The organism is Komarekiella delphini-convector SJRDD-AB1 (genome assembly GCF_014831675.1).
GTDB lineage: Bacteria > Cyanobacteriota > Cyanobacteriia > Cyanobacteriales > Nostocaceae > Komarekiella.
In genome coordinates, this window is record NZ_VJXY01000001.1 from 1 (window position 1) to 55223 (window position 55223).

The window sequence follows — 55223 nt, forward strand, 5'->3', positions numbered from 1 at the left end:
GGAGAAAGAACGCAATCAAAAAAAAGCCAGCGTCTATTGGGGTTTTAAAACCAAGGATGCACGTAAAAAAATGCAGCGTTTATATCCGAGCATTTAACCTAGCAAAATTGCCTTGGCAGACTACTAGCAGCATCCCCGCAACAATGATTAAAGCTGCACTAGCTTGGGATTGACCTTGAGCTATTGCTGCTTCCTTTGCTGGCACAATTAAGGAAAAGGATGTTGCTGCTAACATCACTCCCCCACCAAACCCCAGCATGATTCCCTGCACTCGCTGTGTGAGATTTATTGGTAATAAAACTGGCAAAGCACCGATGACTGTGGCAAGTCCTGCGCCTAAACTAGCGTAGGCGTAGCCCGCCGCAGGCATCGCACCGATTACAAGGCTTTCCATAGCTGGGATTATTTATCCAATTTTCTAAATAAATCATAGTCGAAATGAGTATGATTTGCAACTAATCTGATAAAAAAATCGCAGACAGAAAAATGTCTGCGACTGGCAAAAATATATCTTTAGAATGATTAATTATTCGACCAAACCTGCATCTTAATAGTAATTACCAAATAAACGGAATCAAGCGAACACTGGATTGTTTGTACTCAGCATACTCTGGATATTTGGCGGACATTGACTGGTCTTTCTGGGACATACGCTGGAGATAAGTAAACAAAACTGTTAGTGGTACTAAATAAGCCCAAGGTGAACCAGCCACTACACTAAAACTTAGATACCGCAATAAATCGCCTAAGTAATTAATATTACGAGAAAATCGCCAGATTCCATCACGAACCAGCCCCGCACCGTGCTGCTTAGCGGCAAGCTTTTGGACATCAGCGGTAGCATTAATCAGCGTACCAAAAGTATATAGTGGCAGTGCTATAGCAGTCGCCGTCATTGATAGAGGGACGGGATTGGTAAATGCCAGATATCCTGGTAGGGCATACAAAAGCCCAATAAAAAATAATACAGAGACGAACCCACTAATCCCCATAGGTTCATTAAATATCTGTCGTCGCTGGGGATAAAACCACTGTTCCATTAGCCACCACAGACAATAGCTAATGTGCAGACACAGATAAATAACCTGTCGAAAGTCTTGGATCCCGAAGACGACAGCAAAAGCTACCAAGCAGAAAATTGTGAGAACTTTTGCTGTGTTAATGGCTGTGAGTGCTGTCACCCTAGTTTTTTCAACGTTGGTAGTATTTTGCATGGGTTTAGCAACCTAGTCTTCTTATAATATGGGTACTTTTATGTTCGTCGATTAACCAATGTGGCGCTAGCTTGGTCAACCGGCATAAGTACGACTTCGTTGATATTGACATGAGGCGATCGCGTAACACAGAAAAATATCACATCAGCTATATCCTCTGGAGTGAGGGGAGTCACTCCTTGGTAAACCTTTTTGGCACGTTCAGTATCACCATGAAAGCGCACATCGCTAAATTCTGTCTCTACCATACCTGGGTCAACAGAAGTTACACGTACAGGGGTTCCCAACAAATCTTGTTTTAAGCCTTCAGAAATTGCCCTGACAGCAGCTTTTGTAGCACAGTAGACATTACCACCAGGATAGGTTTGATGTCCGGCGATGGAACCTAGATTTACTACATGACCACGACCACGACTTACCATTCCAGGAACAATATAACGCGTGAGATAAAGCAAACCCTTAACGTTGGTATCAATCATTTCTTCCCAGTCTTGGAAGTTAGCTTCGTGCAACTTGTCTAAACCGCGACTCAGACCAGCATTGTTAATTAGGATATCAATATCAGACCAAGAAGGCGGTAGGGTAGAAATAGCAGATTCAACAGCAGCGCGATCGCACACATCTAGCTGTAACAAATGAATCTGTAGAGACGTTACATGTAACGTTTCTACTAGCTGTTGCAAACGTTCTAATCGCCGCGCCGCCAAAATCAGTTTCGCACCCGTACCCGCGAAGATTCTGGCACAAGCAGCACCAATGCCACTACTTGCACCAGTGATCAAAATAATTTTATTTTCCAGAGAAATCATTGTTGGTTAAAAGTCAATGGTCAATATTTGGACTTTAGACTCTTGATTAAATAACTGCTGGTCTGTTGCAAAAGTTTGGTGGTCAGATCCCCGACTTCTTTAAGAAGTCGGGGATCTAATGAGACAGACCACTACTTTTTCACGACTTGCAAACGCTGAGTTACCATTGTCAGACCTTCGCCTCTGAGAACCACAGCAGAAACCCATTGGCTACCAGGGGTAGATGGTGCTTGTCCGACTTTAAAAAGTCCGCCTGATGTAAGTAATTCCAAATTTACAGTTGTGGGGTTGAGATATTTATTTGGTTGGATAGGTTCTTCCAAAGCTGTTCCCAGGAGAAAATCCTCACCCAGTGGCTCTTGGACGATCGCATCAAAACTATATTTCTGACCGACTCTCACCTGTTGGGGTAATTTGAAATCAATTTGGGGTGGCTTTCTACCAGAAGTTAGTAGGGTGCGTTCTGCCAAAATGTCTTGGCGAACGATTTTTGCATTTGTAAGGCGCTGACGCGATGTAATTGAGGCATTAAGAGCTACATTATTACTGTTAGCAGAGGGTAAGCCAGTGATATTAGTTACTGTTTCGGCGACGATCGCATTACCTTCAGATTTCCAAGAGCGTAGCTGTGTGCTGTATCGAAGATTTGGATATCTTTGCCAGAGTGAAGTTAAAGCTTTTTCCAAAGTTTGACGATTTAATCCATCCCCATGAATGAAATTAGTACCGTAGAATTGCATCACCCCTTTGACATCGCCTTTACTAGCGGCTGCATCAATTTGTGTCAACAGATTTTTCAGTTCCGCGGGTGCATTTTGAACAGTAGTACGTTGAGCAAGTTCCCCAGATTTAAGTAATTGTTGTGGTGTATTAGCTTGAGCGCGTTGCCAACTACTGCTTAAACCAAGTGTCAGTAGGAACAACATCAACCAGATACTAACGGGAAATTTGGGAGTGCGTTTCACTAATAAGGCAATAATGTTATTCATTGGTAAGAGTTTACTGATTTGAGTAGAAAGGTAGGGAAATTGTTTTATCTTAGTTAAGCTAGGCGCTAAACGGTAGAGGTTTGATGGCAAACGCACCGATAAAATTACTAATAGCTGCCAGTGGGACTGGTGGACACTTATTTCCAGCGATCGCACTGGCACAAAAACTGCCAGATTATGAAATCGAATGGCTGGGCGTACCCAATCGCCTAGAAACTCAACTTGTCCCCAAACAGTATCTTTTGCATACTATTGCAGTTGAAGGGTTTCAGCAAGGGTTTGGACTCTCCTCTATCCGCATCTTGGGTAAACTCATCAGTTCGATTCTGGAAGTTAGGCGAATTCTCAAACAGGGAAATTTTCAAGGGGTGTTTACCACAGGAGGTTATATTGCAGGGCCAGCCGTCATCGCGGCGCGTTCCCTCGGTTTACCTGTGGTTTTTCACGAATCTAATGCTTTACCTGGTAAAGTGACTCGCTTTTTTGGCCCTTGGTGCAGTGCGGTAGCTCTGGGATTTACAGAAGCTACTAAGTATTTACCTCGTGCCAAAAATGTCTGCGTAGGTACTCCCGTGCGATCGCAATTCTTAGATGAAAGATTTAATACACCACTAGATTTTCCCATTCCTGATGGTGCTCCCTTGATTGTCGTCTTTGGTGGTAGTCAGGGTGCAGTTGCAGTGAATAAGTTGGTGCGCCAATCAGCTCAAGCTTGGTTTGATGCTGGTGCGTATGTCGTGCATTTAACTGGCGATCGCGATCCCGAAGCAGATAATCTAAAGCATTCGCAGTATATAGAGTTGCCCTTTTACGACAACATGGCGGCTTTATTGCGACGAGCTTCTTTAGCAATTAGTCGTTCTGGTGCGGGTAGTTTAACAGAATTAGCGGTGTGTGGAACGCCAGCGATTTTGATTCCTTACCCTTTTGCTGCGGAAGACCATCAATCCTACAATGCGGATATATTTACAAAAGCTGGTGCGGCGTTAACATTTCAGCAATCAGAGTTGACAGCTGAAATATTGCAAACTCAGGTGTTGAATTTGTTGCGATCGCCAGATGAGTTGGCAAAAATGGGAGAGAAAGCAAAAGCGATCGCTGTTCCCGATAGTGCTGAGAAATTGGCTTCTTTGGTACGTGAGGTGCTGGAGATGTAAGTCTCGCTATTAGATCCCCGACTTATTTAAGAAGTCGGGGATCTGACCACCGCCAACTAGAAAGCAATTGTTCAGCAGTTAGGGATCTAGAGATTTGAGTTCCGTTTGCTCGAAGACATTTTTGAGTAGAGCTAAGCCTTCTTCGATATTTGAAATTTGTTCTGCGGTAAGATCTTTCAATAGGTCAGAAATATGAGCACGAGTTTGATCTTGGGATTGCTTAAGATGATGCTTGCCATCTTCAGTCAGATTCAGGATAACCCGCCGCCGCTCTTGAGGATGATCACTGCGTTCTACTAGGTTGCGTTGTACTAGGCGTTCTGTTGTGGCGGATGCGGTGGCACAAGTAACACCTAGATGTTCTGCCAGTTCCGATATTGAGGCTCCTGGATTTCGGTTGATAAATGCTAGCGATCGCAACTGAGGTATAGATAAAAAAGCAGCGCTGTGAGCACGCATATCCGCTCGGATAAACCGCATCACCAATGGAACTGTATCCATCACTATAGCGGCACATTCTTGGGAAGTTGCACCTTTAGCGGGTTTATCCAAGGTCATGGGACGGTTATTCTCCTGATTACATTGCTACCCGTGGATAAAGTTTTCCACAGATAATCGTCAAGCCTATTAATGTTACCAAGAGAATTGTACAATCCAGACCAAAACCATGGAGGCTAGTACCATTCAGCAGCATCGTACCGCGTAAGGCGTCAACCTCATAAGTCAAGGGATTTAAGCGGGAAATAAACTTTAACCAATTTGGCATCAGTGAGATGGGATAAATAGCATTACTGGCAAAAAATAACGGCATGGTTAACAATTGCCCAATTCCTGTCATCCGCTCTCGTGACTTTACCAGACAGCCAATAATTAATGAAAAAATACAAAAGCAACCTGCTCCCAGCATGACTATCAATAGCACTTTCAGAATCGCCAGGGGATGGAGATTGAGTTTGACACCTAACAACAATGCCAATCCATAAATGAATACTACCTGTGATAAGCACCGTACTCCACATGCTATTGCTTTGCCTAACGCCATTGCTACACGAGGTGTAGGGCTAGCCAGGAATTTATGCACAATTCCTAAATCGCGCTCCCAAATCAGCGTCATCCCACCAGTGAAAATTGCCACAAACAGCACACTCTGTGCTAGTATACCAGCGGTCATAAAGTCCAAATAGGGTAAGTTCCCTGTGGGAATCGCTTTAGTACGGGAGAAAACTTGCCCAAAAATTAGTAGCCATAATACTGGTTGTACGGCTCGTATAATTAAATCTGTGGGATCATGTCGCAGTTTCCTCACTTCAAGTTCTGCAATTACAAGGGATTTTGTTACTAGCTCATGAATTGCAGAGATCACATTAGCCCGGCGAATGGGTAGTGGCTCAACCCAACCGCTGAGCAGCACGTCTGTTTCTTGCGGTTTCACGGTAGCTGACTCCTGATGCTAATTGGTCGCCTGTATAATAAATAAACACATCATCCAAAGTTGCGTTAGGCTGATTTAGAGAGGCTTTTAAGTCACTGGGTGTACCTGTAGTGATAACTTTACCTTGCTGCATAATCGCTACTCGGCTACACAGACTGTCGGCTTCTTCTAAAAAGTGGGTTGTTAAAAATATAGTTGTGCCATAATCTGCACAGAGTTGTTGCACAAGTTTCCATACCTGAGTCCGAGCTAGTGGATCTAGTCCTACAGTCGGCTCATCAAGAAATAAAATTCGCGGTTGATGCAGGATTGATTGGGCTATTTCCAGCTTGCGGATCATGCCACCAGAGTAAGTTCGCACTAGGCGATTTGCGGCATCCTGTAAATCCATGAACGCCAACATATCATGAATATGGCGATCGCGTCTCTTCCAGGGAATTTCGTACAGCTTGGCAAAAATTAAGAGATTTTCGTAACCAGTAAGGCTGCCATCAGCAGAGAGGGCTTGAGGCACATAGCCGATAACCCGTCTAACAGCAGTGGCTTGCCGAGTCACGTCATAACCAGCCAGGATTGCCTTCCCACTACTCAAAGGCAGCAAAGTCGTCAACATCTTAATAACTGTACTCTTACCTGCCCCATTGGGGCCAAGCAAGCCAAATACTTCACTCTGTTCCACAGATATGTTTAGGTGCTCAACGGCAGTTACCTTGCCAAAGCGGCGTGTGAGTCCCTGAGTTTCTAGAATGATCGGTCTTGCCCCGCACTCAGGCGGTTCTGACCGATTTGCTTGCCCTGTTATTATTGTCACAAGTTCGATGCACTTCCTTCGTTTAGATAAGCTAACTATTAGCTTCTCAATATATTTGTAGGAAGTCAATAGGTTTCTGGCATAAATCCTTGCTCTCAGAGGATGTCTGAGAAGTATTAAATATTTCGCTTGATCCCCCCTAGCCCCCCTTTTTAAGGCTACCGTGTACACACATCTCTGTACAAAACCAAAATCGTTATAGATCCCCCTAAATCCCCCTTAAAAAGGGGGACTTTAAGAAGTTTTTGCCCCCCTTTTGAAGGGGGGTTGGGGGGAGCAAAAGTCCGTGGGGCAACTCTAGAAGACTTGTGTGTACACCGTAGCTTTTTAAGGGGGGAACCGGAATCAAAGTCCCCCTTTTTAAAGGGAGCCACTGTGTTGGGGAGACAGCGCCGTGGGCGGGTTTCCCGACTTGAGGCGACTGTCGTCGGGTTTCCCGACTTGTAGCAAGTGGCGTGGATTTAGGGGGATCTACAAGTCTCGAATACAACACCAAAAAGTTTTCAGACATCCTCTCATACCGATTTAATTAATGATTGCAACAAATCCTTCGGTAGAGACGTTGCATTGCTTGTAGAGACGTTGCATTGCAACGTCTCTACAATGGTCTAGTTGTTCTGCTGTGGGCGAGTGGTGATATTGCGAACACTGGCACAATGATATCCCTGTCCATTTAGCTCTAGATAATTGAGGTTTATTTCTACTCTAATATCTCGACCATCTTGAGTTTGGTGAATAGATTCAAAGGTGAAAGCACCTTTGTGTTTGAGTTCTTCCCATTGTAAGCACCAAGTAACCGCTGAAAAATTTGGATCGATATTGTGAACAGTCATGGTCAGCAGTTGTTCGCGTGAATAACCAAGAGTTTGGCAAGCTGCTTCATTCACATAGACAATTTGAGCATCTGAATTAATAAAAAATATCGAGTCCTTAAACCTGTCTAAATAAAACTGGCTGAGTCGCAGTGCTAATTCTGCTTTTTGGCGATCGCAAATTTCCTTTTGCAACCGGATATTTTGCTCGGTGAGTTGCTTTTGCAACCTCCGAATAGTCAGGTTATTCTCTACACGAGCAAAAACTTCTTCTTCACTAAACGGTTTAGTGATGTAATCTACGCCCCCAACGGCAAAGGCTTTAACTTTGTCGAGTACCTCATCCAGAGCGCTAATAAAAATCACCGGAATATCACAGGTTTTCTCCGAAGCTTTGAGATGTTGACAGACTTCATACCCATTCATCTCCGGCATCATAATATCGAGCAAAATTAGATCAGGCGGGGCGGCTTGCGCTGTCTTCAAAGCTGTTTGCCCGTTGATCACTCTGCGAATTTCATACCCCATTTGAGTGAGCATTGCAGATAAAAGTCGCAAATTATCTGGTGTATCGTCAACAACTAGAATATTTGCTTTAAATGACTGAAGATGATTATTCATTCTCTTCTGATTGTGTTAAATCAATGACTTTATCAATACGAAAGTTATTGACCCAATCAGCCAGGGTGTTTGCCAAGTAGGCAGATTCTTGAGGAATTTGCTCAAGCAAGCTGAAAATTAGCTTTTCATCGGTACACAGTGCTGCTTGATGTAGCTTTTCCACCCACCCAGAGGGCATTCGAGTCAGCACCTCTTTTAATGAGCAACACTCAATCTCTGAATTTTCGCCAAATTGGTCTACTTTCAGGGCTTCTTGCTCATAGATATAGCGTACTCCTAAATATTGAGCCATCTTGTTCAAAATTACTTCTTCTCGGAATGGCTTACGTACGAAATCGTTACAGCCTGTAGATAAAATTACAGATCGTTCCTCATCAAAGGCACTAGCAGTCAGAGCAATGATGATAGTAGCTTGACCTTTTAAATGGGTTTTGATCTGTCTAGTGGCTTCATACCCATTCATCACAGGCATCCGCATATCCATCCAAATTAGGTGAGGTTCCCAAGTCTCCCAGAGATTTACCCCTTCTTGACCATTTTTAGCTTCACGTACCTCAAAGCCAAGTGATGTCAGCATCTTGACTAGGAGTAGCCGATTCTCCCATTTATCTTCAACTACTAAGATGCGATACCTTGGTTGACTAGGCTCAAGACCAATCACTCGTCGTTTTAGCTGTCGAGTTTTAACTTCAGTCACTTTTGCTAGGCTAATCTTGATATCAAAAGCAAAAATCGTTCCTTGATCTAAATTACTGCTAACAGAGATGTTTCCCCCCATCAGGCGCACAAATTGTTGGCTAATAGTTAAACCAAGACCAGTTCCTTGTTGAGATTTTCGACCAGTTTCCGTTTGAACAAAGGGTTTAAATAAATTCTCCAGTTCATCTGGTGCAATACCAGGCCCAGTGTCTTCGACTTCAAAATGTAACAAGCAGGATGGGGACTGAGAATTTTGTCTTGCTTCGGCTTCTTGCTTGATTCCGACTCGCAAAATAACACCACCTTCTTCAGTAAATTTAATGGCGTTACCAAGGAGATTTATCAAGACTTGACGTAATTTACTCTCGTCTGTAAGTACATATTGCGGGACTTCTGGAGTACGCTCAAAGATTAGCTGTAAGCCCTTAGATTCTGCTTTGAGTCGCAACATCTCTACGAAAGAGTCAAGTAGAGAATACAAGTCAAAACTATTTTCATTTAGTGTCGTTCGTCCGGCTTCAATTTTGGACATTGACAACACGTCATTGATCAAGGTCAGCAAATGTTCGCCACTGCGATTAATTATTTCTAGATGTTCTAACTGACAAGGACTCAAAGAGCGATCGCGAGTCATGAGCTGTGTAAAGCCGAGAATACTGTTGAGGGGGGTACGGAGTTCGTGGCTCATATTGGCCAGAAATTCGCTTTTGGCAAGATTTGCAGCTTCGGCTTCTTGGGCTTTTACCTCCAATTGACGGCTGTAATTTTCTAACTGTTCACGAGACATTTTTAACTCTCGCATCAACCAATACACTCCAATCAATAGTGTTCCCACTGACCCCAGTCCCACCAGCATGATTGTCCCTGCGATCTGACGAGCTGGAGCAAATGCTTCTTCTTGATCCATCTCAACTACTAAGGCCAGGTCTTGGCCGTTTAGCCAGCGATACACTCCAATGACTGGTACTCCAGCATAGTTGCGATAAAGTCCAAAGCCTCTAACTCCACTCATGGCCGCATCAATACCTTGACTGCTGACACTTTCAGAGACTTCTTGTGTGTTGACTTGCGCTTTTGAGATAAAGGTATTTTTAGTTATGAGACCAACTAAATAGGTTGTGCCGCTTTTACCCAAGCCTGTACGCTCGCGGATGATTTGATCAATTTGGTCTAAGTTTAGATGAGCTAAAAGCACACCTTGTCTTACTCCAACCGCGTCACGTAAAGGTGTCGCTAAGGTAACTGATGGCTTATTAGTTACATGGGAGACATAAAAGATAGGAGCAAAGGAGTCTCCCGGCTCAATGTGTTCAACATCAGTCATGTTTGCTAAAACTTCGTACTGACGTTCACGCCGCTTGTCAGTAGATAAAATGACCCGATTGCTGCGATCAAGAATAAAAATCTCGTTAAGATTCGGTTTAAGTTTAGTTACCTCCATGAAGTACTTAGAGACAATTGTGGAAGCGGCATGATGTTTTGCATTAGATATTTCATAACTTAGGAGTATCTTTAGGTTCGCTTGTACGTCTGGAAATTGAGTTGTTAACAAAAAATCTCGCTGTTGATCTGCAAACCATCGAGAAATTTCTTCTTCTTTGAGCGTTGCAGTTACACTTAATCGCTCAAAGGCGGCTTGCTTTAAAGCTTCTCTAGCTTGCATGAAGGCTACTCCTCCTACGACAGCAACACTCACTAAAGACAGGAGTAAGAAGGAACTGGCAACTTTAGTTGTTAGGTGCTTATTCCAAAACTTCATAAGTTATAGTCCCGAAAAATCAAAGTAACAGTAAAAGACAATACTACTCAGTGATGAAATTCAATAGGTTTGTAATCAGAGTCAATACTGAGATGCCAATATGGAATTTATCACCTCTTTTTTTAGTATTTATGCAATAAACAGCATGTTTTTTAAGTCTTTGAAAAATGGGTTTTTATGATTAAATCTGCGTTCTAATTTTTACCTTTTATTTGACTTACTTTCATTCATCAAAAATTTGTTTACTCTGCTCAATTGCTTTGAGAATATGCCAGTTTGCTACTAAATAGGTTAGATTGCAATATATTAGTGCAAGCAACAACGAATGAGCTGAGTATCAAGACCGTGAGTATATAGCGATCGCTAATTTGTCTTGACACTAGACTAGAAGTCTGCTGAGTTGTTTGCTGATTATTCAAGTCTTGCAGAATTTGACTGGTTTTTGTTTTGGATATCATGCTTGTAGAACTCGCATCTCACCTTGGGTAGATGTACTTAACTTAATACCTTTTGGAAGTTATCTCATTAAAAAAAGAATTTCTTCAAAAAGTCTCAAACTTCAGCATGACGAGCTATTTGTAAAATTTACTTACCAGTTAAGCATCATTTTTGACAATTAAAAGAGGTTAGTGAAGCTTTTCGCTTAACTGATGTCTCTAACAATGCATGCATGGGATTTGATTGACGCCATAATCCATGAATGGCATGAAAGTGCCATAGCAATTACTAGCCCTGATCTAACAGCAGCTTTTAATGATGAGGCTGATGAGGTATTCTTAACACAGCCTTCTAATAAAAATTCTGCGTGAATTTTCGTGTGTCAGATAATTTCAGTGAATACTCAATAATAGAGAATATAGAGCCGCCAGAAGTTAAACTGACGGCTTATGGCTCGCTCAAAACGTCGTCAATTGCGTGTAATAATTCGTAGAAAGTGTAGGGCTTCTTCACAAATACACTGACGCCAGCGCCAGCAGCTTCAACAAGCTGGTTGTTTGCCGCGATGCCGCTAATCCCAATAATTTTGACTTGTGGGTTCATTTGTTGCAGGATGCGAATGGTAGTTAACCCATCCATCGATGGCATCATCATATCCATCAACACAATGCTGATTTTATCTTTGTGCTGGGCATAGGATGAGATTGCCTCAATGCCATTACTAGCTGTTAGGGTTCTGTAGTTGTAGTCTTCTAACGAAGTTTTGGTAATCTCTAGGATAGCGGCTTCATCATCTACAACTAAAATTAGTTCTCCGTTGCCATTAGGTAATTCTAAGTTCTCTGTTTGCTGCTTTGTTCTTTCTTTGACAGCAGGCAAGTAGACCTGAAATTTAGTACCTTTGCTTACCTCGCTCTCGACGTTAATAAAACCACCGTGGTTTTTGACAATACCAATTACAGTTGGTAGACCTAGCCCTGTGCCTTTGCCCGATTCTTTAGTTGTGAAGAAGGGTTCAAAAATTCGATCCAAAATTAGTGGGGGGATGCCAAATCCCGTATCTGAGATAGTTATGACCACATAGGAACCCACATGAGCATCCAGATTCATCTTGGCAAAGTTTTCATCAACGAATAAATTTTCTGCTGAAATATACAAAGTGCCACCTTCGGGCATTGCATCACGAGCGTTGACGCATAAGTTCGTTAACACCTGATGCATTTGTGTGGGATCTGCCACTATAGTCCAGAGGTTTTGTGTAGGTAGACTCTTACTAAGTTTGATAGATTTGGGAAATGTGCTGTTAATAATTTGCTCAATTTCCAACAGTAGGTATTCTAATTGCAAAGTAACACCCCTGCCTTCAGAACCACGTGCAAACGTCAGAATTTGCTTAACCAAATCCGCTCCACGTTTAGAGTTCTGTTCGAGAACCTTTAGCAGTGGCTTATAGCGCGCGTCGAGATTGGGAAGTTTGAGCGCCAACATTTGCGCTGAGGACATAATGGGCGTCAGGATGTTGTTGAGGTCGTGGGCAATGCCCGAAGCTAGTGTACCAAGGCTTTCCAGGCGTTGAGCACGGAGAAATTGAGCTTCTAATTGTTTTTTCTCAGTGATGTCGGTATCAATAATGAGGATGGATTTGGGTTGCTCTGCTTCATCACGCATTAGTATCAAGCGACTGGCGACGATGACTTCCTTGCCAGATCTTGTCAGTTTACGCAATTCACCTTGCCACGAGCCATACTCAATCACAATCTTTTCCGCTTCTTCGAGTTGTGGCGAAATTTCTTGACGAAAAAGCTTATTAACATTTTTTTTGTTCGCTTCTGTTGCCGAAAAGCCGTACAGCCTCTCAGCGCCTTGATTCCAGAATAAAATTTGCTGCTCTAGAGTGCAGACAATAATCGCGTCTGTGGTGATATCGAGTAGAGCCGCTTGTTCACGGATTTTTTGTTCTGCCCATCTGCGCTCAATTGTCGTAGCCAGCACATTAGCGATCGCCTGTAAAAAGTGAATATCATCTTGAGTAAACTCTCGGTGTTTGGTTGTGTGTGCACCTAAAATACCAAAAGGTTGTTTCTGACCCTGGATGATGACGCTAATACCGCTGACTACTCCGTGGTCTTGTAGCAATGGTGGGCCACTAAACCGCGTGTCTTCCCGAAGGTCGTAAACAATTACTGGTTCACTAGAAAGTAGCGTATAGCCTGCTTGAGAGTCACTTCCTCCACCTACTATTCCATCTCCCATGAGTTCTGAGTGCCAACCGACTCCTGCTCTTAAAAGTAAATTGTTGTTTTCAGGAAGCAGTTCTAAAACCTTGCTATACTCTACCTCAAGGCTTTTAGTAATCAGAGCAACAGCTTCGTTCATTAATGCGTACAAGTCTGTATCGGCCAGAGCCAATTGACCTAGTTTGGCTACGGCTGCTTGCTGGCGTGCCCGTGCTCTTAGACCCGATTCTATCCGCTTGCGCTCAGCAAGTTCAGTTTGTACCTGCTCATACAGTTCCGACTGCTGGATGGCAATACCCACCTGCATTGCCAATTGTTGGAGAAAATCGATTTCCCACGATTGCCACTGCCTGGATGTCTCACACTGGTTAGCAACTAATAATCCCCACAAATTTTCTCCTTGTAAAATGGGGACTGCCAAATTTGCCTTGACTTGAAACTGAGCAAGTAAATCGCGATGGCATTCGGTAAGATTTGTTGTATAAATATCTGCTACAGCTTGGAAGCATCCCTGTCTGTACTCTTCACCACAAGTTTCTATGAAATAAGTGTCTTGGACTTGGGCGTTCAGAACAGAAATCCAACCCTCGGCGACTGACTCTACTACCACAGCCCCACTGTAATCTGGCTCAAAGCGATAAATAAATACTCGGTCTGCCTGTAACAACTGTCGTACTTCAGCTACAGTCGTGTTTAAAACCTTGTTCAGATTCAAACTTTGGCGGATGCGCTGTGCAACAGCCATCACCAATCGCTGTAGCTCAATTTGCTGTTTTAATGATGTCTCTACACGCTGGCGATCGCTAATTTCCTGTTGCAAAACTGTATTGGCTTGTGAAACAGCAGTACATTCCTCAATGTTTATCTCTAAATCTTCCTGAGCTTGGTGTAGCACCTCGTTGTTCATGTGTAACATGCCTGACCTAATCTGTTAGGTTATTAATATTTTGTGGCAACTACTTGTACCTACTGTTATTGCCCATAGCCTATATTTTGTCAGAGTACACACACTTTAAATCATCCTTTCCACAGATTATCTAACCAAAACTTAAATATTTCTCAAAATGTCTTAAATACTATCATGGCAAAGATTTCAGATTCTTGATCCTTTCTGGAGGGTGAGAATAAAAATATTTGGTTTAAACAAGCTGATTTTTTCGACTATTTATTGATAATACTGTCAATGATGTCGATGTTGATACCATAGTAGCTTTTTTTCTCTTTCTATAGAGAGAAATATATTGTACTTACCCTAGACTTTAGACATACACACAGATAGACGATACTGCCTGATAAGTCATGTGGGTAAAGGTTTTAAGATATTTTATTATTTATCAACAAATTCTTTCACCACTGCCATAGCATCAGGGGGAATCTGCGTAATGATCCGAAATGGAAATACCGCAGTTGAAGCAAACTGAGCATAATCTGGTGTGAGAAAAATCGTATAGTTTTTAGCCTCTGGAGTCATTTGTGCAGAAAATGCCAAAGCTATAGCTTTTAGAAATTGGCGAACGTCGGTTGCTTGTTCACCCACGATTTCGCCACCACTAAATGGTGTATTTGGTTGTCCTGCTTGATCCAAAGTAGTACTGGGGTCTTTCACACTCAGATGAGTACCCCCAAGTATACCTACCAGCCATTTAGGTGATGAGATTTTGTCAAATGCTACAATTTGCTCAGTTAAAGCTGGGGTACTTTTATCTGCGGAACTTGCCAAGACTAGGGTAGGGATTTGTACCTTAGTTAAACCTGTTTCGCCAAACATTAAAGAGGTTGTTGGACTTAGAGCAATCGCTTGTTTGATCCGAGTATCTCGAAGTTGATAGCTATCTTCTGGCAATTCTTGGGCAACGCACTGGATGGTTTCCCCAAAACTCAAAATAGACAAGTTATCTTTGCAACGTTGTTTGAGACGTTTTAGTTGTAACTCGGCTCCAGCAATTGCTAAGGCTGTACCACCACCAAAAGAATAGCCGATGACCATTGCGTTATTGGTTGCGAGTTTTCCTTGAAGGGGATTGTTAGCTGTTTGGTTAAGCTTTTCGAGTTCATCGAGAACAAAACTGATATCTTTTGGGCGATTTAAAAACTCTTGAGGCTGCAAAAACCTTGTCTTGCCTTGGATTGCTAAGTCGGTACTTGTTCCATTGCTACCAGGATGTTCTAAAGCTGCGAACACATAACCGTGAGATGCTAAATGTTCTGCTAGGTAACGCAAGTCTGTACGGTTTGATCCCATCCCGTGAGAGTAGACAATTACGGGTTTGTTGAGAGTTGCAGCAGTTGACCAGTAAATATCAACAGGAATTTTGCGTTGGCGCTTTTGGTCATTTAGGTTTAATTTGAGTATCTGTACTTGGGCACTTCCTGGTTGGCTGGGGTCAAAAGGGAAAGAAATCTGCGGTTGTCTGGGGTCAAGTTGGGGAGCAATTGTCAGCATAAACTGCTGAGTGCGCCAAAAAGCTGTATTCAAACTTCCTGAAACCATGAAAGCTTGTGGCAAATTAATTTCCAGGCGTTGGCTGGGATAAGCGGCGATAAAACTTAGTACGGAAAGACCTTGAGGTGCAGTAGAGCCTAATACTAATCCCGCTCTGAGTGCTTGTACGCCGGCTTTGTCCTTTCGGACTATGGCTGTGGATATGTCGTTGAGAATCGTTGTGCCAATCTGAGTATTGAGTAATCGATTAATGGTAACAACATTTATTGGTACTCCCATCCTCAGCGCTCCCAGGAAAAAGCGGCGTTGTTCTTGCGATAATCTCTGGGTAAAAAGTTCTAAACCTGAAGGAAATTCTCCAGTTTCCGCTGCTTTTCGCAATTCTGCAAGTGAGATGGATTCTGCAAATAGACCAAAACGCACGACAACCGTTTCAGCCGCTTGTGCAGAGGTATTTGCCCCAAAAAACTGTGTGATAGCTACGGTAAACAAGAAACCCGTAACTATTTTTAGAGTTCTCCAACTTCTTCCCATAAATAGCTACAATAATTGTTACTTACGGGAATATAGCGGATATTTGTGTATTTGGCTACTCTCAAGATGAAAATAGAGGAATTGCGTATGCGATCGCACTTTGTCGATTGCTGAGTTATTAGAGTTATTCAAGACTTGCTCGCGGTTAATATTGGAAACCAGGACTATTATTAAATGACTAGTAAAATTTGATGAGAGAGGCTAACAACAATAACTAGTTGGGAAAATTTCTAGTTTTTTATTTATAATCACAGATGCACACCGATAATTTATCTACGCTTATCGGCATTTTTGTCTGTGTTTTTCATAAAATAGGCTTTTTCAAAAGCTCTAAAATAGTAGGATGGCTAGATTGATTAAATAATTAACTAATACAGGTAATTACTTCGCGATCGCGAAGTTTTGCTATTTAATAAATAACCATAGCTCCCAGAACAGATTTAACTCTAAAAACTGTTAATAATAAAAAGACAATAGCAGTTATAACTTACGTTTTTGTTGATTTATATTGATTTTTTGCTTCTTGAATAAAGCTATCTAAACTAAAATCAATAAGCAACAAACAATTTGTAAATCCAACTAACAATTATGTTGATCGGCTTTGTCCTGATCTAGCTGTGTCTTTCTCCAGACTTGGGGCGTTGTCCCGTGATGTTGGCGAAACTGACGGAAGAAATGAACGGTATTCTGATATCCCACTTTAATAGCAATATCCTCTACTGTTTCGGAAGTAAAAAGGAGTAAGTAACGTGCTGCTGCCATGCGGCGTTCAATAATCCAGCCTTGCACTGTTTTTCCTGTTTGGCGTCGCACAAGATTAGTCAAGTAAGCCGGGGAATAACCAACTTCCTGAGCGATATCACCGAGGTTAATCGGTTGCTGGTAATTGCTTTCAATAAAATGAAACACTTTGTTTAATTGGGAGTTAAATGGAAATATCGAGTTACTGTCACTCAGGTTTATAGCATCAGCAGATAGTCGCTCTATGGCTGTTTGGAACGGTGCAGTGTAGCACTGCTGAAGGGTAGCTCGTTTTCTCATACAGGCTGCGATCGCCCCTAGCAACTCCTCTAACGTACAGGGTTTAGTAAGATAGTCATCTGCTCCTAATTCCATACCTTTACGTATATCAGAACGAGTCGTTCTCACAGTGACAAAAATCAAAGGAATAATCGCTGTAGAATAGTTTTGGCGTAATTCTTTAAGGATGGAGTAACCATCAAGTTCCGGCACCATAATTTCGCAAATAATCAAGTCCGGCAAATATTGCTGTGCTTTTAGAAGACCAATAAGACCGTTTTCAGCACCAATAGCACTGAAACCTTCATACTGAAGTGCTTCTATAAACAGGCTTCGAGTTTGTGCTGCATCTTCAATGACTAGAATTTTTTTCACAGTCTCTTATGCCATTTATAAATGGTTAGCTTATAAATTAATCAATCACAAACAGGATTTATACGCAAAATAGCAAATTTTTATATCCTAGGATAGATATTTTTGTCCCTTGGCTTGATTAGTCCAAAAAAACCGAAGACTCAATACTTTCTCTTACAAGTACTCAGAACCTCCCTTATAAAAGTGGTAAGTTCCAAATCAAAGAGGAGCACAAAACCTTCTAGAGCTTTTTTTGACGAAAATCGGTGCTTAAAACCACAAAAAAAGACTTGATTCTCATCTAACTTTAATTACTGTCATTAGCTTCTAAAATTAGGCGCGAGCACTTCCAACTGAAAACTAATAACCCAAAGTCGATTAATCGCAAGCGCTATCAAGCGGGTTTAAATCCCCCACCATACCCCTTAATAACTGTTTACCGTTTACTCTTTACTGTTTACTCTTTACTGTTTGGTTTTATGCGTCGCCAATTTGCTTTTATTTTAATTTTGCTGCTCTCACTCAGCATTATTACACTATGGTGGCCTATAAATGATTCTGATTGTAACTCTGAGGCTTTTCTATCATCAAAAAGTCAAAAATTCCAAGTCCAAGCTACTAAGGTTGTTGTTCAACCTTGGCATGGAAAACATCAAGTGTATGGTATTTTTATAGTTCCTAATGAATACAAACAAACTCCATTTTTTGTATTAACAGTTATAGGTGCTGGCAACCACTGTTCAAGACCATTTGGCTACAGCCAGAATTTTGATGACATATCTGCTGAACCGGGAACCCATCTGGTGAGAGACTTTGTTAGAACTCGCACTGCTTTGCGGCTCATTCTCCAAGGTTTATACTTTCAACTCAATGATAAACAAAACTGGACTTTAACCTTTCCTGAATCTAAAGATAGGAGGTAGGAGACAGGAGGTAGGAGACAAGACATAGAACACAGGAGATAGGAGATAAGAGGTAGGAGATAGAAGTCATTAGTCATTAATTATTCTCTTTGCTGCCTCCCCTGCCTCGCAGTCCCCCTATCTTTCTAGTCAGGTTGATGGTTGAGTTTCCAAAACTTTACTTTGTTCTAACAATGTGGTAGTAGCATTTACTACAATCTGGGCTGCTCCTCTAAAAAACGATCGCTCTATGGTAGCTGGGATATCACTAGGTTGATGATAGTGAGGAGTACGCAGATTTGCAGTATCAGTTACCAAGACTGCACCGACTCCTTGATACCAAAATGGTGCATGGTCACTGCGTAAAGTATCAGGTGCTAGTAAACCTTTAAGAGGAATCGGCAATGTCAGGACTGGTGGAATATTTGATCGCTGCTCTTTATTTAAAGCTATTGGAAGGTTCATCTGTGAGTTTTGAAAAGCATTCAGCAAAGGCAAATGTTCGGTATCACCAACTACCGCTAAAAAGTCGCCCTTGTCGCTGGGTGGAGTCACAGGTAATCCAACAGGGTACTGCTGGCATCCAGCAGTGTAACAAGCATATCCCACCATATCCATGACAATTACCCCGCGCAGGTTTTGTAAGCGTGTTGCCTTGCTCACAAAAGCTTTGCTACCCAAAAGTCCTGCTTCTTCTTTGTCGAAAAAAGCTAACTGCAAAGTCCGTGGCGTTGGACGTGAACCGAAAAGTCGGGCAACTTCCAACACCACAGCTATACCACTGGCGTTATCATCAGCACCGGGAGAAGAAGCAACGGTGTCATAATGCGCTGCTACAAGAATAGCTCCAGCTGTTTTGTCTGTTCCTAAACGTTCGGCAAAGATGTTAGCACCTTCAGAGAAGTTTTCTAACTTGGGTTTCCAGCCTAATTTTCTCAGTTCAGTTGTAATATAAGTGCGAGTACGCGATCGCTCTGCTGTCGTATAACGCTGAAAATTCAACTTTTCGATGTGAGCTACTAATTGGTCAGCAGATACTTGCGGCGCAATCTTCACTTTCTGCAACTTTGGCTGTGGTTGAGCTGTTTCTACTGGAATGCTCTCAACAAGTTCTGGTGGGGAATGCTGAAACAAGCCACTGAGTGCAATACCTCTACTACCCACTACAGCAATTGCCATTAGCACCAACAGCATCAGCCAAATCCATTTTTTCATGTAAATTTCTCTATGTCTCCCAGACTTAGGGTAACGCGAATCTCTAGTCAGAATAAATTAGATAAATTGAAATTTTCTTAGCGTACAAAACCCCTGATTGGTATGTGATGTTATGACTAGTTCGTTTCCGTTAGCATTAAAACTTTGGGTTTTATTAGAATTTTTTATAGAAATTTTATAGTGAAAAAAAAGATATTACCTCATACTTTTTCTAATTATATTCAACTGTTGCTAATAGTTCTGATATATTTTGATTGGCAAGCCAAATTAAAAAACCTCTATCTACCACATTCAATCGTCTATTTGTCTGATCATAATCAATAATTATTGGCTTAATACCTTTCTTAACTTGAAGTGAAGATGTCGATTGTAAAGCTTGAGTTAAATTCCCAGGATTAAGGTTTTTTCCTTGTGGATGACACGATTGAAGTATTTCACGTATTCGTGCATAAGTAAGTCCCTGCTGTAACTCCTTTAATCCTACTGTAAGAATGGGGTAAAGAATCCATTTATACATCTCAAGTCGTGTATCTTGAAATCCTTCAGAAAATTGATGTATAAAAGAAATATATCGCCCATTTTGCTGATTGACAACAGATTTGATTATATTATGCACAAGCAAGCTACCACCAATGATACGCAATTTGCTTTGGGTTTCTTTTACTTGTTCTTGATGACACGCTTGAGAACAAACTTCTTGGACTATATAAACACTCTCATATGATTCTTTTATAACAGTAGTTTTAAAATGTTCGGTAAAATTAATATTTAATAATTTAGCTCCCTCATCAATGACTTGCATCAATTCTTTATAAGTCCATTTATCGGCATCTACAGCAATTACACGTCCAGTCAAATCGCCATTATGTACAATTAGCCTATTTTCTTCTAACCAAACACCTATAATAATAAAACAAAACTCAGATGCTTCATGAAATGCTTTCAATACAACTGCAAAATCTCTTTGAATGTCTATATCAAGATAATGAAAATCTTCTAAAACAATATACTTTTGAAATTTAATCGCATTCAAGCAAGCAATAATATCATTTACATCGTCTGGATCAATATCAAAATTTTCTAATAAAGTCTCAGTAGTTTTTTGATGTTCTGTGTCTGCTGAAATTGTTCCTTTACTTCCAGCTAGTCCGAAGAAATTCACTACTCCTTCAAAAGAAGCTGCAACCTTTTGCTTCCCAGAAGCAGTTTGTTTAATAGATTGAGTAGTTTGGTAACCTGCTGCCTTAAGAATAGCAAGATGTATATCTGTTAACTTCCACTGATTAAGACACTGAATATTAATATATTCGTTAGGTTTAAGGCAACTCTTTTTTAAAGATGTTTTTCCCTGCTTTGAGCTACCATATATAACAATGTGTCTACTTTTGTCTAAATTTTCAATAAGCTTTTGATCAACGTCTTGCCTCTTTATATAGTTTAAAGGAAGGTCACGACGTATACCATAAACATCATTTGTTTTATATATTCTATTGTTAAAAAACATATCTTTTATACTCGTAGTTCGTTGACAATTATCTAGTTAAAAGAGGTTTGTGAATACTATTAAGATACTAATTGAAAGAATGGACAGACATTTTTAAGTAGAGCCTACTTTATATATTAAAATCATACTCTAATTAAAGTATAGCAATATACAGTGTGTAGTGTTATACCTCAAGTTATTAGTTTAGGATTTACGTACGTGTAGGGAGTTTTATGGGTGTTTGCACTTAGGCTTTCTTACTTTTTTCTTTCTTAAAGTAAACATCAAGTTTGACGCTTTGTCTTTTGACAGAGAGCACAACTTCACTTACAGTGCCGCACTAGGGGAGTACTGAGCAAATAATGAAGAGAAAACAATTTCTTCTTAATTCTTCAAAATCTCTATTCTTACACTCAGGACTCATGACTTAAAAATCAGAACTTTTTTTATGCTAGATTTGTCGCTGATCACAATCCTGGGGTTCCTGGGCAGTTTCGGACATTGCTTTGGGATGTGTGGCCCCTTAACAGTGGCGTTTTCTCTTTCTCAACAGCAGAAAACACCCAATTGGCGACAGCAATTAAAATTTCACACCCTGCTAAACCTGGGGCGGATGTTGAGCTATGCTCTAGTCGGTGCTGGCATTGGCGCACTGGGTTCGGTATTAGTGGAGGGTGGACAGCTAGCGGGTGTTGGCAGCGATTTACGCCGTTGGATGGCAATTATCACTGGTGTGATGCTGATTTGGTTTGGGTTAGGACAAGTCAAGCCTGAGTTATTACCACGTATTCCCGTGTTACATCCCTTGTTGCAGGGCAGTTTACACAATCGTCTGAGTGCGGGAATGGTAAAGCTTTCCTCAAAAACAAGATGGTGGACGCCAGCGCTTTTAGGGATGACTTGGGGTTTGATGCCCTGTGGTTTTCTGTATGCTGCCCAAATTAAAGCTGCTGAAACTGGTAATTTGTGGATGGGTACGGCAATTATGCTGGCTTTTAGCTTGGGAACCTTACCCACTATGCTCGGTGTAGGCGTCTCTACATCATTAGTAAATAAAGACAGACGTAGTCAATTATTTCGGTTAGGCGGCTGGGTTACTATCATCATTGGGGCAATTACTTTGCTGCGGACTGGTGACACAATGGTAGACTACACCGGGCACGCTGCATTGATTTGCTTGATTATGGCGCTAATTGCTCGTCCTATTAGTAAGTTGTGGGCATCGCCCCTGCGCTACCGCCGTGCTTTGGGAGTGGGAGCTTTTGTGCTTTCTGTGGTTCACACCGCCCACATGCTGGAACACTCATTGCAATGGAATTTTGCCGCCTTCTTTTTCTTGCCGCCAGAGTTTCAGTGGGGCATGGCTGCGGGTGCTGTAGCATTGATATTAATGACCCCCGCTGCTTTCACAAGTGTGGACTCCTTGCAGAAATCTTTGGGCAAGCGTTGGCGACAGATTCATCTATTGGGTGTGCCAGCTTTGCTCTTGAGTGCCATTCATGCTGTACTAATTGGTTCCCATTACTTGGGTTCCTTACAATTAAATTGGGGGAATAAATTAGCGGCAGTGCTGATGGGAATTGTCACCCTAGGTGTGTTGCTAGTGCGTAGGGCAAAGCCCTTGCCGTAGGCATTGCGCTTGTTTTGGTCAAAATTAACTCTAGAAAAGTTTTATGTCCCCCCAAAATTCCGATAAACCACACTTTTCCAACTCGACTAGGGAACATCTAACGAGCCAGAAGCAAAGGCATAACCAAGGAACCATCAAGTATTTATTATTGCTAAATTGTTTAGTTATACCAGTAATTAATGTTTACCCCGCCTCTGCCCATAGTGTGAAAATAGCAGGAGATGTCGGCGGCACTCTCCACATTGAACCAAACGATAATCCCCGCGCTGGAGAACCCACACAAGCCTGGTTCGCGCTTACTCGCAAAGGCGGAAGGGTGATTCCCCTAGCACAGTGTAATTGCCGACTAGCTGTTTATGCCCAACCCTATGCACCAGGAGAGCCGCCACTACTGGAACCATCCTTAAACCCTGTTGCGGCTGAGCGGTATCAAGGCATACCAGGTGCAGAAATTGTTTTCCCAAAGCCAGGGATTTATCAGCTGCAACTGAATGGTAAACCAACCTCTGGGGCAACTTTCAAACCGTTTAATTTGAAATTTGAAGTTACCGTAGCAGCTGGAACTTCTAATAATCCACAAGATTTGCAAGATGTCAATAGCGGTGTAGCACAGGGTGAGTCTAGATTACCGCTTTTGGCGATCGCTCTCCCAATTTTGGGATTCGTCGGCATCTTATTTGTCGTACTGCAAAATATGAGAGGGCGAAGAGAGTAAGTTACAACAATCTGGGAAATTCACTGTCTGAACATCGGTGTTAGACCAGCAAAATCGTGTCGTGGGTGTTGCGGAATGTGTGATTACCAGGGACTACCAAAGCGTTTGCACATGAGGATAGCTCAGAATCTTCGCATCGCAAGTTACTAAAGGAATTCTACATCGCCTTGCGATCACACCAAGGTTTCCCAAAGTTCCGGCATCGGTTCGTCAAAATCTTTTGCAATTACAATTGGCATTCTCCGCAATGGGTAGTAATGATTAGAAGTTCGTTTTGCTTGCCAAGGCACAATACGAGCAACTGGAATGCCATCACGAGTCACCACAACTTCAGTTTGAGTCGCTACCACCTCATCAAGTAGCGCTGTGAAGGTACTGTCTGTATCTTGAATGTTGAGATACTTCATACCGCAGATTTTATGCGATCGCTTTTACGCTCTAATTCTAAGGGATTCTTTGTGCAACTAACTTCTGACATTTTCATGTCTACCCTTTCAGCCTGACTTCCTTGGGATCTGCTTAATAATGTATGAGTGAAGGGGGCACAATTCCCCCGACACTTGTACTTATTTACTTTTGACTTCTTTTACTGATGTCGCTTTTGATGCCACTGCCATGCATGAGCAACAATATCTTTGATCGATGGATACTGAGGTTGCCAGCCTAAGATAGTTCTGGCTTTCTCGCTAGAACCGATGAGAATTGGTGGATCGCCAGGACGGCGATCGCGTTCTTCTACTGGTATCGAAACTCCTATAACTTGCTCAGCAGATGCAATTACTTCTCTAACAGAAAAACCGCTGCCATTGCCTAAATTAAAAATTTCACTATCGCCACCTTTTAATAGATATTCCAATCCCAAAACGTGAGCGTCTGCCAAGTCGCTCACATGAATATAATCACGAATACAAGTACCATCAGGCGTGGGGTAATCAGTGCCGAAAATCGAGATGGATTCTCGCTTACCTAAAGCTGTCATCAGTACCAAAGGAATTAAATGGGTTTCTGGGTTATGATCCTCGCCCAGCAAGCCATTAGGATCAGCACCAGCAGCATTAAAATAGCGGAAACGCACCGATTTGAAACCATAAGCAATATCAAAATCAGAAAGAATCCGCTCCACCATTAGCTTAGTAGCGCCATAGGGATTGATCGGATTTTGGGGATGATTTTCTGGAATTGGTACGAATTCCGGTACACCATAGGTGGCGCAAGTGGAAGAAAAGACAAATTTATTCACAGAAGCAGCTAGCATTGCTTCTAACAGGGTCAGAGTACCCAGGACATTGTTACGGTAGTATTTGGCAGGGTCAGTTACCGATTCTCCTACGTAGGCATAGGCAGAAAAGTGCATTACAGCGGTAATATCATGGGTTTTAAATAAGTGATCCAGCAGTGGGCGATCGCCTGTATCGCCGACTACTAATTCTACCTGTAAAACCTTTTCTACTAAGTCACGATGCCCGTACACCAAATTATCAAGTATGACAACGTCATAACCTGCTTGCTTGAGAGCAAGCACTGTATGGGAACCAATATATCCAGCTCCCCCTGTCACTAGAATAGTAGGCTTTCCAGACGACATAGTTTTTCCTTTGAAATTGATAATACCCACTTAGGTTAATTCACTGGTGCCACATTACTCATGTGGAAAATTCCAAATAATGGACGCAGTATCAAAAAATTGCACTAAAATCACTACGACGGTAGTCTTTGGGTGTGAGGTTAGAGGTATTTTAAGTCAGGTAATGGTGCGATTACAGTTTGACGATAAAATAAATCCACTTCCCGAACCCTCTAGGCTGACTGCACCAGAAAATTCGAGAGTGAATCTATGTTTTTACTGCTAAGCCGAGTACTGCTGTGGCTGCTTATTGGCACTATCGTATACTCTCTGTTCCAGAGATTCTATCCTTCAGGAACTTTTGTAGGACGATTAGTCTTAGTTATTCTGTTGATAATCGTAGCTCTGTCGTTTATTAACCCTAATGAACCAGCCGTGGCATCGTTGTGGAGGATGATATCTTTTCCGCTCAAGCCTTTAGGAGCCTCTGTTTTGCTGATGATTTTTGCTGCTCAGAGGATTAAAGGAGGAGGGATAGATAAACCAGGAGGATACTTACTGGGTTGGGCACTAACGATTTTACTGTTGGCAAGTACACCAGCCGTTGCCTACTTTTTGTATAGAGCACCTCTAGTAACAATAGGAGGTGATACTTACGCAATTGCTACACCTACATCTGGGACACTAGTGGCATTAGGACAACAAACCACCACAGCAAATGTTTCAGATGTTTTAGGAGATAGCATCGTTTCTAATAATTTGAGAGTCCCCCCTTATTTGTTACAAGGAAATCCTCAAGATATTCGGACACGTGGTTTACGGATTGAAGACTTTGTACCCAGTGCGGAAACTTTACTATTTACAACCAGAACTTGGGAAAGTTATCTCACCGAGGTTTACAGATTTTTGCGTGTTCAGCGGTAATCAACTTACAGAAGTAACTATGAGGGTCAAAAGTCAGAAGATTATTTCTCCTGTCTTTCGGCTTCTGACTCCCGAACTGAGAACGTATTGCCCGTAATCAAGAGCCGCTATCAAGCACAGACTTATCAGCAGTTAGTCTAGGATGATCAAGTTGCATAATTGCTTTAATGGCAAAAAAATCTCGACGAATCGCTAAACTCGGTGCTTACCTGCGTCCCCATTGGCGGGAGGCTACTTTAGGTATTCTTGCTCTATTGTCTGTCAATGGGCTGGGCGTTTATATACCCTTGTTGATTCGCTCAGCAGTTGACCAACTCTCGGAAACCTTCAGATGGAATCAAGTACTACATTATGTAGTACCAATTATTTTGCTTAGTTCAGCCATGTGGTTAATGCGTATGGCTTCGCGCATTTGGCTGTTTGGGGTGGGGCGTCAGGTAGAATTTGACTTGAAACAACGGATTTTTCAGCACTTACTCAAACTAGAGCCGTCTTATTTTGCCAGCAACACCGCCGGTGATTTAATCAGTAGGGCTACCAGTGATGTGGATAATATCCGGCGATTATTGGGTTTTGCTGTACTGAGTTTAGCAAATACGGTATTTGCTTATACGCTGACTCTGCCAGTGATGTTGTCGATTAGTGTAGATCTGACATTAGCATCACTGGCAGTTTATCCCTTAATGTTCTTATTGGTGCATCTGTTTAGCAATCGCTTACGTAAACAACAAGCAACAGTACAAGAGCAACTTTCTGATATCAGTGAACTCATTCAAGAGGATATCAGTGGCATGGCTCTGATTAAAATCTATGCCCAAGAAGAAAATGAGCGTCGAGCTTTTGCTAAGAAGAATCAGCAATTGTTGACAGCTAACTTGGAACTGGCAAAAAGCCGAAATATACTGTTTCCAATGATAAATGGGCTAGCTAATGTCAGCTCACTAATTATCATTTGGTTAGGCGCAACGCGGATGTCTTCTGGGGCACTTGCTGTTGGAGACTTTTTGGCACTGCTGATTTATGTAGAGCGTTTAGTTTTTCCCACTGCACTTTTAGGATTCACAATTACTACTTATCAAAGAGGTGAAGTTAGTATTGACCGTCTTGAGTCTATTCTCAGTGTCACACCAAAAATTCAAGATGCAAGTGATGCTGTCAATCTACCACTGGCTGAAATTAAAGGGAAACTGACAGCTAAAAATCTCAGCTACACTTACCCTGGTGCTACTACCCCGGCTTTAGAAAATGTCAACTTTACCATTGTTCCAGGGGAAACAGTGGCAATTGTCGGGGCAATTGGTTCTGGAAAATCAACTTTAGCGAATGCTTTGCCGCGCTTGTTGGATATTGAGGCGGGGCAGTTGTTTTTGGATGATTTCGATATTACAAAGATAGCATTGACAGATTTACGAAGTGCGATCGCCTATGTTCCTCAAGATAGCTTTCTATTTAGCACTACAATCAAAAATAATATCCGCTATGGCGACCCAGTGAGTGAAGCCGAAAATGTAGAAGCCGTTGCTAAACTTGCCCAAATTGATACAGAAATTATTAATTTTCCGCAGCAATACGAAACTATCGTTGGTGAACGTGGTATTACTCTTTCTGGCGGTCAGCGACAACGTACTGCTTTGGCTAGGGCAATGCTAGTCAACGCTCCAGTGTTAATTTTGGATGATGCTCTCTCCAGCGTAGATAATCAAACAGCAACACAAATCCTAAACAATCTTTCTAATGGTACAGAGCGGAAAACAGTACTTTTTATCACTCATCAATTATCTGCGGCGGCGGCTGCTGATCGAATTTTTGTGATGGAAAAAGGAAAAATTGTTCAGATAGGTAATCACTTAGAACTAGTGCAACAACAAGGTCTTTACAGAACTTTGTGGAGCCAGCATCAAGTCGAGGAATTGCTGCGTTAGTTTTTTGAAGATTTGGGTAGTATAAATTACCGAAAAAACTAATTTGGCATAAATAATGTTTAAAGTTGCATTATCCAAATCTCTTGATGCTAGAGATTTCACTGAATCTAAGTTAGAGCGTCGTCATATTGGAGCGATCGCAGCTCTTGTTTTAATTAGCTTACTGAGTTCGTTAAGTGGAACGCCTGATGATCATACCATCTCTAATTGCTGGGAAGGCTTTATTTGGGGAATGGCAGATCCAGTAATTAGCTTGGATTGTTTGGCTGGTATGGTTACTATTGGTTTACTTTCGGCTGGGGTTGTTCGTAGCGGTGTGATAGCTGCATATTTTGGATTAGCTACCCTTTTTGGCATCGGAATCCATTTACTACAGCTAAATTTACCAAGCGTAGAAATTATCATCGCAATTTTTGCGATCGCTTCTGGCACTATGCTGGTAATGCCGCAATATAACTTCCTGATTCTTGCCTTACTAAGCGTAATTACTGGTTTGTTTCAAGGTTACACTCATGCTGAATCAATTATTGGCGCAGAAGTTATGCCACTGCTTGCTTATTTACTAGGTATTGGTTTAACTCAGTTTGCGGTTGTTATAAGTGCTAGAAAAATTGGTATTACCCTAGGAATTTTTTCTCAGAAAATTCGCATTGCTGGCTTTGCTTTCTGTGCGATTGGTATCGCGTTTCTAAGCAATTCAATAATTTAAATCAAATATGTTTGGTCAATTGGTCGAGTTTTTTAGATTTTAGTTATAGCTAATGGGTAATTGCTTTTGGAAAAAGGTTTAAACAATTACCCATTCAAAATCCTTTGATTAGAAAGCTCCAATTCGTCGAAATAACACGTAGAAAGTTTTCGCAATCAACAACAAGTCATACATTGGATGCCAATTTTCTTGATATCGCAAGTCTAAATCAACTATTTGTTCAAAATCTTTGACTTGAGAACGACCACTAACTTGCCATTCACCTGTTAAACCAGGCTTGACATTTAAACGTTTCCAGTGACGCTGGGTGTATTTCATTACCTCATCACCAGTAGGTGGACGCGTCCCGACCAAACTCATTTCGCCTACCAGAACATTCCAAAACTGAGGTAGTTCGTCCAAACTTGTGCTTCGCAAAAAGCGCCCTACCTTTGTTATACGGAAATCATTCTTGTTTTTAAAGATAAGTCCGTTAGCTTCGTTACTCACTAAAGATTTTAATTGCTCCGCATCACTAACCATTGAGCGGAATTTCCGAATCCGAAAGGTGTTACCTTTGAGTCCGTAGCGTTCTTGAGTGAAGAAAATTGAACCAGGGCTATCGATTTTAATTGCGATCGCGATCGGCACAAACAAAATCGCTAAAATCAATAGTCCTACGAAACTCCCCATAATGTCCAAACAACGCTTAAATTTAGACTGTACCGAGGGGTGAGTGGCATATTGTAATTCCCATATTTGAGAATTCGCATTTGGAAAAATGCTTGTTAGTGGTGTTTGGTACATTGCCAATTCAAATATATATATGAGCAACAAAAGTATAATTACTTAGCCTTATTCTGACTATAGACTTAGCGTTATTGAAAATGATTCATCTTTACCGTATATTTACTTAATCTTCATCAAGGTTCTGGGGATCATGACTTTATATAAATTTACGATAAACCCAATGAAGTATATCTTAGGAGAGATGACTACTTGTTTTAAGTGTAAATAATCAAATCTTAGTGTTAAATTTAGCTGTTAAGTAAGTAAATAAAGTTAAAAGTTAAATTAGTTTCAAGTTGTATTCAGTTTTTTTAGTAAAAGGACAGTCAAAATATCTTTAATCTCGTCAGAAAGCCTACGGCTAAAGCAGTAAGCTTGAAAAAGTTCATCTGACCAAATTTAAGTCTTAACTTACTACGTTTAAAGCAAGATAAGACCTACTGAGAAATACATAGCTAGTTTCTCCCTCTAGAACCGAACTATTCAACATCTGTATAAGAGTTAAGGAGGTGTAGCTTAGATAATTACCGACCTTAATATTAGCGTTAGTAAGGCACAAGCATCAGCTAACATTATCCGAAAAGAGGGATATGTCCAAAATATTTGTAATTGACACCGAAAAAAGACAGCAAATTGTTCCTACCAGTTACCAGATTCTACAACAGAAACCGCCTAAGAGAGTTCTCGAATATCCTTTTTACTTAACAACAAGTAATATTTTTGAACATAACTTTGTATAAATATCTAATAAAAATCCAAGTACTAAGCAAGACAAATCTTCCGAAGATAGATTTTATTACTAAAAGTATGAGATAGCCTGTCTTGCAACATACAACTAATAGATGCAAGTTAGCTTAAGGCAACTAAATTTTAAGTTCGTGGCACAACAATGACTCTATAATTAAGCAAAAGACACCAAATAACAAAATGACGCGTAATATTGCAATAGTAATGACTATTTGGTGTTTGTAATAGTATTAAGTTATGCCAAATTCTATTAGTAATTTTACTATGATGATCTCTTAAAATTAGGGTGGTAAAGAAATGATTTCAGCGAGGATTGAAGTAAAAATTAGTCGATTGGAATCTATTGTTGAGCAAATTGGAGAAGCAGTACTTTCGACAACTGAGACAATTGAACATCTCGCAGAAAGGTTGGAGACTCTCAGTGTGCAAGTTGAAGCACAGGGAAAGCAGGTTCAGCAACAGGGCTATCAAATTTTCGCCTTATGTGATGCTGTACAAACCCTTGCTGAATCTCAGGATAGTTCACTGCAAAAACTCAATCAACTAACAAAAACTTTAAATCAACTTACGTTATTAATTCAAGGAGCAGATGACTAATAGTTATCAGTTATCAAGCTAAAAAATGGTTACTATTAACTGATGTTAAACTCTTAACTGAGTTACAGCGATGTTACCAGAAAAACATACATCTACATCGCTGCCAGGAGTGCGATCGCGTTTACCATATTCCCCAACATAATAAAAGTTTTCGCCATCAACACGATAGTTGACTGGCAAAGGTTTAGTGCAAGGTTTACAAAATACCACTTCAGGAGAAGGTTCTCCCGGTTGCAGATGTGGTAAATTCACATTCCAATAGCTTCCAGGTTCTAGGGGACGCTTGAGTAAGTCGGCTAAAACCTCAGCGGTTAACTTTGCAGCCATATCCCAATCAAAATTCAGCTTGGCTTTGCGATAGTGAGAAATGGCTATTCCCGGAATACCATGCATTGCGGCTTCCCGCACAGCAGCAACAGTTCCAGAAATATAAGCATCCACTCCTAAGTTCCCCCCAGCGTTAATACCTGACAAAACAAATTTGACATCTTTGCTAATTTGTGTTATCGCAATTCTGACACAATCAGCGGGAGTGCCGGCGATCGCATACTCAGTATCAGAACGTCGTTGAAGGTTGATGGGGCGAGTTGTGGTAACTTGATGCCCACAGCCGGATTGATGATCTTGAGGAGCCGCAATAATCGCATTGCCGTTAACAGCTCTGACTAGGGCTTGAATACCAGGAGCATCGATACCATCGTCGTTAGTTAAGATTAGGGTCATATATTTATACTGATTTAGATTTAGCCTAGACAATTTATTCAACAAGCAGAAAAATCTAGTTAATGCGCCTCAATCAGTATGGCAGGGAGATATATTCGCAGATATAAAAAAATGTAAGCAATTGCGCCAAAAATTTTCCTAATTATGATAGAGTTGCCGGATGGTTTGCAAATTCCGCCCTAAATATTTGGGTTAATTCCCAAAAGGGGCGGTATTTCTTGTCAGTACTTGTATAACTGGCGTTGGTAGTTAACGCTTACAGTTACAATCAAGACAGATTTGTGCAATCAAAATTATCGAAAAAGATCTATTCGCTAGCTGTATTAGAAATTTCTGAGTTGAGAAAAACGTGAATCAGGTGATTTTTACAGTGGTTGTGTAGTATTTTTGGTGCAAGTCTGTCTTAGAGTTCATACGATGAAACAGCTCCTCAAGCAAGTATTTAGCAGTAAAAAACACCATTATTGGCTAGTTCTACCCTTTGTGACAATGATTCTAGCGGCTTCGCTGTTTGCCACACCCGCTTTTGCCACAGGTGTGTATCAAATGCCCAACCTCGCAGCAGGCGATGCCTCCGGCAAGGGCAAAGCCCTACGCACCTGGATTGTAGATCAAGGTGAAATTGTCAGCCGTCTGAATGAAGGTAAAATTGGCAGTGCCTTCGAGAATTTAGCAAAGCAAACTGGCAATGAAGTTAGAGTCGTCACTATTCGCCGCCTAGACTATGGGGAAACACCAGAAAGCTTTGCCAAAGCATTATTTGAAAAATGGTTTCCCACAAAAGAAGCTCAAGCCAATCAAACCTTATTGGTGCTGGATACAGTGACCAATGGTACCGCCATTATTACTGGGGATAAAGTCAAGTCATTACTGACAGATTCTATTGCCGAGAGTGTAGCTACTGAAACAGTGAGTGCGCCATTACGGGACGGTAACAAATACAATCAGGCATTTTTAGATGCTAGCGATCGCTTAGTCGCCGTCCTTTCTGGCAATCCTGATCCAGGGCCACCCAAAATAGCTGACAAGGTTCAGGTAGAAGGCACTTTTAAAAAAGCAGGAGAAACCGACCGAGGTAACGCCACTGCTTGGGTGGTAGGACTGTTGATTGCTGCCACTGTTATCCCAATGGCAACTTACTATATCTACCAGATAAATCAGCCATCATCTGATGGGTAATCAGAAAGAATAAAGGATGAAATTTTATACTTCATCCTTCTTTCTAATCTTGAATATACTCTTGCCCTGTTACCAAAGCCACCTCAGCTCGGACAAATTCTCTACCCAAATAAGCTGCATGATCTAACTGAGTTACTGGACAGGGCTGAGTTTCTTCAAAAACCTTCACGCAAAGTTCTTTCGCCGTCCTCCCACTAAAAACTGTTGTGTGAGTTCGTTCAACCTTTCCCCGCGCAGGAATCACCTTCCCTGTGTTTGGATCGACAGCTAAACCACGCTCATCAATCACATTTGTGAAATGCTTGGCATAAATTAATTGTGCTTCTTTATCCAAGTAGATAATGAAATATCCACCAGGGTCAAGGTCAATATGACGCCCAGAAAGTTTATTATCAATTGCCGCTAAATCTTCAACCATCAAATCCATAAGCATTCTAAAAAGCAAATTTCTTTCTTGAGATTTTTACACTCTATATCAAGTGTAATTCCTATCTTCCATAGCCTTGTTTATATCTTTGAATATCTCTTTAAGCGTTATTACTTAAATTAAATTAAAATTTAGCTATAAAATATACTTTTATTTTAGATAAATACAACGATATTAGAGCGTAAAATTACTGAAGCAATAGTTATAAAAAAAACTATACACTCACCTATGAATGAAATTTAAAAGCCTTATTAAAGGCTTACTCACTTTAATTTCTAATCATGAATTACATACGAAAAATAGCGCTATTCATCGGGGTAGGAGCTACAGTTGTTATGACTCCGTTTGCTGTTCAAGCTCAAACCTGCGCTGATTCCAGCTAAACACCATTGACTAAAAGCAGACTCGATCAAATTGCCACTAACCAAGGCATTTCATTATTTGAAGTAGGAGTGAGATTTGAACGTTTTGCACTAGCTACAATTAGACCAGGTAATCCAATTGCTTCAAATGGAAGAAAGTTTGAATCACGATTAAGGTATAACAAGGTACGCATACTTAATGTACAACCAGATGGGGTAGTTCCACTTCCAGTTGTTACGACATTTGCTCCGTTTTTTAGAGAATTCGCAGACGCTATCTTTTACGAGGCAAAAGCAGTGAAGGGCACTTTATTGCCTCCAAGCTATCAAGATTCTCAAATTCTTGGTTTCCTAGATGTTCTTGGTAAAAATCCTGCACGCGCTGCTGGTGAAAATCCAGCAATTGTTTTCATGACTACATCTGATGTGCGTAAAATTAGTAGAAAAACAATCACTGAAGCTACTAGCAGAGATATAGGAGTTTGGCATTCCATAGCCTGCGAAGTGGCTCCACTATCTGGTAATCTTCAGCTTGGCCAAACAGCATTAATAAATCCAGGTGTTTATTTAAGGAATTTCAGATTCCCAAGAGGTTATGGTGGCCCAGGAACCCCTGGAAAAATTTAGAAGAATCTTAAACGATGTTGATATATTTTGTCAGAGACGAAGGTATCTCTTTAAAACAGCATAGAGGAGTAGAAACAATTGATGCAAATATTCTGTTTCTCCTTGTTCGATCATCTGTTGAACCAGTCGCCCAAGCCTTTAGCGCCTTAAAGCAGATGAATGTCTGGGTACACAATGCCTATGACCGCGAAATTGACATTCAGAATGAAAGCATCTTTGTTTTTCAGTTGCGGGGACATTCCTGGAGCTTAATTTATAAACCTCACATTTTTTCGAGACGACTTTATTTGACAGAAGAAGATGCTTGCAGTATTTCAGAATTACTAAATACTTCGGCTATTTTCTACGCGGGTAGCGATACTTGTGGCACACTTGAATACCATCTTTATAGTAATGGTGTTTCCCAAGAAAAACTGTCATTTGAAGAGGGAATAAAAAAGGAATTTCAGTCTCAACTTCGCCAAGTTGAAGCCAGGAATATTAAAAGTGCATACGCATTTACAATGAACTTTATCCGCGAGCAGGATGCTTATATCCCCTGTCTAATTGAGGCGGAAGGTTTAAGTCCAGGTCAACGCACAACTTTACGCATTGAGGATTTGATGCCTAATGAGGTGGAACGGATGGATTACCTAGCACAACAATAAACTATTAAGATTAGGAGTAATATTCAATGAAATTAGGAAAAAAGGGACTGTCTCTTATATTTAGCTTATGTTCTGTAATTATCATCTGCCCCGCAATTCTTGACTCTGTAGCGAAAGCTCAAGAACAGCCAGCTTGTCCATCAGGGCAAGTCAGCGATTCAAATGGTTTGTGTAGTCCAAGTAGTCAAGGAGAAGAGTCAGGAGCTATGGCGAGTGCTAAAGAATTTTTCCAAAAGGGGCGCGAGTTTGATATAGAGGGTCAGCATCAAGGGGCAATTATTGAGTATACGCAAGCAATAGAGCTTGATCCTAACTACGTTGAGGCTTATTTTTACCGGGGTAATGCTCTAGCTTTAGAAGGACAACCACAAAAAGGAATTGAGGATTTACAGAAAGCTGCGGCTATCTTAGAATATCGAGGACAACCAGAATGGGCAGCAGCAATGCGACAGCACGAAGAAATTATTCAAGATGGCATTAAAGAGGGTGAATTTTAACGAATGATGGCAGAAATAGCGATCTCGCTAGCTGTTCCAATTTCACAATTTTACAAAAAGCAAGATAGCATCTTTAATAAAAGCAAAGTTGTTTGCCGAGTAAATCTTAATTATTCGGCAAATTTTGCTACGAAAGTAGTTCCTTTTCCTCAACCATTTTTCTCACTAAACGGCATCTCCGCATTAATCGCCTCAATCTCCTGCTGTTCGAGTCGATTCACTTCACGAATGTAAGGGCGTAAAATTTGCTCTAGACGAGTATTGTAAAAGCGTTACTGTGATTTAGCGTAGGGAAACCGCGCCGTTTTTTGTGGCATCCATTTGCAGCTGGGTCAGAGAGTTGGATACTGTTTGCGATCGCCCACTCAATCAGTGCATAATAACAAGCATTAAAATGCAAGCAATCTATAATTCTTGAAAACTAGCCTAATAGCTATACTTACAGTTTTAAATTTAATTTAAATATTTTTATACAAGTACCTAAGTAATCTCAAGTTTGAAACCCTCATTATATCTAGCTTTTAGCAAGCTATCAAATATTAATTATATTTATATTTTAAAGATTTGATTAAACTTAGTAAAAATTATTGATCATATTTACTGAAGATGTAAGAATAATTACTGATTTGTCTATAAAAATTGCGCCAAACAGCGATAAAATCTCGAAGTCGAAAAGCAACAAAACAATTGATAGGACGACGTTAAAAGTTAGAGGTTTGCCCAGTAGATAAATTTAAGCATTAGATAAAAGGACTCCTTATTACTCACGCTACTTGTTGAGAAATCATTTTTATGCTTGCTCGGCATTAAATTTTTTGCTCTTTGATTGGTTTTTATCCTTGATCAAAACTTATTCATTTTTATCACTGCCTTTCTGAAGGGGACAGGCTGACTAACTACCTGTGTTAGTTGCTTTGATTGATGATTTTTACGGTAATGTACTAGTGTTAATTATTTAGCTAGTCTACCAGAAACCTTGGTCTTATTGTATGAGTTAGTTAAACTATATTTACATGAAAACCACCACTTTGACTCCAGTTAAAACACTAAGTAATAGCCAGTTTTGGCTAGTAGGAATAGGCGCAGGCTTAATCGCGATTATCCTGACTCTAACTCAAAGAACTGGAGATTTTTCTCATCTAGGAATGAGTGTACTGTTTTACTTTGCTGTAGCCTCTCTACTAGGGGAAAAACGCCACAATTTAAATTTAGAAAGTGGATTGTTTTCCAGCTTGTTAGGTATATTGTTGATTGCTGGTGTGCTTTGGCAAAGTGCCTCTTTGACTAGTAGCAGCAAGTTACTTCCGATTTTTACTCATATCGCACCGTTTGTTTCTGCTATTGGTCTTGCCTTACTTGCTTCTGGACTGAAGGGATTAAAGCAATATTGGCAAGAAATAACTATCTTATTTTTTCTCGGAGTTCCAAAGATAGTACTAACATCCTTGACTGATATTTCGCCTATAACTGCAAAGTTTTCTGCTTTCTTACTCTGGTATTCAGGCTTTGAAGTATCTCTTCAACAAGAAATTTTTATCAGAGTACCACCAGGAAGTATCAAGGTTTATTCTGGTTGTTCTGGGGTAGAATTGATGAGCCATTTGTTAGGACTAGCTGTAATTGCTTTGCTGATGTTTCCCCTAGAACGCAAAAAGAAAATCCTTGTGCCAATAGTGGCCATCACCATAGCATTTGTTGTCAACGGGATACGCGTTGCTCTCCTAGCTGTTGTCGTGACACAACAGCAAGCATTTGACTACTGGCATGAAGGTGATGGTTCACGATTATTTGGGATGATTGCAGTGCTCATACTAGGGTTATTCTACTATTTACTACTCCGGCAAGGGGAAGGCAAAAATCAGGGTAATCTGGAGTCTTAAAGGCGATGGCTCAATGGAAACAATTACGGATTTTACTTTTAGCTTTAACTCTTGGTAGTGTACTATTGGTTTTCATAAAGGTATTTCTAACGAAAGCTCCAAACAAACCAAAACCAGAAGAATCTAGAGTTAAGGCTAATATTATTTCGCTTTTTAAAGACTACCAAACTCCAGTTGATAGCATACCCATACACTTTTGGTCAACTCTCTTCTTTGAAAGCAAGTATTAGGCAATTGCCAATGAAAGGGAGGTCGTATGCGTAACACTTTTGTTGTGAATTTGTATAATTGCAACTTGTGATAAAACGTCTATTTTTATTGGACTGAATATAGGCAATCCTGATTTTGGAAGTCTTGAAGTCATGCCAATCACAATCTTTTTTCTATTTTGCTAAAAACATGACTAAATCAAATAGTGAAAAATTCATTCCTTTAGTACAAGAATTACAAGAGTTTGCATTTAGCCAAATAGCCTCAATCACTATTTTGCGAATACTAGGCTACGGGTTATTACTCTTAGCATTTTTTGACATCGTTGAGATGTTTGTTCCGCCAAACTTTATGAATCCTGCTTGGGAATTTCAAACTTTTGGGGCGTTAGTTGAACGAGTCCCTGTTCCTTTAATTGGTTTGGTGTTCGTGTTTTATGGAGAGCTACATTCACGAGCTAAATGGGAATTCTTGATTGTAAAGCTTTTATCTTGGTTAACATTGTTGTTGGCAGTATTTTTTTTCTTACTAATTCCTTTGGGAATTGGTAACACAGTCCGTCTTAGCAATCAAAGTGCTGCTCAAATCACCAACGTATCTAAGCAACAAATATCTCAAGCCGAACAAGTAGAAAAACGATTAAGTACAGCCACACCTCAACAGATAGATAGTTTTCTGAAGAGTCAAGGTCGCTCTTTAGATGGCAAAACTCCTGAAGAAGTAAAAAGCCAAATTTTGTCAGAAGTTGCGAAAGCTAAGACACAAATCCGAAATCAAGCCCAATCTACTCAGTCTTCTCAAAGGCTAAACTTGCTCAAGAGTTCTGTGAAATGGAACCTCGGAGCTTTGGTTTCTGGGGCTTTGTTTTTTAGTATTTGGAAGGCAACTAAATGGGCAAGAACAAGTAGGTAGCAGAGAAAGTCAATAAGACTCGGTTAAGCATTTTCGACTCGGAATTTAGTTTGGGGAAAAGGTTAATGGGTAAGGGTTAAATTTTTTTCTTACGTTTTTTCTTTAACTGACAAATATTCCATAGTAAAAAAGTAGGGTGGGCAAACAAATTGCCCACCCTACTTTTATTTATTCTGTTTGTTTAATCTAAATAAGGATTAAACTGTTGCTAGTTCTGGACTAGGACGCTTGCTGTTGCGAATAGCTGTAATTGCCTCGCCATAATCTTTAGCATTAAACACAGCTGAACCAGCAACAACTGCATTGGCTCCTGCTTCCAAAACTTGCCAGGTATTATTTGCCTTGAGTCCGCCATCTACTTCAATCCAGGGGTCAAGACCGCGTTCATCGCACATCTGACGCAACTGACGAATTTTGGGTAACACAGATGGGATAAAGCTTTGACCGCCAAAGCCTGGGTTGACGCTCATAATCAACACTAAATCGCACAGTTCCAAAACGTATTCAATGAGCTCTAGAGGAGTACCAGGGTTAAGTACAACGCCTGCTTTCTTACCAAGCTCTTTGATTTGCCCTAGGGTACGGTGCAGGTGAGGCGAAGCGTTATGCTCGCAATGTACGGAGATAATATCAGCGCCAGCCTTAGCAAAGCCTTCAACATACTTTTCTGGTTCCACAATCATCAAGTGGACATCCAGCGGCTTGGTCGTAACTGGACGAATTGCCTCCACAACCAGAGGGCCTATCGTAATATTAGGTACAAAACGACCGTCCATTACATCAACATGAATCCAATCTGCTCCGGCTGCGTCTATAGCGCGGACTTCGTCCCCCAGACGACTAAAATCGGCTGATAGGATAGATGGAGCAATCACAATGGGCTTTTTAGATAGGTTTTGGGTCATGGCTGGTGGGTTTTCAAGCGTCCTCGTCTGTAAGCATTGTAACAACATATTGAGCAAGTGCTCATAGCTTTGATCCCGCCTTTTTTGTGCAGAGGGGCAGAGGGGCAGGGGGGCAGGGGGAGCAAGGGGAGCAGGGGGAGATAAAGAATAACTCTTGAGCCTTGACTCTTAACAAATGACAAATGACAAATGACAAATGACTATGACTAAAAAACTAACCTGGATAATTTGGGGATTAAGTGCTTCCTGTGTGAGTGTGCCGGTACTGGCTTCAGCTTTGAAATCTCCTCTGGGAACCAATGGGATTGATGCTTTGAAGTTACACCAACTTCCTTATAATTTAATCGGTCGCAAGATTGCTATTGGTCAGGTAGAAATTGGGCGTCCGGGAATGTTTGGCTGGGATAAAGCAGTGTCTAAAAATCGCGCTATATCTTTAGCTGCGGTGTTCTCACGCAATGGGCCAGCTAAGTCAAATAGTGGTGTTGATCCCCATGCCTACAATGTCGCTGGTGTGATGGTAAGCCAAGATAAAGCCTTGCCAGGGGTTGCACCAGGCGCAAGATTGTATTCATCTGCCGTGGGTTCGACTAAAAACATGGGTCAACCAGAAGAGTGCTTGTCGGCGCAGCATATAGCACTACAAAATAGCGGCGATGTCCGGGCCATTAATTTTAGCTTTGGTGAACCCTTAAATCGTGACCCAAGACCGGAGGCTAGTTTAGATGGCAAAGCTTTACTAACGTTATGTGTTGATTGGTCTAGTCGCGTTCATGATGTCTTGTATGCGATCGCTGGCAACCAGGGTAAAGGTGGTATTCCTATCCCTACAGATAATTTTAACGGAATGAACGTGGCTTTTTCATCCCGCAGAGGAGGGATTTTTAATAAAGTAGACGTTGCAAATTTGGCGGGTACTAACCAAGGAGTAAGCGGTCGTTTAGCCGGGAAAGAGTTTAATCTTGATGGGCGTCGTGCTGTAAGTTTAGTTGCACCTGGCAATAACATTTCTTTGCTCAATCCAGATGGTAAATTGAACAAAGTAACGGGTACGAGTTTTGCAGCGCCTCAAGTTACGGCTACTGTTGCCTTATTACAAGAACTGAGTGATAGACAAATCCGTGCCAAACAACCCAACTGGAGCATAGATGCTCGGCGTCATCAAGTTATGAAAGCTGTATTGCTGAATTCAGCAGACAAGATTCAAGATATCGGCGATGGCTTACGGCTGGGAATGACTCGGACACTAATTGATAAACAAAATCAAGACTGGTTAGATTCTGATGCTTACAAAGATCCCAAAATTCCTTTGAATGCCCAAATGGGAGCGGGTCATTTGAATGTATTCCGCGCTTATCAGCAGCTTAGCGGTGGTCAATGGCAACCATCAACTGCGGTTCCCCCCATAGGTTGGAATTATCGCACAGTCGATGTTGGGGCGTCTGCTGACTATGTGTTAGCTAAACCTTTAAAGCAGGGGAGTTTTATTGCTATTAGCTTGAGTTGGGATCGTTTGGTCGAACTGAATGATCGTAACAAAAACCAGCAGTTTGATGTGGGAGAGAATTTTCGCGATCGGGGTTTGAATAATCTCGACCTCTATTTAGTAAAAGCTGATGCTAAAAATACTGATGCTGGTGTTGTTTGCTCATCAATTAGCCAAATCGATAGCGTGGAACATATTTTTTGTCCCGTTCCTGCAACTGGCAATTATAAAATCCGCGTCCATTTTCGCCAAAAGCTTAACGAAGCGACTCAACCTTATGCTTTAGCTTGGTGGAGCGTACCTGTTAATTAAGCAAAAGTTGATGGGAAACTCATGGAGCATTGGGCATGGGGTACAAGGAAGACAGGACTTACGCACGAGTAACGGAACGAACTACAGAGGACACAGCGAGAAGTCTGAGCGGAGGAAACCTCCGCTCAGAACTTCTCAAGACAGAGGGCACGGAGTAATAAAAGTTTCAGAGAGTTTTTGCGTAAGTCCTAGAAGAGTTACCAATGCTCAAAAAGTGTAGCAAATTGAGTTAAGCTCATCCCACCCCTAACAGTTCGGCTTCGCTCACCGTTGGCTCTGAGCGTAGTCGAAGGGCTAAAAGGGGATGAGATTTCACGTTAACTGTTAACTGTTGACTGTTGACTGTTAACTGTTGACTGTCAACGGTCTAAAAAGGTGTCTTTCATCACCTACCGAAAAGGAATGGGTTTTCCCAAAGAATTTTGTCATACTCATGGATGAGTTTTTGAACTTCAGTACTGATACCAAAAGTCTAATTACGGGTGACATTTCTTTGTCATAACTATCCAATAAACTACAAGAAAGGTAACGTTATTTTAAATTTAGTTACGTAATTGACCGTTGATGGTTGACAATTGACGGCTTACTTGTTCGCTGTCAACCATTAACGATTAATCCTTAACCTTCAGTAGCCACCGTCAACTACTATGGATACTTCTGAAGATCAAGCTTCAATCGTTGAAAGCCAGTCAGACAGTTCTGAACCTTCTGAGTTAGCATCAACTCGTTCTCGCAAACCCTGGTTCTGGAGATTACTGATCCTACTTCTGGCAACTGGTGGCATTATCCTTTGGCGAATGCTTGCTCCTGGTGGCACACCACGTCCCTCTGTCGCCCAACAACAGAAAGCACCAGCCCCAAAGGCGATTGAAACGATCGCCTTAGCAACTGGAAATGCTACAAGAAGAGTCCAGCTTTTGGGACAGGTGGAAGCCAGTCAGCAGTCAACACTCCGCGCTCAAACTAATGGAATTGTTGAGAAAATTTTGGTGCAATCAGGCGATCGCATCAAGACAGGGATGACAATCGCCGTTCTAGACGACACTGATCAGCAATTGGCGATCGCCCAAGCACGGGCACAACTGGCACAGCAGCGTAGCAATTTGGCTCGCCTAGAAGTCGGTACTCGTCCAGAAATTCTTGCTCAACGTCAAGCAACAGTCACATCTGCCAAGGCGCGAGAACTGGAAGCACAGGATAATCTGAAGCGCACCAGCGACCTTGTTAAAGAAGGCGCTCTGTCTCAAAGATTACTCGTGGAAGCTCAAACACAATTAGATAACATCCAGGGAGAAAGGTTAGAAGCTGAAGCTGAATTTGCTGAAGCTAAAGCTGGGCCGATTCGAGAAGAAATCGCCGCTCAAAGGGCAAACGTAGAAGCAGCCAAAGCCACTTTAGCCCAAGCAGAACTGGCACAACAACGCACTAAAATTGTTGCATCCCAAGCGGGGGTAGTGCAGACTCGGCATATCAGTAATGGCGATTTGGTACAAAGTTCTAGTCAAATTGTCACCTTAGTCGCAGGCGATCGCTTCGACATTTTCCTGGAGTTACCTGAAGAATTGAGCAGCCAAGTTACTCCCGCTATGACAATTGATCTCACAGCTCGCGCTCTCCCGCAATGGAAACAACGTGCCAATATCACCGCCGTAGTTCCCTCAGCCGATACTGCTTCCCGTCGCCAGCGTGTCCGCGTTCAAATTAATAATCCGCCCCCAGGATTGTTACCGGGAATGGCGATCATCGGCAATCTGAACATGCCTTCTAATAGATCTAGCTTTGTCGTATCGCGCGATGCATTAACCAGACGCCAAAACCAGTGGCTTGTTTTTGCGGTTGCTGATGGCAAAGCTAAACAAATTCCAGTAGAAATGGTTGCTGACATGGGTAAAGAGGTGGCAATTTACCATCCCACTTTACGCACTGGTCAACGCATTGTGCTGCGTGGAGGTGATGGGTTGCAAGATGGTGCGCCTGTGAAGATAGTTGATCGCACTTGAGTTTTGAGTAAAGTCTCGTTTCCAGGTTGTACATGGAAATGCCCATTTAACAGTAAACAGTAAACAGTAAACAGTTATCAAGGCGGATGGTAGGGGATTTAAACTCACCAGATAGCGCCTGCCACTAATTGGCTTTGGGTTATTAGTTTTTAGTTGGAAGTGAGCGCCCCCTTAGTGATTCCCCTTAAACCCAATCATCCTGACTAGTTTACTGTTTACTGTTTACTGTGTCGGAGACTGGTAACGAGATACAGACTTCTTGCAGAAGATGGGTTAAGAGGAAGGGTCAAAGGTAAATCCTTTTTCCATTTTTCTTTAACCCTTTCCTAATATTTTCTCAAAGAGACGTTGCATTGCAACGTCTCTACATGGTCTATCTGTCACATTCTTTTTTTAAATTGGTATAACCCACAATATTTATGAACTTTATCGAAACTGCTGTTCGTTGGCGACATGGCACTTTTGTTTTATTTTGCTTGCTAGCAATGTTTGGGGTGTTCTCACTTCTGAGGTTGCCTCTGGAATTGCAACCAGGAGGCGATCGCCCGGAAATTACTATTACGACTACCTATCCGGGAGCAGGCCCCACGGAGGTAGAAGACCTGATTACGCGCCCTATTGAAAAGCAAATGGAAGAGGTGCTAGGTGTCCAGGAAATCAGCAGTACCTCTCGTGCCGGACGTAGTTCCATTACTTTAGAATTTGCTCAAGATGCCAACGCCAAAGAGCGGATGGTAGATGTCTTGAACCGCTTGCAGCAAGTGCAAAGTTTACCGCCAGAAGCACAAGAGTCGAGTGTAGAACTGGTGGGTGGCAATAGTTCCCCAATGATGTGGATTCCGTTTGATACGAAGGAAGGATTTCAGCCGAATGCAGATCGCTATCGAGATTTAGCAGAAGAGGTAGTAATTCCGCGTTTGCGACGAGTTGAAGGAACTGGACAATTTCTGTTAGTGGGTGGACAAGAGCGGGAAGTGGAGGTAAAAGTCAACCCACAAGCATTATCTAATCGCAATCTCACAATTGGTGATGTCGTGCGGGTACTGCAAGAAAACAACCGCGATATCCGGGGTGGGCCATTAATTTTGGGACGGCGGGAATATCGAGTCCGCACGGTTAGCCGATCGCAGGATCTATCGCAAATTGAAGGTTTTGTACTACGGCGCGACGAATCTGGCACAGTTTACTTGCGGGATGTGGCACAAGTACAGATGGGACGCAAACCGCAAGATAGTGCGTTGATGTTCAACGGCAAATCTGCGGTAGCAGTGGGTGTGATTCGTCAAATCGGGGCGAATGTGCCAGAAGTTGCCAAAGGCATTCGGGCGGAAATTACCGCGCTGCAAGCTGAGTTTGATAGAGAAAACCAAGGTATTGTTTTTGTCTACAACTACGACGAGAGCCAATACATCAATCAATCTGTGGCGTTTGTCCAAGGCAACTTGTTCAGTGGAGCGCTACTAGCGACAATCGTCTTGATTTTGTTCCTCGGCTCCATGCGTACAGTAGCGGTGGTGGCAATTACAATTCCCACAACGCTGATTATGGTATTCATTGTCATGTCTGCATTTGGACGCACATTGAACATTATCAGCTTGGCAGGACTGGCGTTTGCGGTGGGTATGGTCGTGGATAACGCGATCGTGGTGATTGAGAATGTCTTTACCCACATGCAACAGGGTAAAAGCGCCTTACGGGCAGCCATTGACGGTACACAGGAAGTCTGGGGGGCGATGCTCGGTTCTACTTTGACTAATGTAGTGGTGTTTGTACCGCTGATTATGGTGACGGGTGAAGCCGGACAACTTTATGCTGATATGGCGATCGCTCTTTCTGCTTCTTCGCTATTCTCGCTATTTGCTGCACTTACCTTAGTACCGATGCTATCTGGATTGTTTCTCAAGCAATCAGAAGCGATGCAAATGATGGAGGGCGGTGAATACCGGGGTGGTAATTGGTTTGAGCGTTTAGTGGCAAAAAGTTCTGCGGTCTTTCGTCATTTCCAGGGTAAACTCGAAAACTTTCTAGCGTCTACCGTTAGTTGGTCACTGGGACGTAAGCGTGTTGGGCGTAGATTAGTAGTGCTAGCGATTCCCTTGGCTTTACTCGTGGTTAGTATTTTGCTGTTACCACCTGCGGATTATTTACCTGAAGGAAATCGCAACTTAGTTGTATTACGAGCGGAACCGTTGCCGGGAACTAGTATACCAGAAGCGATTCGGCAATCTGAACAGGTTCAGGAATTTTTGCGATCGCAACCAGAAGTTGAGCGGATCATGTACGTTGATCGTCCAGGAGCACTGCGCGGGATTGCGACTATCTTAAAGTCAGAATTTGCCACCACTACCGGACTTGCCCAGATGGTAGATCGGTTGCGTGCCCAAAGCAGTAACTTTGCTGGATACCGCTTTATTATACCTACGCGAATTTCCATCTTCCGCGATCCAGGTAAAGAATTTGAAGTGGATATTGTCGGCGCTGATTTAAATCAAATCAGCGACTTAGAGAAGCAAATCACAGCTAAATTGCGGGATCTTCCTGGAGTGCAGAATGTCCGCTCGAACTTTGTCATGGGAGCAGGCGAATTACAAGTAATTCCCAACCGGGAACGCATTGCTGAAGTCGGACTATCAGAAGCCGAAATTGGTTCAATGGTAGAAGCAGCATTAGGTGGTCGAGTTGCCTCCGATTATATTGATGGTAAAGAAGAATTAGATGTCTCAGTGGAACTGCAAAACACCGCAGTGGAAACTCCAGAACAACTGCGCCAATTGTCCCTGTATGCACAAGGACGACAGGTACAACTAGGTGATATTGCCGAAATTCGTGAAACCACAGGAGCAGATGCCATCAATCACGTCAATTTGGAGCGTTCGATTAGCCTCACCGTCTCTCTAGCACCCACCTCCCCACTGAGTACGCTGGTGGAACGTACTGAAGAGGAAATTTTGGCTCCTCTGCGTGCCAATTTACCAACAGGCTATCGTCTGGAACTAGCTGGTTCAGCAGATCAGTTAGCAACAACTGTTGCTCAATTAGCTGCTGCATTTGCATTTTCAATTTTAATAACTTACCTGTTATTGGTGGCGTTATATCGCTCATTTCTCTACCCAGTGGTGATTATGGCAACAGTGCCAATGGGTATGAGTGGCGCACTATTGAGTTTGGTAATTGCTAACCGAATTCCGGGAATGAATGTAGCGCTGGATATGATTACGGCGTTGGGATTTGTGATCCTTACAGGTGTAGTCGTCAACAACGCCATTCTGTTGGTTGATCGCGCTTTGCAACTTCAGCAAGCAGGTGAAGATTATGATGCATCGTTATATAATGCGACAAGCGATCGCCTACGTGCCATCTTCATGTCTGCCGGAACCAGTGTACTGGGGATGTTACCGCTAGCAGTTTTACCAGGTCAAGGTTCAGAGTTATATCAAGGATTAGGCATTGTCCTAACTGGTGGTTTGGCATTTTCGACAATTTTGACTCCCACTGTTGTCCCTGCACTGATGGGTTTATTACATGATATATCTGGACGGAAAACGCCGCGATCGCCAGCCCAAAATAATATAAATAATCAGATTCCGGCTAAGGCGATCGACAATAAGTAATTTGTTTGTAGTCAGCAATTTATCGCTCTTTTTAAGGGTTTTTAAAGAGCGATAAATCTCTCATTATAAGCGTAGTCTATTCTAATAAAACCCACTTTGTTTCTAGTACTTCAAAGTTAACGCTGCCCAAGAAAACCCAGCAGCACTACTAGCTAAAACTACAACATCTCCAGGCTTAATTATTTTTAATTCCATAGTTTTTGCCAAACCAAATAAAGTGTCTACAGCACCCAAATGACCATATTCACTCAAAGAAATAAAAGTCTGTTCAAATTTTAAATTCAGAGATTTTAAAATTCGTTTTGATAAACTTTTTTTAACTTGATTCGTTAATAAAAAATTTATATTATTTATACAATAGCCACTTTTTTCTAATGACTTATGAATAACCTTAGCATAATTTTCTAAATATATTTCTGATAAGATATTTTCCAACTCTTTAGGATCTTTTACTTTTAAATAACTCAGTTCAGGATTAATTTCTGTAATATTAATCGGAAACCTAGTTCCTGCTAGTGGTACTTTGATACAATCAGCCAATTTCCCATCTGTCATCGCATGATAAGAAAGGATTTCGTTACTCAATTCTCCTTTCTTTAAAATGGCTGCGGCTGCACCGTCAGCCATGATAAATGTTGATAAGTTATCTATATTAGAATAGTCAAGCAGCATAGACAATTTATCACTACAAACAACTAAAGCGTATGATAAATCGGTATCTGCCAGTAACATATTTCGACATACATGTATTCCTAAATTGCCGCTATTGCAAAAATTTCTAACTTCAAAAGCGAAAGCATTTTTTGCACCAATTGCATCTTGGATTTTGGCAGCAGGCGACCAAAACCTGTAATCATAATCTCCAGCAGCACAATAAACAATAATATCAATTTCGCTGGCTGTTATTTCTGCCTTATTTATAGCTTCTATTGCTGCTTTAATTCCCATATCACTGGGATGCTCGTCTTTACCTGCAATCGGCTTCTGTTTCATCCCAATTTTTTCAGTGAAAACAAACTCTGGTAAATTGGCTAGTTTTGCCATCTCCTCACTGGTTAGAATCTCTGAAGGAATGTAATAACCAATGGACGTGATACCAACAGTTTGTTTGATCATGCAAAATACTCCAATAATCGCAAGCCATATCAATGACTATACGGCTCAATTTTCAAAATTTATGCTGATTCGGTAGTAGAGATGTTGCATTGCAACGTCTCTACAGAGGTTATCGGTCGTGCAAATTATCTTATTCTAAGCGTATTAGGATATGGGCAAACTGGAAAAGTATGGCGACTAGATGATTATCCCCCAGAACTGACTGTTGATAGTTTTGCTAGAGCGATCGCTTATGTCATTTGAACAGTGCAAAATTAAAAAATTAAGCATAGATATTCTGTCAAAAACGTTACTTTCTCAATTAACTTAAAACTTGGTAGCATTTAGGATTTATGCTGTGAATCTGCCATATAATCAAAATCTTGATAAGCTGATTTTTAATAACTAGAGCGCAAGGATTCAGAGCCGATGGGTAATAAAGCAGAGTCCACGGCATAACTTTGATCAGATTGCTTTGCCTAAACACTGTATCTTAGAAGATTCAACCAAAAGACAGTTCTTGAAAAATCCCATCTACAACAAGGATAGTGATGCCGATGGTAATACGCTACGATTGGCAAGAATCAGAGATTCGGGCGATATATAATACGCCATTGCTAGAGCTTATTTATCAGGCTGCTAGCGTACATCGCCAATATCATGACCCAACAAAAATACAAGTCTGTAAACTAATCTCGATTAAAACAGGAGGTTGTCCAGAAGATTGTAGCTACTGCGCCCAATCTTCACGCTACAAAACAGAGGTAAAGGCGCAAGCACTCCTAGAAAAAGAAACGGTAGTTAACATCGCTCACAAAGCTAAAGAAACGGGTGTTAGTCGCATCTGCATGGGTGCTGCTTGGCGAGAAGTGCGGGACAACTCACAATTTGAGGAAGTCCTGGAAATGGTCAAGGATGTTACCGCAATGGGTTTAGAAGTATGCTGTACCTTGGGTATGCTAACGGCAAATCAGGCTAAGCGATTGGAAGAAGCGGGACTGTACGCCTATAACCATAATTTGGATACCTCCCAGGAATATTACAGCACGATTATTACCACAAGGACTTATAGCGATCGCCTAAACACAATTGAAAATGTCCGTCAGACAAATGTTACTGTATGTTCTGGCGGTATCCTTGGCTTAGGCGAAAGCGTTGATGACCGTGTAGGTATGTTACATACTTTGGCAAACCTGCATCCGCATCCAGAGTCAGTGCCAATTAACATTCTCTCTCAAGTACCAGGTACACCCTTAGAAAATCAGCCTGATGTCCCCATTTGGGATATTGTACGGATGATTGCCACAGCACGTATTTTAATGCCTGCTTCTGATATACGTCTGAGCGCTGGTAGGGCTAGACTTTCGCAAGTTGAACAAGCTTTCTGTTTTATGGCAGGAGCTAATTCTATCTTTTCCAGCGACGACAACAAAATGTTAACAGTAACAACTCCCTGCCCAGATTATGATACTGACCGAGAAATGTTGAATTTACTTGGTTTGGGAATGCGTGCTCCTTCCCAGAGATTAGAGAACGTGGCAAGTCCAGTTGTTGTTGGATGAATATCTTAATTGTGATATTAGCAAGATGTTATTAGTATCAAGTTAAAACATCAGGCTAAGTGTCAACATAGTTAGCAGCAGTGCATCAGCGAAACTGACGCACTGCTTTCAGTTTTTCAAGTTACGGCGTTAATACAGGTGTAGGTGTTACCTTTGGCTGTGGTTCTGGTGTAGGAGACTCAATAACCTCTGGCAATGTCGGCGGCATAGGAGATGGTACAACTACTGGTGCTTGTTGAGTTGGCATCTTAGCCCGACGGTTAAGAAATCCGCCAAATCTACTAGATTTTGCTGGCTCAGGTATCACTTTTTCAGGTAACGGAGTTGATTCAGGTGTAGGCGTTACCTCTGGCTGCGGTTCTGGTGATGGCGTAATTTCTGGTGTAGGAGACTCGATAACCTCTGGCAATGTCGATGGCATAGGAGATGGTACAACTACTGGTGCTTGTTGAGTTGGCATCTTAGCCCGACGGTTAAAAAATCCGCCAAATCTACTAGATTTTGCTGGCTCAGGTGTTACTTTTTCAGGTAACGGAGTTGATTCAGGTGTAGGCGTTACCTCTGGCTGTGGTTCTGGTGATGGCGTAATTTCTGGTGTAGGAGACTCGATAACCTCTGGCAATGTCGGCGGCATAGGAGACGGTGTGGCCGTTGGAAGTTGCAATTCTGGTTGTTCTAGCTGTTTTGGCTTGATTGGCTCTGTTTTAGGTTTTTCTGGAACTTCAGTTTCAGGAATTGGCTGTTTTTCTACTTTGGGTTGGATTTGGGGTATTTTTTCAATGGCAGGTGTAGGTTTAGTAGCTGGTATCTTGACAGTATAATTTGGGTCTACAATCCTACGCACCTCATCTGCTGTGAGTTCGCCTCTCACAATTCTTGATAAAGTATCTTTACCCTTTGGCTGGTAGGTAGTCAGTCTGACTGTAGTATTGAAGGCATTTTTAACAGCATTTCCCTGGTTATCGATAAATTCCAGTTTTACCCAGTTTTGACCAGGCTTAAAGCCTTTGAGATAAACTGCTTGCCAGCGGTCAAAAATGAAGCTTTCGCCATTTATTGTGCAGCGAATACGCCAATCACTAAATTCGTCGTTGGCGTTTTCTTTAGCAACGAGGTGCAGGGGGGCGTTAGTTAGGTAAAAGTCAAGTAAAATTGGTTCTGCTCCGTAGTTGCCTTGAGGACGGCTATAAGTTAGCAAAGGCAGGTCAGGAGAGGGATTGTTGTCGTCAGTTTTAGTAAAAATATGAAATGTTGCCTGAGCATAAGCGCCTTCGTTTTTAAAGCTTTCATGCCAAGGACGAGAAGCAAAGACGCGCAGGGTATGCGTACCTGGGGATAAGTCTGGCAAAACCAATGGCTGATTTAGGTTGTAAACAGGTATATAAGGTTGGTTATCAAGAATTACGTGTAGATGTGGCCCCAGTTCCCATTGTGGGTCTTTAAATATTGGTAAATCTTTAACTTGAAAACTAGCTGTAACTTTGTTGTCTTGGAAGACTTCATCAGGTTTTGGAGTGATTATTGTTACCTGTGGCTCATAAACTTCCAAAGTTGAGCGCAGTTCTTGAATCACAGATGGTGGTGAAACTTCCGAAAATTGCTTGGAAATCTGAGAAATCTGGGGAGAGTTTTCTCCAGAGCCAATAGCTACTACCTGGCTACCGGCTTTATCGCCACAACTGGTTAAGCCCACAACCAGCATCAAAGTTGTTACCCACCTGAGAACCGGGAACCTCCTAGGAAGGAGCTTCTCTAACACCGTCTTCTGCCACGAGTTCATACCTTGCACCCAGTGTATAGTCTTCAACAACTGACAGATTATTTTTGCTCAAACTGTCCCTAGGGAACCATAGCCCAAAAGGAATGCAGGGGACAAGAGGTAGGAGATAGGAGGTAGGAGACAGGAGATAGGGGACAGGAGATAGGGGACAGGAGATAGGAGTTATAAAAATTCCCCTACTCCCTCATTCCCTTAAACCATAAGTTTTACGAATTGTTATTCTTTGTAAATTAAATGAAGAACCTATTGACTTTTTGCCCATTAGTTTGAAGTTGAAAGGTAGATAAGACAGTTATTCTAGGGATTTTGAATTATTGTTAAATTATCTCTAACAATGTACAAGTTAAGACTTTATAATTCAACGAGAAACAACTCTCCACATAGGGTCTTCATTGCGGCTTCAGCAAATTTCTGGAGTATGCGGTAATGGTTAACTTTGTGGTATTCATGATTCCTCATTCCTTATCAAGAGAGGAGGTCGAATGACAATTAGTCCTCCGGAGCGAGAGGAAAAGAAGGCAAGAGTCATCGTCGATAACGATCCGGTTCCCACTTCATTTGAGAAGTGGTCACAACCAGGACACTTTGACAGATCCTTAGCCAGAGGTCCCAAAACCACCACATGGATTTGGAACCTGCACGCACTCGCCCATGATTTTGATACACATACAAGCGATTTAGAAGACATATCCCGCAAGATATTTTCAGCACACTTCGGTCACTTAGCCGTAGTGACGATTTGGCTGAGCGGGATGATTTTCCACGGCGCGAAGTTTTCTAACTACGAAGCTTGGCTAAGCGATCCTCTGAACGTTAAACCCAGTGCCCAAGTAGTTTGGCCCATTGTGGGACAAGACATTTTAAATGGTGATGTTGGCGGTGGTTTCCACGGTATTCAAATCACCTCCGGTTTGTTCCAGGTATGGCGTGGCTGGGGTATTACAAACTCCTTCCAGCTTTACTGCACTGCAATTGGCGGCTTGGTATTAGCAGGCTTGTTCCTGTTTGCCGGCTGGTTCCACTACCACAAGCGCGCTCCTAAACTGGAATGGTTCCAGAATGTGGAGTCGATGCTGAATCACCACTTACAAGTGTTGCTGGGTTGTGGTTCTTTGGGATGGGCTGGTCACATAATCCACGTGTCCGCACCGACCAACAAGCTTTTGGATGCAGGCGTTGCTCTCAAAGACATACCCCTGCCCCACGAGTTCATCTTGAACAAAGACTTGTTGACCGAGCTGTATCCTAGCTTTGCTGCTGGTTTAGCACCTTTCTTCACCTTGAACTGGGGTCAGTATGCTGACTTCCTCACCTTCAAGGGCGGTCTAAACCCGGTAACAGGCGGCTTGTGGATGACAGACATTGCTCATCACCACTTAGCGATCGCAGTACTGTTCATCATCGCTGGTCATCAATACCGTACCAACTGGGGTATTGGTCACAGCATTAAAGAGATCCTGGAAAACCATAAAGGCCCCTTCACTGGTGAAGGTCACAAGGGTCTCTACGAAAACATGACCTCATCCTGGCACGCTCAGTTGGCAACCAACCTAGCGTTCTTGGGTTCACTGACTATCATCATCGCGCATCACATGTACGCGATGCCTCCATATCCATATTTGGCAACTGATTACGCTACGCAGTTGTGCATATTCACTCACCACATGTGGATCGGTGGCTTCTTGATTGTCGGTGGAGCAGCTCACGCTGCCATCTTCATGGTGCGAGATTACGATCCAGTTGTTAATCAAAACAACGTGCTGGATCGCGTGATTCGTCACCGAGATGCGATTATTTCTCACCTGAACTGGGTGTGTATTTTCCTCGGCTTCCATAGCTTTGGACTGTACATCCACAACGATACAATGCGTGCCTTGGGTCGTCCTCAAGACATGTTCTCTGACACAGCAATTCAGTTGCAACCAGTTTTTGCCCAGTGGGTACAAAATATACACACATTGGCTCCTGGTGGCACTGCTCCCAACGCACTAGAACCAGTTAGCTATGCCTTTGGCGGCGGTATCTTGGCTGTTGGCGGTAAAGTAGCGATGATGCCCATTGCTTTGGGTACGGCGGATTTCTTAATTCACCACATTCACGCCTTCACCATTCACGTCACTGTCCTCATTCTGCTCAAAGGTGTGCTGTTTGCCCGTAGTTCTCGTCTGATTCCAGACAAGGCAAACCTGGGCTTCCGCTTCCCTTGTGACGGCCCTGGTCGTGGCGGTACATGTCAAGTGTCTGGTTGGGATCATGTGTTCCTCGGACTTTTCTGGATGTACAACTCCCTATCGATTGTGATTTTCCACTTTAGTTGGAAGATGCAATCAGATGTCTGGGGAACGGTAGATGCAGCCGGTAATGTGACTCACATCACTGGTGGTAACTTTGCCCAAAGTGCCATCACCATCAACGGCTGGTTGCGTGACTTCTTGTGGGCACAAGCTTCACAAGTCATCAATTCCTATGGCAGTGCGCTATCTGCCTATGGACTAATGTTCTTAGGTGCTCACTTTGTATGGGCATTCAGCTTGATGTTCTTATTCAGTGGTCGCGGCTACTGGCAAGAACTGATTGAGTCCATTGTTTGGGCACATAACAAACTGAAAGTAGCACCAGCAATTCAGCCCCGTGCTTTGAGCATCATTCAAGGTCGGGCTGTAGGAGTGGCTCACTACTTATTAGGAGGAATTGCCACCACTTGGGCATTCTTCCACGCGCACATCCTTTCAGTAGGGTAGAAATCAGCTGCATTGAGTGCTGAGTACTGAGGAGCCAGCCGCTTGAGCGGGTCTCCGACTTGAGCGGACTGGCGTTGCTGAGTGCTGAGAGATTAGTCAAAACTCGGAACTCAGGACTCAAAACTCAGGACTCTAGACGTTGATACGTGATGGCTAAAGGTCAGAGGATTTATTAAACCTATGGCAACAAAATTTCCGAAATTTAGCCAGGATCTCGCGCAGGATCCGACGACGCGTCGGATATGGTATGCGATCGCCACAGGCAATGACTTTGAAACCCATGATGGCATGACAGAGGAAAATCTTTACCAAAAGATTTTCGCAACTCACTTCGGTCATTTGGCAATCATCTTTCTGTGGGCATCCAGCCTCCTGTTCCACGTAGCCTGGCAAGGTAACTTTGAACAGTGGATTAAAGATCCCCTTCACATCCGCCCAATAGCTCACGCAATTTGGGATCCCCACTTTGGTAAACCAGCAGTTGAAGCTTTTACCCAAGCTGGTGCTAGCAATCCCGTAAACATTACCTATTCTGGTATCTACCACTGGTGGTACACCATTGGAATGCGGACAAATACTGAACTGTACACAGGCTCAGTGTTCCTGCTATTGTTTGCGGCTGTATTCTTGTTTGCTGGTTGGCTGCACTTACAACCCAAGTACCGTCCTAGTCTGGCATGGTTTAAGAGCGCTGAACATCGCCTAAACCACCACTTGGCAGGTCTGTTTGGTGTTAGCTCCTTGGCTTGGGCTGGTCACTTGATTCACGTTGCCATCCCCGAAGCTCGCGGACAGCACGTAGGTTGGGATAACTTCTTAAATACCCCACCCCACCCAGCAGGTTTGACACCTTTCTTTACAGGTAACTGGGGTGTTTACGCTCAAAATCCTGATACTGCTAACCATGTGTTCAGCACATCAGAAGGTGCGGGGACTGCGATTTTGACTTTCTTGGGTGGCTTCCATCCCCAGACAGAATCATTGTGGTTGACCGATATGGCTCACCACCATTTAGCGATCGCAGTCATCTTCATTGTCGCCGGTCACATGTACCGGACTAACTTCGGAATTGGTCACAGCATCAAAGAAATGCTGAACTCCAAATCTGGTTTAGTTCCCGGTAGCAAGAGTGAAGGTCAGTTCAACCTACCTCACCAAGGGCTGTACGACACCTATAACAACTCGCTGCACTTCCAGTTGGGTATTCACCTAGCTGCTCTAGGAACCATTACCTCTTTGGTGGCGCAGCACATGTACGCCATGCCTCCTTACGCATTTATTGGTAAGGACTACACAACCCAAGCAGCGCTGTACACACACCACCAATACATTGCTGGTTTCCTAATTCTTGGAGCCTTTGCTCACGGAGCAATATTCTGGGTACGTGATTACGACCCAGAACAAAACAAAGGCAACGTCCTTGAGCGTGTATTGAAGCATAAAGAAGCGATTATTTCCCACCTAAGTTGGGTATCTCTTTTCTTAGGCTTCCACACCCTCAGCTTGTACGTCCACAATGATGTAGTAGTTGCTTTCGGTACACCTGAAAAGCAAATCTTGATTGAACCTGTATTTGCTCAGTTCGTTCAAGCTGCCCACGGGAAAGTACTCTACGGCTTAGACACCTTACTGTCTAACCCAGATAGCATTGCCCATACAGCATGGCCCAACTACGGCAACGTCTGGCTACCAGGCTGGTTAGATGCCATTAACTCTGGTACTAACTCTCTGTTCTTGACAATTGGCCCTGGCGACTTCTTGG

44 protein-coding genes and 1 pseudogene are annotated in these 55223 nt (G+C 42.2%); 22 read left to right on the forward strand and 23 right to left on the reverse strand.

Going from position 1 to position 55223, the window contains the following annotated elements:
* Positions 1-79 precede the first annotated feature (79 nt).
* The 4 genes from FNW02_RS00005 to FNW02_RS00020 form a co-directional block, all read right to left on the reverse strand.
* A complete protein-coding gene (locus tag FNW02_RS00005) occupies positions 80-394 on the reverse strand; it encodes a ZIP family metal transporter (protein ID WP_225225311.1) in 315 nt (104 codons plus the stop codon).
* A gap of 163 nt (positions 395-557) precedes the next feature.
* The gene (locus FNW02_RS00010) at positions 558-1214 is read right to left on the reverse strand and encodes a DUF1295 domain-containing protein (protein ID WP_191755562.1); all 657 of its coding nucleotides are present in this window, start codon (positions 1212-1214) and stop codon (positions 558-560) included.
* Between the two features lie 38 nt (positions 1215-1252).
* A complete protein-coding gene (locus FNW02_RS00015; protein WP_191755563.1) occupies positions 1253-2023 on the reverse strand; it encodes an SDR family oxidoreductase in 771 nt (256 codons plus the stop codon).
* 131 nt (positions 2024-2154) lie between these two features.
* Entirely contained in the window at positions 2155-3012 is an 858-nt protein-coding gene (locus FNW02_RS00020; RefSeq protein ID WP_191755564.1) for a nuclear transport factor 2 family protein, read from the reverse strand.
* A gap of 83 nt (positions 3013-3095) precedes the next feature.
* Between FNW02_RS00020 and murG the strand changes: the two genes are divergently transcribed.
* A complete protein-coding gene (murG, locus tag FNW02_RS00025) occupies positions 3096-4169 on the forward strand; it encodes an undecaprenyldiphospho-muramoylpentapeptide beta-N-acetylglucosaminyltransferase (RefSeq protein WP_191755565.1) in 1074 nt (357 codons plus the stop codon).
* A 78-nt stretch (positions 4170-4247) separates the two neighbouring features.
* Here murG and FNW02_RS00030 read toward each other — a convergent pair whose 3' ends face one another.
* The 5 genes from FNW02_RS00030 to FNW02_RS00050 form a co-directional block, all read right to left on the reverse strand.
* Positions 4248-4727, reverse strand: coding sequence for a MarR family winged helix-turn-helix transcriptional regulator (locus tag FNW02_RS00030; RefSeq protein ID WP_191755566.1), 480 nt, complete (start codon positions 4725-4727; stop codon positions 4248-4250).
* Positions 4728-4746: 19 nt separating this feature from the next.
* On the reverse strand, positions 4747-5601 hold the full coding sequence (locus FNW02_RS00035; protein WP_191755567.1) for an ABC transporter permease: 855 nt from the start codon (positions 5599-5601) through the stop codon (positions 4747-4749).
* Complete coding sequence (locus FNW02_RS00040; protein WP_191755568.1) at positions 5558-6412, reverse strand: ATP-binding cassette domain-containing protein; 855 nt, start codon at positions 6410-6412, stop codon at positions 5558-5560. Before FNW02_RS00040 ends, FNW02_RS00035 begins: the two co-directional genes overlap by 44 nt.
* Before the next feature lie 608 nt (positions 6413-7020).
* Positions 7021-7845, reverse strand: coding sequence for a response regulator (locus tag FNW02_RS39840; protein ID WP_191755569.1), 825 nt, complete (start codon positions 7843-7845; stop codon positions 7021-7023).
* The gene (locus FNW02_RS00050) at positions 7838-10303 is read right to left on the reverse strand and encodes a hybrid sensor histidine kinase/response regulator (RefSeq protein WP_191755570.1); all 2466 of its coding nucleotides are present in this window, start codon (positions 10301-10303) and stop codon (positions 7838-7840) included. Before FNW02_RS00050 ends, FNW02_RS39840 begins: the two co-directional genes overlap by 8 nt.
* Positions 10304-10953: 650 nt before the next feature.
* On the opposite strand from FNW02_RS00050, the gene FNW02_RS00055 reads away from it, so the two are divergent.
* Positions 10954-11112 carry a hypothetical protein gene (locus tag FNW02_RS00055; RefSeq protein WP_225225312.1) on the forward strand — a complete coding sequence of 53 codons (159 nt, stop codon included), beginning with the start codon at positions 10954-10956 and terminating at the stop codon, positions 11110-11112.
* 76 nt (positions 11113-11188) lie between these two features.
* Here FNW02_RS00055 and FNW02_RS00060 read toward each other — a convergent pair whose 3' ends face one another.
* The 3 genes from FNW02_RS00060 to FNW02_RS39845 form a co-directional block, all read right to left on the reverse strand.
* Positions 11189-13885, reverse strand: coding sequence for a GAF domain-containing protein (locus FNW02_RS00060; protein ID WP_225225313.1), 2697 nt, complete (start codon positions 13883-13885; stop codon positions 11189-11191).
* Positions 13886-14305: 420 nt separating this feature from the next.
* Entirely contained in the window at positions 14306-15955 is a 1650-nt protein-coding gene (locus FNW02_RS00065) for an alpha/beta hydrolase (RefSeq protein ID WP_191755571.1), read from the reverse strand.
* 579 nt (positions 15956-16534) lie between these two features.
* A complete protein-coding gene (locus FNW02_RS39845; RefSeq protein WP_191755572.1) occupies positions 16535-17350 on the reverse strand; it encodes a helix-turn-helix domain-containing protein in 816 nt (271 codons plus the stop codon).
* Positions 17351-17808: 458 nt separating this feature from the next.
* Between FNW02_RS39845 and FNW02_RS00075 the strand changes: the two genes are divergently transcribed.
* Complete coding sequence (locus tag FNW02_RS00075; protein WP_191755573.1) at positions 17809-18252, forward strand: hypothetical protein; 444 nt, start codon at positions 17809-17811, stop codon at positions 18250-18252.
* Positions 18253-18381: 129 nt separating this feature from the next.
* On the opposite strand, the gene FNW02_RS00080 is transcribed toward FNW02_RS00075, so the two are convergent.
* Positions 18382-19446: a M28 family peptidase gene (locus FNW02_RS00080; RefSeq protein ID WP_191755574.1), complete on the reverse strand. Its 1065-nt coding sequence runs from the start codon at positions 19444-19446 to the stop codon at positions 18382-18384.
* A 211-nt stretch (positions 19447-19657) separates the two neighbouring features.
* Positions 19658-20950, reverse strand: a complete 1293-nt coding sequence (locus FNW02_RS00085) for a hypothetical protein (RefSeq protein ID WP_191755575.1) — start codon at positions 20948-20950, stop codon at positions 19658-19660.
* Between the two features lie 427 nt (positions 20951-21377).
* Between FNW02_RS00085 and FNW02_RS00090 the strand changes: the two genes are divergently transcribed.
* Positions 21378-22559, forward strand: a complete 1182-nt coding sequence (locus FNW02_RS00090) for an urease accessory protein UreH domain-containing protein (RefSeq protein ID WP_191755576.1) — start codon at positions 21378-21380, stop codon at positions 22557-22559.
* Between the two features lie 43 nt (positions 22560-22602).
* On the forward strand, positions 22603-23274 hold the full coding sequence (locus FNW02_RS00095; protein WP_225225314.1) for a hypothetical protein: 672 nt from the start codon (positions 22603-22605) through the stop codon (positions 23272-23274).
* Positions 23275-23447: 173 nt separating this feature from the next.
* Here FNW02_RS00095 and FNW02_RS00100 read toward each other — a convergent pair whose 3' ends face one another.
* Both FNW02_RS00100 and galE read right to left on the reverse strand, forming a co-directional pair.
* Positions 23448-23681, reverse strand: coding sequence for a type II toxin-antitoxin system Phd/YefM family antitoxin (locus FNW02_RS00100; protein WP_191755577.1), 234 nt, complete (start codon positions 23679-23681; stop codon positions 23448-23450).
* A gap of 179 nt (positions 23682-23860) precedes the next feature.
* Entirely contained in the window at positions 23861-24859 is a 999-nt protein-coding gene (gene galE, locus FNW02_RS00105; RefSeq protein ID WP_191755578.1) for a UDP-glucose 4-epimerase GalE, read from the reverse strand.
* A gap of 249 nt (positions 24860-25108) precedes the next feature.
* Here galE and fraI point away from each other — a divergent pair, with 249 nt between their 5' ends.
* From fraI to FNW02_RS00120, 3 genes are all read left to right on the forward strand, one after another.
* Positions 25109-25762 carry a septal nanopore formation protein FraI gene (gene fraI, locus FNW02_RS00110; protein ID WP_191755579.1) on the forward strand — a complete coding sequence of 218 codons (654 nt, stop codon included), beginning with the start codon at positions 25109-25111 and terminating at the stop codon, positions 25760-25762.
* Between the two features lie 167 nt (positions 25763-25929).
* Positions 25930-27684, forward strand: a complete 1755-nt coding sequence (locus FNW02_RS00115) for an ABC transporter ATP-binding protein (protein WP_191755580.1) — start codon at positions 25930-25932, stop codon at positions 27682-27684.
* Between the two features lie 55 nt (positions 27685-27739).
* Positions 27740-28393: a HupE/UreJ family protein gene (locus FNW02_RS00120; RefSeq protein ID WP_191755581.1), complete on the forward strand. Its 654-nt coding sequence runs from the start codon at positions 27740-27742 to the stop codon at positions 28391-28393.
* A 108-nt stretch (positions 28394-28501) separates the two neighbouring features.
* Here FNW02_RS00120 and FNW02_RS00125 read toward each other — a convergent pair whose 3' ends face one another.
* Positions 28502-29179: a sugar transferase gene (locus FNW02_RS00125; protein ID WP_191755582.1), complete on the reverse strand. Its 678-nt coding sequence runs from the start codon at positions 29177-29179 to the stop codon at positions 28502-28504.
* Between the two features lie 1026 nt (positions 29180-30205).
* Here FNW02_RS00125 and FNW02_RS00130 point away from each other — a divergent pair.
* Complete coding sequence (locus FNW02_RS00130) at positions 30206-30505, forward strand: hypothetical protein (RefSeq protein ID WP_191755583.1); 300 nt, start codon at positions 30206-30208, stop codon at positions 30503-30505.
* A 45-nt stretch (positions 30506-30550) separates the two neighbouring features.
* Here the strand turns inward: FNW02_RS00130 and surE are convergent, their stop codons facing one another.
* Positions 30551-31228, reverse strand: coding sequence for a 5'/3'-nucleotidase SurE (gene surE / locus FNW02_RS00135; protein ID WP_191755584.1), 678 nt, complete (start codon positions 31226-31228; stop codon positions 30551-30553).
* 417 nt (positions 31229-31645) lie between these two features.
* On the opposite strand from surE, the gene psb32 reads away from it, so the two are divergent.
* Entirely contained in the window at positions 31646-32407 is a 762-nt protein-coding gene (psb32, locus tag FNW02_RS00140) for a photosystem II repair protein Psb32 (RefSeq protein WP_191755585.1), read from the forward strand.
* 43 nt (positions 32408-32450) lie between these two features.
* Here the strand turns inward: psb32 and FNW02_RS00145 are convergent, their stop codons facing one another.
* Positions 32451-32834 (reverse strand): DUF4346 domain-containing protein, encoded by a 384-nt coding sequence (locus tag FNW02_RS00145; RefSeq protein WP_191755586.1) that lies wholly within the window; start codon positions 32832-32834, stop codon positions 32451-32453.
* 389 nt (positions 32835-33223) lie between these two features.
* Here FNW02_RS00145 and FNW02_RS00150 point away from each other — a divergent pair, with 389 nt between their 5' ends.
* Genes FNW02_RS00150 through FNW02_RS00160 form a run of 3 tightly spaced genes read left to right on the forward strand, consistent with a single transcriptional unit; the run spans position 33224 to position 34967 of the window.
* A complete protein-coding gene (locus tag FNW02_RS00150) occupies positions 33224-33823 on the forward strand; it encodes a hypothetical protein (RefSeq protein ID WP_191755587.1) in 600 nt (199 codons plus the stop codon).
* A 14-nt stretch (positions 33824-33837) separates the two neighbouring features.
* A complete protein-coding gene (locus tag FNW02_RS00155) occupies positions 33838-34470 on the forward strand; it encodes a hypothetical protein (protein ID WP_191755588.1) in 633 nt (210 codons plus the stop codon).
* A 26-nt stretch (positions 34471-34496) separates the two neighbouring features.
* The gene (locus FNW02_RS00160; protein ID WP_191755589.1) at positions 34497-34967 is read left to right on the forward strand and encodes a tetratricopeptide repeat protein; all 471 of its coding nucleotides are present in this window, start codon (positions 34497-34499) and stop codon (positions 34965-34967) included.
* A 149-nt stretch (positions 34968-35116) separates the two neighbouring features.
* Here the strand turns inward: FNW02_RS00160 and FNW02_RS00165 are convergent.
* Positions 35117-35376, reverse strand: a pseudogene (locus FNW02_RS00165) (peptidogalycan biosysnthesis protein); the annotation flags it as partial.
* Between the two features lie 604 nt (positions 35377-35980).
* Between FNW02_RS00165 and crtA the strand changes: the two are divergent.
* Together crtA and hpsJ-A are read left to right on the forward strand one after the other, a co-directional pair.
* The gene (crtA, locus tag FNW02_RS00170) at positions 35981-36847 is read left to right on the forward strand and encodes a cyanoexosortase A (RefSeq protein WP_191755590.1); all 867 of its coding nucleotides are present in this window, start codon (positions 35981-35983) and stop codon (positions 36845-36847) included.
* Positions 36848-37246: 399 nt separating this feature from the next.
* On the forward strand, positions 37247-37969 hold the full coding sequence (hpsJ-A, locus tag FNW02_RS00180; protein ID WP_191755592.1) for an HpsJ-like protein, cyanoexosortase A-associated: 723 nt from the start codon (positions 37247-37249) through the stop codon (positions 37967-37969).
* A gap of 197 nt (positions 37970-38166) precedes the next feature.
* Here the strand turns inward: hpsJ-A and rpe are convergent, their stop codons facing one another.
* The gene (gene rpe, locus FNW02_RS00185) at positions 38167-38874 is read right to left on the reverse strand and encodes a ribulose-phosphate 3-epimerase (protein WP_191755593.1); all 708 of its coding nucleotides are present in this window, start codon (positions 38872-38874) and stop codon (positions 38167-38169) included.
* Positions 38875-39076: 202 nt separating this feature from the next.
* Between rpe and FNW02_RS00190 the strand changes: the two genes are divergently transcribed.
* The 3 genes from FNW02_RS00190 (at position 39077) to FNW02_RS00200 (ending at position 46283) form a co-directional block, all read left to right on the forward strand.
* Positions 39077-40672, forward strand: coding sequence for a S8 family serine peptidase (locus FNW02_RS00190; RefSeq protein ID WP_191756018.1), 1596 nt, complete (start codon positions 39077-39079; stop codon positions 40670-40672).
* A 647-nt stretch (positions 40673-41319) separates the two neighbouring features.
* A complete protein-coding gene (locus tag FNW02_RS00195; RefSeq protein ID WP_191755594.1) occupies positions 41320-42672 on the forward strand; it encodes an efflux RND transporter periplasmic adaptor subunit in 1353 nt (450 codons plus the stop codon).
* Positions 42673-43091: 419 nt separating this feature from the next.
* Positions 43092-46283, forward strand: coding sequence for an efflux RND transporter permease subunit (locus FNW02_RS00200; protein WP_191755595.1), 3192 nt, complete (start codon positions 43092-43094; stop codon positions 46281-46283).
* A 102-nt stretch (positions 46284-46385) separates the two neighbouring features.
* On the opposite strand, the gene FNW02_RS00205 is transcribed toward FNW02_RS00200, so the two are convergent.
* Positions 46386-47399 (reverse strand): 3-oxoacyl-[acyl-carrier-protein] synthase III C-terminal domain-containing protein, encoded by a 1014-nt coding sequence (locus FNW02_RS00205; protein WP_191755596.1) that lies wholly within the window; start codon positions 47397-47399, stop codon positions 46386-46388.
* An 81-nt stretch (positions 47400-47480) separates the two neighbouring features.
* On the opposite strand from FNW02_RS00205, the gene FNW02_RS00210 reads away from it, so the two are divergent.
* Positions 47481-47642 (forward strand): hypothetical protein, encoded by a 162-nt coding sequence (locus FNW02_RS00210; RefSeq protein ID WP_191755597.1) that lies wholly within the window; start codon positions 47481-47483, stop codon positions 47640-47642.
* Positions 47643-47929: 287 nt separating this feature from the next.
* Positions 47930-48940 (forward strand): biotin synthase BioB, encoded by a 1011-nt coding sequence (gene bioB, locus FNW02_RS00215; RefSeq protein WP_431356784.1) that lies wholly within the window; start codon positions 47930-47932, stop codon positions 48938-48940.
* A 121-nt stretch (positions 48941-49061) separates the two neighbouring features.
* On the opposite strand, the gene FNW02_RS00220 is transcribed toward bioB, so the two are convergent.
* Positions 49062-50720: a hypothetical protein gene (locus tag FNW02_RS00220; RefSeq protein WP_191755598.1), complete on the reverse strand. Its 1659-nt coding sequence runs from the start codon at positions 50718-50720 to the stop codon at positions 49062-49064.
* 482 nt (positions 50721-51202) lie between these two features.
* On the opposite strand from FNW02_RS00220, the gene psaA reads away from it, so the two are divergent.
* Both psaA and psaB read left to right on the forward strand, forming a co-directional pair.
* Positions 51203-53461, forward strand: coding sequence for a photosystem I core protein PsaA (gene psaA / locus FNW02_RS00225; protein WP_191755599.1), 2259 nt, complete (start codon positions 51203-51205; stop codon positions 53459-53461).
* A 180-nt stretch (positions 53462-53641) separates the two neighbouring features.
* Positions 53642-55223: photosystem I core protein PsaB (gene psaB / locus FNW02_RS00230; protein ID WP_191755600.1), on the forward strand; the 1582-nt coding region annotated here is incomplete at its 3' end.

Bases quoted from the DNA above. Each gene is read 5' to 3' on its own strand.
- FNW02_RS00005 (WP_225225311.1), bottom strand. From the start codon at position 394: ATGGAAAGCCTTGTAATCGGTGCGATGCCTGCGGCGGGCTACGCCTAC.
- FNW02_RS00010 (WP_191755562.1), bottom strand. From the start codon at position 1,214: ATGCAAAATACTACCAACGTTGAAAAAACTAGGGTGACAGCACTCACA.
- FNW02_RS00015 (WP_191755563.1), bottom strand. From the start codon at position 2,023: ATGATTTCTCTGGAAAATAAAATTATTTTGATCACTGGTGCAAGTAGT.
- FNW02_RS00020 (WP_191755564.1), bottom strand. From the start codon at position 3,012: ATGAATAACATTATTGCCTTATTAGTGAAACGCACTCCCAAATTTCCC.
- murG (WP_191755565.1), top strand. From the start codon at position 3,096: ATGGCAAACGCACCGATAAAATTACTAATAGCTGCCAGTGGGACTGGT.
- FNW02_RS00030 (WP_191755566.1), bottom strand. From the start codon at position 4,727: ATGACCTTGGATAAACCCGCTAAAGGTGCAACTTCCCAAGAATGTGCC.
- FNW02_RS39840 (WP_191755569.1), bottom strand. From the start codon at position 7,845: ATGAATAATCATCTTCAGTCATTTAAAGCAAATATTCTAGTTGTTGAC.
- FNW02_RS00050 (WP_191755570.1), bottom strand. From the start codon at position 10,303: ATGAAGTTTTGGAATAAGCACCTAACAACTAAAGTTGCCAGTTCCTTC.
- FNW02_RS00055 (WP_225225312.1), top strand. From the start codon at position 10,954: ATGTCTCTAACAATGCATGCATGGGATTTGATTGACGCCATAATCCAT.
- FNW02_RS00060 (WP_225225313.1), bottom strand. From the start codon at position 13,885: ATGAACAACGAGGTGCTACACCAAGCTCAGGAAGATTTAGAGATAAAC.
- FNW02_RS00065 (WP_191755571.1), bottom strand. From the start codon at position 15,955: ATGGGAAGAAGTTGGAGAACTCTAAAAATAGTTACGGGTTTCTTGTTT.
- FNW02_RS00075 (WP_191755573.1), top strand. From the start codon at position 17,809: ATGCGTCGCCAATTTGCTTTTATTTTAATTTTGCTGCTCTCACTCAGC.
- FNW02_RS00080 (WP_191755574.1), bottom strand. From the start codon at position 19,446: ATGAAAAAATGGATTTGGCTGATGCTGTTGGTGCTAATGGCAATTGCT.
- FNW02_RS00085 (WP_191755575.1), bottom strand. From the start codon at position 20,950: ATGTTTTTTAACAATAGAATATATAAAACAAATGATGTTTATGGTATA.
- FNW02_RS00090 (WP_191755576.1), top strand. From the start codon at position 21,378: ATGCTAGATTTGTCGCTGATCACAATCCTGGGGTTCCTGGGCAGTTTC.
- FNW02_RS00095 (WP_225225314.1), top strand. From the start codon at position 22,603: ATGTCCCCCCAAAATTCCGATAAACCACACTTTTCCAACTCGACTAGG.
- FNW02_RS00100 (WP_191755577.1), bottom strand. From the start codon at position 23,681: ATGAAGTATCTCAACATTCAAGATACAGACAGTACCTTCACAGCGCTA.
- galE (WP_191755578.1), bottom strand. From the start codon at position 24,859: ATGTCGTCTGGAAAGCCTACTATTCTAGTGACAGGGGGAGCTGGATAT.
- fraI (WP_191755579.1), top strand. From the start codon at position 25,109: ATGTTTTTACTGCTAAGCCGAGTACTGCTGTGGCTGCTTATTGGCACT.
- FNW02_RS00115 (WP_191755580.1), top strand. From the start codon at position 25,930: ATGGCAAAAAAATCTCGACGAATCGCTAAACTCGGTGCTTACCTGCGT.
- FNW02_RS00120 (WP_191755581.1), top strand. From the start codon at position 27,740: ATGTTTAAAGTTGCATTATCCAAATCTCTTGATGCTAGAGATTTCACT.
- FNW02_RS00125 (WP_191755582.1), bottom strand. From the start codon at position 29,179: ATGTACCAAACACCACTAACAAGCATTTTTCCAAATGCGAATTCTCAA.
- FNW02_RS00130 (WP_191755583.1), top strand. From the start codon at position 30,206: ATGATTTCAGCGAGGATTGAAGTAAAAATTAGTCGATTGGAATCTATT.
- surE (WP_191755584.1), bottom strand. From the start codon at position 31,228: ATGACCCTAATCTTAACTAACGACGATGGTATCGATGCTCCTGGTATT.
- psb32 (WP_191755585.1), top strand. From the start codon at position 31,646: ATGAAACAGCTCCTCAAGCAAGTATTTAGCAGTAAAAAACACCATTAT.
- FNW02_RS00145 (WP_191755586.1), bottom strand. From the start codon at position 32,834: ATGGATTTGATGGTTGAAGATTTAGCGGCAATTGATAATAAACTTTCT.
- FNW02_RS00155 (WP_191755588.1), top strand. From the start codon at position 33,838: ATGTTGATATATTTTGTCAGAGACGAAGGTATCTCTTTAAAACAGCAT.
- FNW02_RS00160 (WP_191755589.1), top strand. From the start codon at position 34,497: ATGAAATTAGGAAAAAAGGGACTGTCTCTTATATTTAGCTTATGTTCT.
- crtA (WP_191755590.1), top strand. From the start codon at position 35,981: ATGAAAACCACCACTTTGACTCCAGTTAAAACACTAAGTAATAGCCAG.
- hpsJ-A (WP_191755592.1), top strand. From the start codon at position 37,247: ATGACTAAATCAAATAGTGAAAAATTCATTCCTTTAGTACAAGAATTA.
- rpe (WP_191755593.1), bottom strand. From the start codon at position 38,874: ATGACCCAAAACCTATCTAAAAAGCCCATTGTGATTGCTCCATCTATC.
- FNW02_RS00190 (WP_191756018.1), top strand. From the start codon at position 39,077: ATGACTAAAAAACTAACCTGGATAATTTGGGGATTAAGTGCTTCCTGT.
- FNW02_RS00195 (WP_191755594.1), top strand. From the start codon at position 41,320: ATGGATACTTCTGAAGATCAAGCTTCAATCGTTGAAAGCCAGTCAGAC.
- FNW02_RS00200 (WP_191755595.1), top strand. From the start codon at position 43,092: ATGAACTTTATCGAAACTGCTGTTCGTTGGCGACATGGCACTTTTGTT.
- FNW02_RS00205 (WP_191755596.1), bottom strand. From the start codon at position 47,399: ATGATCAAACAAACTGTTGGTATCACGTCCATTGGTTATTACATTCCT.
- FNW02_RS00210 (WP_191755597.1), top strand. From the start codon at position 47,481: ATGTTGCATTGCAACGTCTCTACAGAGGTTATCGGTCGTGCAAATTAT.
- bioB (WP_431356784.1), top strand. From the start codon at position 47,930: ATGCCGATGGTAATACGCTACGATTGGCAAGAATCAGAGATTCGGGCG.
- FNW02_RS00220 (WP_191755598.1), bottom strand. From the start codon at position 50,720: ATGAACTCGTGGCAGAAGACGGTGTTAGAGAAGCTCCTTCCTAGGAGG.
- psaA (WP_191755599.1), top strand. From the start codon at position 51,203: ATGACAATTAGTCCTCCGGAGCGAGAGGAAAAGAAGGCAAGAGTCATC.